56 protein-coding genes, 1 tRNA gene and 1 pseudogene (1 of these 58 cut by a window edge) are annotated in these 54334 nt (G+C 70.4%); 25 read left to right on the top strand and 33 right to left on the bottom strand.

Annotation, left to right across the window (positions count from 1 at the left end; genetic code table 11):
- Window positions 1-1395: the 5' portion of a helicase C-terminal domain-containing protein gene (locus tag DJ75_RS09415; RefSeq protein WP_094524230.1), read on the bottom strand. Its footprint begins 519 nt before the window's first position; only the first 1395 of its 1914 coding nucleotides appear in the window; its start codon is at window positions 1393-1395; its stop codon lies beyond the left edge, outside the window.
- 105 nt (window positions 1396-1500) lie between these two features.
- On the opposite strand from DJ75_RS09415, the gene DJ75_RS09410 reads away from it, so the two are divergent.
- The 3 genes from DJ75_RS09410 (at window position 1501) to DJ75_RS09400 (ending at window position 4753) form a co-directional block, all read left to right on the top strand.
- On the top strand, window positions 1501-3570 hold the full coding sequence (locus DJ75_RS09410; RefSeq protein WP_094524229.1) for a long-chain fatty acid--CoA ligase: 2070 nt from the start codon (window positions 1501-1503) through the stop codon (window positions 3568-3570).
- Between the two features lie 153 nt (window positions 3571-3723).
- A complete protein-coding gene (locus DJ75_RS09405; RefSeq protein WP_141212000.1) occupies window positions 3724-4017 on the top strand; it encodes a hypothetical protein in 294 nt (97 codons plus the stop codon).
- A gap of 166 nt (window positions 4018-4183) precedes the next feature.
- Window positions 4184-4753, top strand: a complete 570-nt coding sequence (locus DJ75_RS09400; RefSeq protein ID WP_094524241.1) for a trimeric intracellular cation channel family protein — start codon at window positions 4184-4186, stop codon at window positions 4751-4753.
- Here the strand turns inward: DJ75_RS09400 and DJ75_RS09395 are convergent.
- The 3 genes from DJ75_RS09395 to DJ75_RS09385 all read right to left on the bottom strand — a co-directional run bounded on the left by DJ75_RS09395 (window position 4744) and on the right by DJ75_RS09385 (window position 6781).
- Window positions 4744-6051 (bottom strand): tRNA (N(6)-L-threonylcarbamoyladenosine(37)-C(2))-methylthiotransferase, encoded by a 1308-nt coding sequence (locus tag DJ75_RS09395; RefSeq protein ID WP_094524227.1) that lies wholly within the window; start codon window positions 6049-6051, stop codon window positions 4744-4746. The genes DJ75_RS09400 and DJ75_RS09395 overlap by 10 nt on opposite strands.
- Before the next feature lie 162 nt (window positions 6052-6213).
- A tRNA-Ser gene (locus tag DJ75_RS09390) sits at window positions 6214-6297 on the bottom strand.
- 76 nt (window positions 6298-6373) lie between these two features.
- A complete protein-coding gene (locus DJ75_RS09385) occupies window positions 6374-6781 on the bottom strand; it encodes a DUF2267 domain-containing protein (protein ID WP_094524226.1) in 408 nt (135 codons plus the stop codon).
- Between the two features lie 220 nt (window positions 6782-7001).
- Here DJ75_RS09385 and DJ75_RS09380 point away from each other — a divergent pair, with 220 nt between their 5' ends.
- Window positions 7002-8225 (top strand): CBS domain-containing protein, encoded by a 1224-nt coding sequence (locus DJ75_RS09380; protein WP_094524225.1) that lies wholly within the window; start codon window positions 7002-7004, stop codon window positions 8223-8225.
- 124 nt (window positions 8226-8349) lie between these two features.
- Here the strand turns inward: DJ75_RS09380 and deoC are convergent, their stop codons facing one another.
- The 5 genes from deoC to sucC all read right to left on the bottom strand — a co-directional run bounded on the left by deoC (window position 8350) and on the right by sucC (window position 14302).
- Entirely contained in the window at window positions 8350-9021 is a 672-nt protein-coding gene (gene deoC / locus DJ75_RS09375) for a deoxyribose-phosphate aldolase (RefSeq protein WP_094524224.1), read from the bottom strand.
- 113 nt (window positions 9022-9134) lie between these two features.
- Complete coding sequence (locus DJ75_RS09370) at window positions 9135-9452, bottom strand: ArsR family transcriptional regulator (protein ID WP_094524223.1); 318 nt, start codon at window positions 9450-9452, stop codon at window positions 9135-9137.
- Window positions 9453-9606: 154 nt separating this feature from the next.
- Window positions 9607-12189, bottom strand: coding sequence for a GAF domain-containing protein (locus DJ75_RS09365; protein ID WP_094524222.1), 2583 nt, complete (start codon window positions 12187-12189; stop codon window positions 9607-9609).
- A gap of 101 nt (window positions 12190-12290) precedes the next feature.
- Window positions 12291-13160 (bottom strand): succinate--CoA ligase subunit alpha, encoded by an 870-nt coding sequence (sucD, locus tag DJ75_RS09360; protein WP_094524221.1) that lies wholly within the window; start codon window positions 13158-13160, stop codon window positions 12291-12293.
- Window positions 13157-14302 carry an ADP-forming succinate--CoA ligase subunit beta gene (gene sucC / locus DJ75_RS09355; protein ID WP_094524220.1) on the bottom strand — a complete coding sequence of 382 codons (1146 nt, stop codon included), beginning with the start codon at window positions 14300-14302 and terminating at the stop codon, window positions 13157-13159. The genes sucD and sucC overlap by 4 nt, the downstream gene beginning before the upstream one ends.
- A gap of 112 nt (window positions 14303-14414) precedes the next feature.
- On the opposite strand from sucC, the gene DJ75_RS09350 reads away from it, so the two are divergent.
- Window positions 14415-14798 carry an ACT domain-containing protein gene (locus DJ75_RS09350; RefSeq protein ID WP_094524219.1) on the top strand — a complete coding sequence of 128 codons (384 nt, stop codon included), beginning with the start codon at window positions 14415-14417 and terminating at the stop codon, window positions 14796-14798.
- A 21-nt stretch (window positions 14799-14819) separates the two neighbouring features.
- Here DJ75_RS09350 and DJ75_RS09345 read toward each other — a convergent pair whose 3' ends face one another.
- The 3 genes from DJ75_RS09345 to DJ75_RS09335 all read right to left on the bottom strand — a co-directional run bounded on the left by DJ75_RS09345 (window position 14820) and on the right by DJ75_RS09335 (window position 17394).
- Window positions 14820-16229, bottom strand: a complete 1410-nt coding sequence (locus DJ75_RS09345) for an aspartate ammonia-lyase (RefSeq protein WP_094524218.1) — start codon at window positions 16227-16229, stop codon at window positions 14820-14822.
- A gap of 139 nt (window positions 16230-16368) precedes the next feature.
- Window positions 16369-16692, bottom strand: coding sequence for a BolA family protein (locus DJ75_RS09340; RefSeq protein WP_094524217.1), 324 nt, complete (start codon window positions 16690-16692; stop codon window positions 16369-16371).
- A 108-nt stretch (window positions 16693-16800) separates the two neighbouring features.
- Window positions 16801-17394 (bottom strand): class I SAM-dependent methyltransferase, encoded by a 594-nt coding sequence (locus tag DJ75_RS09335; protein WP_094524216.1) that lies wholly within the window; start codon window positions 17392-17394, stop codon window positions 16801-16803.
- A 159-nt stretch (window positions 17395-17553) separates the two neighbouring features.
- On the opposite strand from DJ75_RS09335, the gene DJ75_RS09330 reads away from it, so the two are divergent.
- Window positions 17554-18456 carry a zinc finger domain-containing protein gene (locus DJ75_RS09330; RefSeq protein ID WP_094524215.1) on the top strand — a complete coding sequence of 301 codons (903 nt, stop codon included), beginning with the start codon at window positions 17554-17556 and terminating at the stop codon, window positions 18454-18456.
- Between the two features lie 66 nt (window positions 18457-18522).
- Here DJ75_RS09330 and DJ75_RS09325 read toward each other — a convergent pair whose 3' ends face one another.
- The 5 genes from DJ75_RS09325 to DJ75_RS09305 all read right to left on the bottom strand — a co-directional run bounded on the left by DJ75_RS09325 (window position 18523) and on the right by DJ75_RS09305 (window position 24982).
- The gene (locus DJ75_RS09325; protein WP_094524214.1) at window positions 18523-20073 is read right to left on the bottom strand and encodes a hypothetical protein; all 1551 of its coding nucleotides are present in this window, start codon (window positions 20071-20073) and stop codon (window positions 18523-18525) included.
- A gap of 112 nt (window positions 20074-20185) precedes the next feature.
- Complete coding sequence (locus tag DJ75_RS09320; protein ID WP_094524213.1) at window positions 20186-21814, bottom strand: Na+/H+ antiporter NhaC family protein; 1629 nt, start codon at window positions 21812-21814, stop codon at window positions 20186-20188.
- 275 nt (window positions 21815-22089) lie between these two features.
- Window positions 22090-23325 (bottom strand): PLP-dependent aminotransferase family protein, encoded by a 1236-nt coding sequence (locus DJ75_RS09315; protein WP_094524212.1) that lies wholly within the window; start codon window positions 23323-23325, stop codon window positions 22090-22092.
- Between the two features lie 128 nt (window positions 23326-23453).
- Window positions 23454-24452 (bottom strand): hypothetical protein, encoded by a 999-nt coding sequence (locus DJ75_RS09310; protein ID WP_094524211.1) that lies wholly within the window; start codon window positions 24450-24452, stop codon window positions 23454-23456.
- A gap of 92 nt (window positions 24453-24544) precedes the next feature.
- Window positions 24545-24982 (bottom strand): hypothetical protein, encoded by a 438-nt coding sequence (locus DJ75_RS09305; protein ID WP_094524210.1) that lies wholly within the window; start codon window positions 24980-24982, stop codon window positions 24545-24547.
- 171 nt (window positions 24983-25153) lie between these two features.
- Here DJ75_RS09305 and DJ75_RS09300 point away from each other — a divergent pair, with 171 nt between their 5' ends.
- Complete coding sequence (locus DJ75_RS09300; protein ID WP_094524209.1) at window positions 25154-25588, top strand: universal stress protein; 435 nt, start codon at window positions 25154-25156, stop codon at window positions 25586-25588.
- Between the two features lie 143 nt (window positions 25589-25731).
- The gene (locus DJ75_RS09295) at window positions 25732-25962 is read left to right on the top strand and encodes a hypothetical protein (RefSeq protein WP_094524208.1); all 231 of its coding nucleotides are present in this window, start codon (window positions 25732-25734) and stop codon (window positions 25960-25962) included.
- 18 nt (window positions 25963-25980) lie between these two features.
- On the opposite strand, the gene DJ75_RS09290 is transcribed toward DJ75_RS09295, so the two are convergent.
- Window positions 25981-26433 carry a hypothetical protein gene (locus DJ75_RS09290; RefSeq protein ID WP_094524207.1) on the bottom strand — a complete coding sequence of 151 codons (453 nt, stop codon included), beginning with the start codon at window positions 26431-26433 and terminating at the stop codon, window positions 25981-25983.
- A gap of 160 nt (window positions 26434-26593) precedes the next feature.
- Here DJ75_RS09290 and DJ75_RS09285 point away from each other — a divergent pair, with 160 nt between their 5' ends.
- Entirely contained in the window at window positions 26594-27145 is a 552-nt protein-coding gene (locus DJ75_RS09285) for a hypothetical protein (protein ID WP_094524206.1), read from the top strand.
- 111 nt (window positions 27146-27256) lie between these two features.
- On the opposite strand, the gene DJ75_RS09280 is transcribed toward DJ75_RS09285, so the two are convergent.
- The gene (locus DJ75_RS09280; protein ID WP_094524205.1) at window positions 27257-27760 is read right to left on the bottom strand and encodes a GbsR/MarR family transcriptional regulator; all 504 of its coding nucleotides are present in this window, start codon (window positions 27758-27760) and stop codon (window positions 27257-27259) included.
- Between the two features lie 140 nt (window positions 27761-27900).
- Between DJ75_RS09280 and DJ75_RS09275 the strand changes: the two genes are divergently transcribed.
- Window positions 27901-28272, top strand: coding sequence for a winged helix-turn-helix domain-containing protein (locus tag DJ75_RS09275; protein WP_094524204.1), 372 nt, complete (start codon window positions 27901-27903; stop codon window positions 28270-28272).
- A 91-nt stretch (window positions 28273-28363) separates the two neighbouring features.
- Here DJ75_RS09275 and DJ75_RS09270 read toward each other — a convergent pair whose 3' ends face one another.
- Entirely contained in the window at window positions 28364-29308 is a 945-nt protein-coding gene (locus tag DJ75_RS09270) for an alpha/beta hydrolase (protein ID WP_094524203.1), read from the bottom strand.
- Window positions 29309-29403: 95 nt separating this feature from the next.
- Here DJ75_RS09270 and DJ75_RS09265 point away from each other — a divergent pair, with 95 nt between their 5' ends.
- A complete protein-coding gene (locus tag DJ75_RS09265) occupies window positions 29404-29817 on the top strand; it encodes a Rieske 2Fe-2S domain-containing protein (protein WP_094524202.1) in 414 nt (137 codons plus the stop codon).
- Between the two features lie 98 nt (window positions 29818-29915).
- Window positions 29916-31025, top strand: coding sequence for a PAS domain S-box protein (locus DJ75_RS09260; protein ID WP_094524201.1), 1110 nt, complete (start codon window positions 29916-29918; stop codon window positions 31023-31025).
- A 47-nt stretch (window positions 31026-31072) separates the two neighbouring features.
- Here DJ75_RS09260 and DJ75_RS09255 read toward each other — a convergent pair whose 3' ends face one another.
- The 9 genes from DJ75_RS09255 to DJ75_RS09215 all read right to left on the bottom strand — a co-directional run bounded on the left by DJ75_RS09255 (window position 31073) and on the right by DJ75_RS09215 (window position 41722).
- Window positions 31073-32311 (bottom strand): XdhC family protein, encoded by a 1239-nt coding sequence (locus tag DJ75_RS09255; protein WP_094524200.1) that lies wholly within the window; start codon window positions 32309-32311, stop codon window positions 31073-31075.
- Between the two features lie 6 nt (window positions 32312-32317).
- The gene (locus tag DJ75_RS09250; RefSeq protein ID WP_094524199.1) at window positions 32318-33208 is read right to left on the bottom strand and encodes a Rossmann-like domain-containing protein; all 891 of its coding nucleotides are present in this window, start codon (window positions 33206-33208) and stop codon (window positions 32318-32320) included.
- Window positions 33205-34629, bottom strand: coding sequence for a VWA domain-containing protein (locus tag DJ75_RS09245; protein ID WP_094524198.1), 1425 nt, complete (start codon window positions 34627-34629; stop codon window positions 33205-33207). Before DJ75_RS09245 ends, DJ75_RS09250 begins: the two co-directional genes overlap by 4 nt.
- 2 nt (window positions 34630-34631) lie before the next feature.
- On the bottom strand, window positions 34632-35648 hold the full coding sequence (locus DJ75_RS09240; RefSeq protein WP_094524197.1) for a MoxR family ATPase: 1017 nt from the start codon (window positions 35646-35648) through the stop codon (window positions 34632-34634).
- Window positions 35645-36871: an XdhC family protein gene (locus DJ75_RS09235; protein ID WP_094524196.1), complete on the bottom strand. Its 1227-nt coding sequence runs from the start codon at window positions 36869-36871 to the stop codon at window positions 35645-35647. The genes DJ75_RS09240 and DJ75_RS09235 overlap by 4 nt, the downstream gene beginning before the upstream one ends.
- A 114-nt stretch (window positions 36872-36985) precedes the next feature.
- Complete coding sequence (locus DJ75_RS09230) at window positions 36986-39481, bottom strand: aerobic carbon-monoxide dehydrogenase large subunit (protein ID WP_094524195.1); 2496 nt, start codon at window positions 39479-39481, stop codon at window positions 36986-36988.
- Window positions 39478-40239: a (2Fe-2S)-binding protein gene (locus tag DJ75_RS19290; protein ID WP_094524194.1), complete on the bottom strand. Its 762-nt coding sequence runs from the start codon at window positions 40237-40239 to the stop codon at window positions 39478-39480. The genes DJ75_RS09230 and DJ75_RS19290 overlap by 4 nt, the downstream gene beginning before the upstream one ends.
- Window positions 40236-41129: a xanthine dehydrogenase family protein subunit M gene (locus DJ75_RS09220; RefSeq protein WP_094524193.1), complete on the bottom strand. Its 894-nt coding sequence runs from the start codon at window positions 41127-41129 to the stop codon at window positions 40236-40238. The genes DJ75_RS19290 and DJ75_RS09220 overlap by 4 nt, the downstream gene beginning before the upstream one ends.
- Window positions 41126-41722 carry a CoxG family protein gene (locus DJ75_RS09215; RefSeq protein ID WP_094524240.1) on the bottom strand — a complete coding sequence of 199 codons (597 nt, stop codon included), beginning with the start codon at window positions 41720-41722 and terminating at the stop codon, window positions 41126-41128. The genes DJ75_RS09220 and DJ75_RS09215 overlap by 4 nt, the downstream gene beginning before the upstream one ends.
- A gap of 189 nt (window positions 41723-41911) precedes the next feature.
- On the opposite strand from DJ75_RS09215, the gene DJ75_RS09210 reads away from it, so the two are divergent.
- Window positions 41912-43222 (top strand): molybdopterin molybdotransferase MoeA, encoded by a 1311-nt coding sequence (locus DJ75_RS09210; RefSeq protein ID WP_094524192.1) that lies wholly within the window; start codon window positions 41912-41914, stop codon window positions 43220-43222.
- On the top strand, window positions 43219-43896 hold the full coding sequence (locus DJ75_RS09205) for an NTP transferase domain-containing protein (RefSeq protein WP_094524191.1): 678 nt from the start codon (window positions 43219-43221) through the stop codon (window positions 43894-43896). Before DJ75_RS09210 ends, DJ75_RS09205 begins: the two co-directional genes overlap by 4 nt.
- 93 nt (window positions 43897-43989) lie before the next feature.
- Here DJ75_RS09205 and DJ75_RS18170 read toward each other — a convergent pair whose 3' ends face one another.
- Together DJ75_RS18170 and DJ75_RS09200 are read right to left on the bottom strand one after the other, a co-directional pair.
- Window positions 43990-44145 (bottom strand): AbrB/MazE/SpoVT family DNA-binding domain-containing protein, encoded by a 156-nt coding sequence (locus tag DJ75_RS18170; RefSeq protein ID WP_141211999.1) that lies wholly within the window; start codon window positions 44143-44145, stop codon window positions 43990-43992.
- 103 nt (window positions 44146-44248) lie between these two features.
- On the bottom strand, window positions 44249-44542 hold the full coding sequence (locus DJ75_RS09200) for a hypothetical protein (RefSeq protein ID WP_217900380.1): 294 nt from the start codon (window positions 44540-44542) through the stop codon (window positions 44249-44251).
- A gap of 155 nt (window positions 44543-44697) precedes the next feature.
- Between DJ75_RS09200 and DJ75_RS09195 the strand changes: the two are divergent.
- From DJ75_RS09195 to DJ75_RS09165, 7 genes and pseudogenes are all read left to right on the top strand, one after another.
- A pseudogene (locus tag DJ75_RS09195) lies at window positions 44698-45483 on the top strand (HpcH/HpaI aldolase/citrate lyase family protein); the annotation flags it as partial.
- A 164-nt stretch (window positions 45484-45647) separates the two neighbouring features.
- Window positions 45648-46712 (top strand): HAMP domain-containing sensor histidine kinase, encoded by a 1065-nt coding sequence (locus tag DJ75_RS09190; RefSeq protein ID WP_249269099.1) that lies wholly within the window; start codon window positions 45648-45650, stop codon window positions 46710-46712.
- A 129-nt stretch (window positions 46713-46841) separates the two neighbouring features.
- The gene (gene trxA, locus DJ75_RS09185; protein ID WP_094524238.1) at window positions 46842-47255 is read left to right on the top strand and encodes a thioredoxin; all 414 of its coding nucleotides are present in this window, start codon (window positions 46842-46844) and stop codon (window positions 47253-47255) included.
- Window positions 47256-47306: 51 nt separating this feature from the next.
- Window positions 47307-48557 (top strand): M20 family metallopeptidase, encoded by a 1251-nt coding sequence (locus DJ75_RS09180; RefSeq protein ID WP_094524189.1) that lies wholly within the window; start codon window positions 47307-47309, stop codon window positions 48555-48557.
- Between the two features lie 150 nt (window positions 48558-48707).
- Complete coding sequence (locus tag DJ75_RS09175; protein WP_094524188.1) at window positions 48708-48944, top strand: sulfurtransferase TusA family protein; 237 nt, start codon at window positions 48708-48710, stop codon at window positions 48942-48944.
- On the top strand, window positions 48941-50083 hold the full coding sequence (locus DJ75_RS09170; RefSeq protein WP_094524187.1) for an NAD(P)/FAD-dependent oxidoreductase: 1143 nt from the start codon (window positions 48941-48943) through the stop codon (window positions 50081-50083). The genes DJ75_RS09175 and DJ75_RS09170 overlap by 4 nt, the downstream gene beginning before the upstream one ends.
- Window positions 50084-50085: 2 nt before the next feature.
- Window positions 50086-50709, top strand: a complete 624-nt coding sequence (locus tag DJ75_RS09165) for a DUF1641 domain-containing protein (RefSeq protein WP_094524186.1) — start codon at window positions 50086-50088, stop codon at window positions 50707-50709.
- 180 nt (window positions 50710-50889) lie between these two features.
- Here DJ75_RS09165 and DJ75_RS09160 read toward each other — a convergent pair whose 3' ends face one another.
- Complete coding sequence (locus DJ75_RS09160) at window positions 50890-51477, bottom strand: DsrE/DsrF/DrsH-like family protein (protein ID WP_094524185.1); 588 nt, start codon at window positions 51475-51477, stop codon at window positions 50890-50892.
- A gap of 2 nt (window positions 51478-51479) precedes the next feature.
- On the bottom strand, window positions 51480-51725 hold the full coding sequence (locus tag DJ75_RS09155; protein ID WP_094524184.1) for a sulfurtransferase TusA family protein: 246 nt from the start codon (window positions 51723-51725) through the stop codon (window positions 51480-51482).
- 248 nt (window positions 51726-51973) lie between these two features.
- On the opposite strand from DJ75_RS09155, the gene DJ75_RS09150 reads away from it, so the two are divergent.
- The 4 genes from DJ75_RS09150 to DJ75_RS09140 are packed head-to-tail and all read left to right on the top strand — an operon-like array spanning window position 51974 to window position 54316.
- Entirely contained in the window at window positions 51974-53167 is a 1194-nt protein-coding gene (locus DJ75_RS09150) for an MBL fold metallo-hydrolase (RefSeq protein WP_094524183.1), read from the top strand.
- 11 nt (window positions 53168-53178) lie between these two features.
- Window positions 53179-53733 (top strand): YeeE/YedE family protein, encoded by a 555-nt coding sequence (locus DJ75_RS09145; RefSeq protein WP_094524182.1) that lies wholly within the window; start codon window positions 53179-53181, stop codon window positions 53731-53733.
- The gene (locus tag DJ75_RS19070) at window positions 53733-53858 is read left to right on the top strand and encodes a hypothetical protein (RefSeq protein WP_254921924.1); all 126 of its coding nucleotides are present in this window, start codon (window positions 53733-53735) and stop codon (window positions 53856-53858) included. The genes DJ75_RS09145 and DJ75_RS19070 overlap by 1 nt, the downstream gene beginning before the upstream one ends.
- A gap of 23 nt (window positions 53859-53881) precedes the next feature.
- Window positions 53882-54316, top strand: a complete 435-nt coding sequence (locus DJ75_RS09140; protein ID WP_094524181.1) for a YeeE/YedE family protein — start codon at window positions 53882-53884, stop codon at window positions 54314-54316.
- Window positions 54317-54334 lie beyond the last annotated feature (18 nt).

The following is a 54334-nucleotide window of genomic DNA, read 5'->3' as shown; positions in this document are numbered from 1 at the left end:
GTACGGCGCCTTACACACCACCTGCCAGCGGCAGAGGTCGCCTTTCAGGTCCAGCGCCTCCTCCATCTTCACCGAGACGAACACCTCGGGGTCGTCGCTCGCCTTCCACGCCGAGAGCTCCGCGTCCCGATTCTCGCGGCCGTGGCGTCGGACCCGCGCGGCGACGCCGAACTCGCCCAGCAGCTCGGTGATCCGCCCGGCGATGTCGTACGAGTGCGCGTGGATCAGCCCCTTCTCGTTCGGGTGTTCGGCCATGAGCCGGACGATCAGGCGGGCGATCTCCGGGACCGTCTCGTCGCGGTGCTCGTAGGTCATCGACCCGCGCGTCACGTCGTACAGCGGGCGGTGCTCCAGCGGGAAGGTGTGTTCGACGTCGACGAGCGCGACGTTCGACGGGTCGAGGCCGATACCGCGGCAGAACGCCTCCTTCGAGAGGATGGTGGCGGAGAGGAGCGCGAACCGGTTCCCGCGGTCCCACACGGTGTGCCGGAGGTAGCGGGCGGGGTCCAGCGGCTTGATCGCGAGCGGCGAGCCCTCCCCGCCGGACTGGTCGACGACCCACGTCGTCGGCGAGTCGAGGTCGCGGTAGTCCTCGAGGAACCAACCCAGCTCGCTACTCAGCTCCTGGAGGCGGTCGCGGCGCGCGACCTCCTCGCGGTCGAGTTCGGCCCGGCCCGTCAGCTCGTCTTTCGCGCGCTTCGCGACGTCGCGAAGGGAGGCGACGAAGCGGGCGGTGCGGTCGAGCGCGTCCTCCTCGGGGCCGGCGTCGGCCTCCACGTCCGGGACGCGCACGTCGTCCCAGACGGGGACGCGCTCGGGCGAGAGCTCGATCGTCGCGTACATCTCAGCCCACTCGGCGAGCCCGTGCGCCTCGTCGATCACGACGACGTCGCGCTTGCGGAACACCTCGGAGCCCGCGGTGCGCATGAAGTACGCTAACGTCATCGCGGCGTACCGGTTACCCGAAGCGATCGCGCGGTCCGAGAAGTACGGGCACCGGTGTTTCACGGAGCAGTCGAACCCCTGCTGCCGGACGCAGGGAGCGCGGTTGACAGGCGTGTCGTGCTCGCCGGGGAGGATGCAGTCGTAGTTCGATTTCCCGCGGATCACCGCTAGGTCGTCGAGTAAGTCGTCCGCCTCGACGTCGTCGATCTGCGACACCTGCGGGGTGGTGTAGTAGGCGCCCGTCGCCTCGCTCGGCGCCGTCTCGTCCACCGTCGCCGCCGCGCCCATCACCGCCCGCGCGAGCAGCGACTTCCCGCTGCCCGTCGGCGCGCGCACGAGGACGACCTCGTTGCCGGCGGCGAACGCGTCGCGGATGTCGGAGAGGGCCCGCTCCTGCGCGCCGCGGAAGCTCGGGGCGGGGAACTCGGCGGGGATCCGGTCGGGGTCCACAGGGGTCCCTCGCTCCCTCCCGAGATTAAACCCTCGCGTTCCGACCGGTCGAGTGAACTCAAAACTACCCGATCGTTTATATCGTTCGGGCGGGTCGAAGGGGGTATGCACTGGCAGGAGGCGGAACGGGAGTTCGCGGACGACGTCGTGGCTCGGGAGACGCTCCCGCGAACCTTCGAGCGGTCCGCCGAGCGCAACGCCGACCGGACCGCCCAGCGGTACAAGGGCGGGATATACGACCGGTCGCTGGTGACGGAGGGCGTCCTCCCGCCCGCGCCCGACGGCGAGTACGCCGGCGTCACCTACGCCGAGATGCGCGACGTCGTTCGGCGCCTCGCCGCGGGGTTCCGCGAACTCGGGGTCGACGACGACACCCGCGTCGCCCTCTACGCGGAGACGCGGATGGAGTGGGCGCAGACGGACTTCGCCGCGCTGGCCGCGGGCGGAGTGGTGACGACCGTCTACGCCTCCTCCTCGCCGGACCAAGTGCGGTACCTGCTGGAGGACCCCGGCGCGACGGTCGCCGTCGTCGAGAACCGCGACCTCTTGGACGAGGTGCTCGCCGTCGCCGACGACCTCTCGCGGGACCTCGACGCGATCGTCTCGTTCGATGACGTGGACGCGGCCGAGCTCGACTTCGGCGGCGACACCGGGGGCGACGGCGACGGTCCCGCCCTCTCCGCCGACGACGTGTACACCCTCGGCGAGCTCCACGCGCTGGGCGCCGACGCGTTCGACCCCGACGCCTATGAGGGGTGGCTCGACGCGACCGGCGTCGGCGACCTCGCCAGCCTCATCTACACCTCCGGGACGACGGGGAAGCCGAAAGGGGTCCGGCTCACCCACGCGAACTTCCGGGACAACGTCTCGCAGTGTTACCGCCGCTTCGCGGACCGACCGGACCGCGACCCCGACGCGCCGGGGATATCGGCCGAGTCGACGACGCTGTCCTTCCTCCCGCTCGCGCACGTCTTCGAGCGCATGGCGGGCCACTACATGATGTTCGCGGCGGGCGCGACGGTCGCGTACGCCGAGAGCCCGGACACGCTCCGCGACGACTTCGGGCTCGTGCGGCCGACGACGACCACGAGCGTCCCGCGCGTCTACGAGAAGCTGTACGACGCGATCCGCGATCAGGCCGGTGAGTCGCCGGTGAAAGAGCGGATCTTCGAGTGGGCGGTCGACGTGGGTCGGTCCCACCACGAGGCCGACAATCCCGGCGCCCTGCTCGACGCGAAGCGCGCGGTCGCCGACCGGCTCGTCTTCTCGTCGGTCCGAGAGGCGATCGGCGGTAACATCGACTTCTTCATCTCCGGCGGCGGGTCGCTGTCGGCCGAGCTGTGCGCGCTGTACCACGCGATGGACCTCCCGATCCTGGAGGGGTACGGGCTCACGGAGACGTCGCCGGTGATCAGCGTGAACCCGCCGGAGGAGCCGAAGGTCGGCACCATCGGTCCGCCGGTCGTCGACACCGAGATCGCGATCGACGGCACGGTCGTCGGCGAAGAGGTCGCCGGTCTGGCGGGCGACGTGGGCGAACTGCTCGTTCGCGGCCCGCAGGTGACCGACGGCTACTGGAACCGCCCGGACGCGACCGTTGAGGCGTTCACCGAACCGGACCGGCTCCCCGAGGACGTCGTCGTGGCCGGGACGCCTCCCGAGGAGCGCGACGGCGACCCGGACGAGCCGTGGTTCCGCACCGGAGACATCGTCCAGCTCCGGCCGGACGGGTACGTCGCCTTCCGCGAACGCGCGAAGCAGCTGCTCGTGCTCTCGACCGGAAAGAACGTCGCGCCGGGTCCGATCGAGGACCGGTTCGCCGCGAACGAGTTCGTCGAGCAGTGCGTCGTGCTCGGCGACGGGCGGAAGTTCGTCTCGGCGCTCATCGTCCCGAACTTCGAGAAAGTGGAGTCGTGGGCGGACACGCGCGGGATCGATCTGCCCCACGCGCGCAGTGCGGTCTGCCGGGACGACCGGGTCCGCGAGCGGATCCAAGCGGAGGTCGACCGCGTGAACGAGGAGTTCGAACCGTACGAGCGGATCAAGCAGTTCCGGCTCGTCGAGGAGGAGTTCTGCGAGGAGAACGACCTGCTCACGCCGACGATGAAGAAGAAGCGGCGCAACATCTTGGACCGCTTCGCCGACGAGGTCGAGCTGATCTACGCCGACGCGTAGGTATCCGACCGCCTCGGGCGTGAACGCCCGCGGTTCCGAGCCGTTCGTCCCGTCAGCGAGCAAGTTTTTCGCATCAATTCTATAGTTTATTCTTAGTAAACATACCTAAATTTATCACACTTTCAAAAGGCTCAAACCGCTACCGCGCAGATGATGCCTGCGATTCGAAAAGCCGTCGATTCGATCCGGCGCACCGTGTCGACAGTGACGACCCGCGTCGTCGGGGTGGCGACCACGCTGTTTGCGGGCCTCGTCCTCGCCGGTTGGTCGCTGTTCTGGTCGCGGGTCGGTCGGATGCACTACGCCCAGGGCGATCTCGTCTCCGCGGCGTTCACGACGACCGTCTTCGTCCTCCCCGCGATCGGGGCCGTCCTGTGGTACGTCGCCCGGTCGCTCGACGCCGACCTGGTGCCGACGCGGATCGACGTGAACGTGGTCGAGAGCTGACGCCCCCGCGAGGGCGGGATCCGACGGCGCGAGCGGAGACGACGCCGACGCCGGCGCGTCCCCCCGGCCGTCGGATCCGTCGACGGCAGATTCAAGCGTTCGACTCGCGGGGCACCCGCCAGTGAGGCGGGGACTCCTCGTAGCGCTGTTCAGCGACCCCTTCGCGATGATGAACACGATTGGGCTCGTCGCGTTCGCGCTCGTCGGGTCGACGAAGGCGATCCGCGAGGAGTTCGACCTGTTCGGGATCACCATCGCCGGGCTGGCGATGGCGTTCGCCGGCGGGGCGACGCGGGACCTCCTCGTGTTGCGAACGCCGCTGGCGCTCCAGTCGCCGGTCGAGATCGCGCTCGGACTGTTCGGCGTCGCTCTGGCGATCGGGGTGCGGATCGTGCTCGCCGCGCCGGACACCCACCCGATCACGCTCGTTTCGGACGCGATCGGGCTCGCCGCGTTCGCCACGACGGGGGCGATCGTCGCCACCGACGCGGGCGTCTCCGCGTTCGGCGTCGTCGCGGTCGCAAAGATAAACGCGGTCGGCGGCGGCGCGTTCGCCGACCTGCTGCTCGACCGCGCGCCGTTCATCCTCTTCGAGGACTTCTACGCCAACTGTGCCGTGTTGGGCGGGCTGGCTTACGTCGTCGCCGGAACCGTCGGGTTCGTCGGAAGCACCGCCGCGGCGCTCTGTGCGGCCGTCACCGTCATCACGCGGCTCGCGGCCGTCGCCTACGGCTGAGAGCTTCCCACAGCCGGCGACCTGGAACCGTCGATGCGGTGACCCTCGTCGGTCGGCTCGCCGAACGCGTAGACGGTGTTGTGGCCGGTCACCTCGACCGTCAGGAAGTCCCCGACTTCGACGCCGCGCTCGGTCGCGCTCTGCACGATGATCTGGCGGTACGCGGAGTCGCGGCACTTCACCGAGTCGCCGGTCCCCTCCTCGACGACGAGCACCTCGAACGCTTCGCCCACCATCGACTCGTACGCCTCGCCGACGACGTCCATCTTCAGCGCCGACATCGCCTTCGAGCGCTCCTTCTTGAGGGTCCCGCCGAGCCCCTTCATCTCGGCGGCGTCCGTGCCGGGGCGCTTCGAGAAGCGGGTGACGTTGATCTTCTCGGGGCGGACCTCGGCGAGGAGGTCCATCGACAGCTCGTGGTCGGCCTCCGTCTCCGTGGGGAAGCCGACGATGAAGTCGGTCGAGAGCGTCCAGTGGTCGAGCCGGTCGTCGAACGTCTCGACGACCTCGCGGAACTTGTCGACCCGGTGCTGCCGGCGCATCTCTTCGAGCACCTCGTCGGAGCCGGACTGGACCGGCGCGTGGATGAAGTCGTACAGCTCCTCGTTCTCGGCGAACACCTCCGCGAGCTCCTCGTGGATCCCGTGGATGCCGCCGGGGTTCGCCATCCCGAGCCGGACGCGGAACTCGCCGTCGATGTCGCAGATGCGGTCGAGCAGCTCCGGGAGCTTGCGCTCGCCGTTATCCCAACCGTAGACGCCGGTGTCCTGTCCCGTGACGCGAATCTCCTTCGCGCCGGCGTGGACCAGCGCTCGGGCCTTCTCGACGTTCTCCTCGACCGACGGGGAGTCGACCCGGCCGGTCGCGAACTTCGTGATGCAGTACGAGCAGTTGCTCATACAACCGCGCGCGATGGGGAGGAGGCCGACGACGCCGTCCAGGACCGGATCGGCGTCCGGCGTGGTCGTCGGGCACTCGCCGTTGAGCGCGTACGTCGGCACCTCGTCCCAGTGGAGGATCTCGGCGTCGATGCCGGCCTCCTCGAACGTCTTGCCCTGCGCGAGCGCCATGCAGCCGGTGACGACGAGGTCGGCGGTCGTCTCTTGGAGCTCCTCGGCGCGGCGGAGCATGTTCCGTTCCGTCTTCTCGACGACCGTACAGGTGTTGAGGATGGCGACGTCGGCGTCCTCGGGCCCGTCGGCCGGGCGGTGACCGCCGTCGCGGAGCGCGCGCTCGATCTCCCGGCTCTCACCCCGGTTGGAACTGCAGCCGTAGGTTTCGATGTGATACGTCGCCATCGAGTGTGCACACTACCGGTCCCGCGGCCAAAAACGCGACGGATCGGAGCCGAGCGCGCCGGAGGCTGTGGGAGTGAAATTCGAAGCCCGAACGGGAGGCGGCGGGAGTGGAATTCGAAGCCCGAACGGGGGGTGCGCGGCGCGGCGTGCGCACCGTGCGTACGGTGGGAGTGGGATTCGAACCCACGAGGCCTTCCGGCCACCTGCGTTCCAAGCAGGCACGTTCGTCCGCTCCGTCATCCCACCAGTTGGCCGCTCCGATCGGAGAACGGGCCGCGAGCGCGGACGGGGGCGTCACCGGTCGACCCGCCGCCGGCTCGCCTTAGTTCTCGGCGTCGACGAGCTCGAAGAGGCTCCCCCAGTCCTCGGAGTCGCCGCTTTCGGGAAGCATGTCCCGGAGCTGTTGGAAGTCCGATTCGGGGACCTGCGACCGAACGACGTCCACGATGACCCGGGCGTGATAAGCCGCGTCGGCCGGGTCCGTTCGCTCGATCTCGCTCACCCGCTCGACGAACTCCTGCCAGTCGAAGCGCTGGCCGTGTTCGTGGACCGCGCCGGTCAGGTACCACTTGATCTCGATCGGAAGCGACGCGGCGAGGTCCGCCGCGTTCCCCTCGGGGAGGCGCTCGCCGAGGGTCATGAGCGTCGCCCGGATGGCCCGTACCGTCTCGCCCGTCCCGGGCAGTTCGAGTCGGTGCTGTACGTCGCCGGTGAATTCGTCGAAGTTCATGTGTAAATGGAGCCCGCGGAAGCATGTCAACTATGATGATAATTCTCACCGTCTGGAAACCGAACCGCGGGCGTTCAGCGACGAGCCAGCGAAGTACGTGTTTCCGGGTGCCGAGAACAGTCAGTAGGTACTTGTGAACGATTGGCAAATATACAACTGTTAACGAGGCGGCGGCAGCGGAACAGGCCGGGCCGACCAACGCGGAAACGCACCCACACTCATGGACATAACAGACATCGTTTCGACGGAGTACGTGAACCTTCCTCCCGACACACCGGTCTCGAAGCTCGTTGGGACGTTCGACGACCCGTCAGTTGCGGGAGTCGTCGTGGACGGAGGGGCGTTCGAGGGAGTCGTCACGAGGCGGCAGCTCGCGAGCTCACACCATCAGCCGGACCAGAAGATCGAGTCGGTGGCTTGGAACGTTCCCCGGGTCACGCCTGACGAGGACGTCCGGCGGGTCGCACAGCTCATGATCGACGGGGGCTCACGGCTGCTCCCCGTGTTCGACGGGGACGATCTGATCGGCGTCGTTACCGCGGACGACCTGCTGGAGAACGTCAAGCAGTTCCTCGACGCCGCCACGGTCGCCGACGCGTATTCGCCGGACGTCATCACTGTCGGACCGCGAACGAGCGTCGGCGAAGCGCTCAACCTCTTTCGCGAAAACCGGATCACGCATATCCCGGTCGTGGAGGACGACGCGGCGGTCGGGATCCTCAGTCTCTACGATCTCATGGACCTGACGGTTCGGAGTGCGGTTCGGAGCCAGGGCGGAGACGCGGGCGACACGCAAGCGGACGCCGACGGCACGGGGGTCAGCGACGGGCGCACGCGGCGGGGCGGTTTCGGCGCCCGGGAGGGCGAACTGGCGCGAGTCATCGATCTGCCGGTTCGAGACGTGATGGTTTCACCGGTGCGGACGATCGCGCCCGCCCGGACGCTTGAAACCGCCGTGGAAGAGCTGTTCGAGATCGGCGGATCGTCACTGGTCGTCGAGCAGGACGGTGAGCTGGCGGGGATCGTCACGAAAACGGATATCCTCGACTCGCTGACGTGGGAGGCCGACGAGACCCGCGCCGTCCAAGTGTACAACTCGGCCCTCCTCGACGACGTGGAGTACGACGAGATCGTGGAGATGATCGAGAAGTTCGACGACAGGGACCACGGCATGGACATCCTCGACGCGAAAGTCCACCTCCACGAACACGACGAGAAGCTTCGGGGGACGCCGCTGTTGCTCGCCCGGATCCGGCTCCACACGGACCAAGGTCTGTACATCGCTTCGGCCGAGGGGTACGGTGCGAGCCACGCGCTTAACGAGGTCCGAGACGTTCTCGAACGCCAGATACGTGATAAGAAGACGTACGGGCGGAACAAGAAGCCGCGGAACGAGGCGTTCTGGGAGAAGCGCTTCGGGTGGATACTCGAAGACGCGGAGTGATCGGGACGGCCCCGCGCTGCGCGAACCGAGACGGCTCCGCGCTGTGCGACGGCTTCGCGATCGCGACCGGGGCCGTCGGCGAACGGTCGAACCGACCCCGACGCGCTGCCGATTCGGACGGACGCTACTGCGTCGTCTCGTAGATCGCCACGCCCGAGGAGGCGCCGATCCGGGTCGCACCTGCGGCCACCATTTCGAGGGCTTCGTCGAAGGTCGATATTCCGCCCGACGCTTTTATTTCGGTCTCCGGGGCGACCGCCTCTCGGATCGCCGCGATCTCCGCTGGATCCGTCGGCCCGTCGTATCCGACGGCGGTCTTGACGAAGTCGGCGCCGCCGGCCTCGACGAGCTCGGCGGCCCGCCGTATCTCGGGCGGCGTCAAGGCCGGCGACTCGATGATACATTTCAGCGTCTTCTCCCCGACCGCGTCCTTCACCGCTTCGACGTCGTCGACGACGAGGTCGTGATCGCCGTTCGCGAACGCGGTCCTGTTCATCACCATGTCGAACTCGTCGACGTGGTCGCGGAGCGCTTCGACCTCGCTCCGTTTGGCCGCCGAGTTCTGTATCCCGTAGGGGAACCCGATCACCGCGACGACGTCGGCTTCCCCGCCGAGCAGTTCGCTCGCGAGCGGCGCGTGGTACGGAACGACGACCGCCGAGCGGAATCCGTATTCGAGGACCTCGTTACAGAGGGTCCGGACCGCCGCCTCGCTCGCGGTCGGGTCGACGTTCGTGTGGTCGATTATCGACGCGACCCGCCCCGGATCGTCTCGCAGTGTGTCCTCCAGTGACATGTTTGCACCCTCGCGTCCGAGGGCCTAAGTGTGTCGGCCGCTCGACGCGTCCCGACCCGCCGCCGTTTCTCCGGCGGAGCGACGAACGCACGCGGGAGTGCGGCCGCTCGGTCTCAGTCCTCGGCGACCGCGGTCGCCGTGGGCGTCTCGGCGTCCGGCTCGGAGACGGCCTCCGGCTCGGCCTCTCCCGAGCGCTCCGACTCGGGGACGGGCGCGTACACCGACCGACGAGCGTCGCGGGGACACAGGCCTTCCTCGACGAGTCCGACCTCGGTGAGCTTCTCGACCGCGAACCGGACGGTTCGGGTCGAAAGGCGGGTCTCCTCGGCGAGCCCGGTCTGGTCGAACCGGCCCTCCTCGTCGAGAACGTAGTAGACCAGTTTGGCGCTCGGGGGGAGCGGCGCGAGCAGCTCGCGGGCACTGTCGTCCATATAAAGCGTATACGGGCGAGCCGTGCATAACCGTGGCTCGGGTGTGTATCACCGCCGCACAGCTCCCCATTGATTTATATATCATGAGCGCGCGGGCGCGACGGAACGAGAGCGTGTCCGGTCGCCGGCGGGGCGCTCTTCGATTCGTCCACCTCTACTCGCGCGTACGGAACTCGAACCGCGCCCCGTCGTCGTCGTCGATAGAGACCGTCCACCCGTGCGCGGCCGCGATCTCGCGGACGATCGCGAGTCCGAAGCCGGTCCCGTGCGGGTCGCTCGAGACGCCGTACTCGATCGCCTCGTCGGGGTCGACGTCGAATCCCGCGCCGTCGTCGGCGACGTAGAACCCGTCCGAGAGCCCGCCGAATGTGACGGTGACGCCGGGGTCAGCCTCGGTCGAGCCGTGCTCGACGCCGTCGTCGGGCTCCGCCCGACTGCCACCGGTGCCGTGCACCACGCTGTTCGTAAACAGGTTCTCTAAGAGCGTCCGGAGGCGCTCCGGGTCGGCCTCCACCGCGACCCCATCGTCGGGCGCGTCCAGCGTCGCAGCGGGGGTGTCCACGGTGCGCCACGCCTCCGCCGCCGCCTCGGCGAGCGAGACCGGCTCCGACTCGTCGACCGTCCGGCCCTGTCGCGCCAGCGTGAGGAGGTCGTCGATGAGCTCCTCCATCCGCTCGTGAGCGTCGTTGATCCGGTCGAGCTCGTGGAGGGCGCCGTCGTCGTCGACGAGCCCCCGCGCGAGATCGAGCCGCCCGGCCGCGACGTTGAGCGGGTTCCGGAGGTCGTGCGAGACGAGCCCGGCGAACTTCTCCAGTCGGTCGATCTCGCGCTGGAGCGCGGCGTCGCGGTTCCGCAGCTGCGCCGTGCGCTCGGCCCCGTCGAGCGCGACGGTGACGTTGGCCGCGAGCACCCGCGCCAGCTGGATCGCCGTGTCGTCGAAGAAGTCCGGCTCGCGGGAGCCGAGCGGCATCACGCCGTGGTCGCCGAGCGGGACGACGAGCAGGCTCCGGTGCTCGCCGTAGGTGACGGCGGTGTCGACCGCGTCGAGATCGCCGACGACGATCGGTTCTCCCGTCTCGAACGCCTCCCAGACGCGACCGTCGCCTGGGCCGAACGCCGGGCGGTCCCCGAGCGCCGCCGTCGCCTCCTCGCTGATCGCCGTGGGGAGCAGCGTCCCGCTCTCGGGGTCGTACAGGCGGACCCCGCTGCTCGGGAACTCCAGGATGTCGATGGCCGCGCGCGCCGCGAGGGCCGCGATCTCCTCGCGGTCCTCGCCGCGGAACATCTCGCGGGTCGTCTCGTGGAGGTTCCGCAGGGTCCGCTCGACCCGTTTCTGCTCGCCGATGTCGGCGTAGACGCTGTAGATGACCGTCTCGTCGTGCTGACGCACGGGAATCACGTGCAGGATGAAGTCCCTGAGCCCGTCGGTCGTCCGGCGGCGCACTTCGAGCCGCGGCGTCCCGTCCCGATCGAGGACCGTCTCGGGGTCGAACCGGGCGGCGCCCTCCGGGATGATGGCGTCGCGTATCTCGCGGTAGCCGTGGTCGGCCGCCGAGTAGCCGAACGTCCGCTCGAACGCCTCGTTCGTGGCGTCGAGACGGCGTTCGCCGCCGCCGAGCGCGACCGTTCTGACTCCCGGCAGCGGGAGATCGTCGAACAGCGCCGTCAGTCGGTCGCGTTCGGCCCGCAGCGCGTTCTCCGTCTCGATCTGCTCGATCGCGTCGGCGGTGTGGGCGGCCAGCAGCTCCGCGAACTCGACGTCGCCCTCGTCGAACGCGGCGTATCCGTCAGAGACGGCCTGCAACACGCCGTACGGACCGATCGGGACGCTGATCGCCGAGCGGATGTCGTCGGCGACCGGGTCGGCGACCGCGGCGCCGTCGGCCCGGCCGTGATCGTCGGCTCGCCCGCAGTCGGCGGCTTCCCCGGCGCTCGGCGGGTCGCAGTTCTCGGGGTCCTCCAACTGGTCCGGGTCGGCGGGGTCGACGCTGACGTTGTCGACGACCATCGTCCGCTCCTCGGCGGCGGTGGTCCCGACGACCCCCTCGCCGACCTCGAACGAGCGGACCTCCTCGTCGGTGACGCTCTCCGAGAGCGCCGCGGGGACGAGGGTGTCGCCGCGGCGGCGGGCCGTGACGCACCGGTCGAATTCCAGTATGCCCTCCGCGGCGTCGACGGTCCGTTCGAACACCTCGTCGACGCGCTCGCAGGCGGCGACCTCCGTCGCGAACCGGTGGAGCGCGGTCACCTTCGCGTTCACCTCCCGGAGGTTCCGCTCGACCTGTCGCCGTTCCAGCGCGTTCGCGACGCTGTTCGCGAGCATCTCGTACCGGTCCTGGCCGCCGCCCTTCTGGAGGTAGTCCGTCACCCCGGCGGAGATCGCCTCGCTGGCGATCTCTTCGGACCCCTTCCCCGTGAACAGCACGAACGGGATCCCGGGATCGACCTCGCGGACCGCGGTGAGCAGTTCGAGCCCGTCGCTGCCGGGCATGTCGAAGTCGCTGACGACGCAGTCGATACGCTCCGACTCGACCGCCGCGAGCGCGTCGTCCGGGGCGGTGTACGTCACCGTCTCGATCCCGTCGACCAGTCGCTCGACGTGGGTCGCCGCGAGGTCCGCGGCGCCGGGCTCGTCGTCGACGATGAGCACCCGTCGCGGCCCGCCGCCGGCGGGCTCCCCTCCGCGGAAGGCGTCGGCGGTGGGATCGTCGCCGTCGTTCCCGGGAGCGGTATCCATAGGTGGCCGTCACACTACCGGTAAGTTTAGCTTTCGCTCCGATGGTCAGGACTGAGAACCGGAACGGCTGAAATCGAGTCGGGGGCCCACCCCGTCGTCGCTTACAGGAAGTCCTCGACGTGGTCGGCGACCTCTTCGGGGGTGTCGCCGACGGGGACGCCCGCGTTGTTGAGCGCGTCGATCTTCGACTGCGCGGTGCCGGTCCCGGAGCCGGAGACGATGGCGCCCGCGTGGCCCATCCGCTTGCCCGGCGGCGCCGTCCGTCCGGCGATGAAGCCGGCGACCGGCGTGTCCATGTGTTCGCCGATGAACCGCGCGGCCTGCTCCTCGTCCTCCCCGCCGATCTCGCCGCACATCACGACCGCGTCGGTCTCGGTGTCGGCCTCGAACGCCTCCAGGGCGTCGATGAAGGAGGTGCCGATGATCGGGTCCCCGCCGATGCCGATCGCGGTCGTCTGACCGATCCCGCGCTCGGTGAGGTTATCGACCACCTGGTACGTCAGGGTGCCGGAGCGGGAGACGAGCCCGACGTTGCCCTCGGCGAAGATGTTTCCGGGCAGGATGCCGAGTTTCGCCTCGCCCGGCGTGATGATCCCGGGGCAGTTCGGGCCGAGCAGGCGCGTGTCGGTCTCGCCCAGCCGCTTGTTCACCTTCGCCATGTCCTGGGTCGGGATCCCCTCGGTGATCGCGACCGCGAGGTCGAGGTCCGTGTCGAGCGCCTCGAAGATGGCGTCGCCCGCGAACGCCGGCGGGACGAAGACGACGGACGCGTCGGCGTCCTCCGCCTCGACGGCCTCGTCCACGGTGTCGTAGACGGGGACGCCGGCGACCTCCTGGCCGCCCTTGCCGGGCACCGCGCCGGCGACGACGTTCGTGCCGTACTCGATCATCTGGCCGGCGTGGAACTTCCCCTCCCCGCCGGTGATCCCCTGGACTACCACTCTGGTGTCGTCGTCGACGAAAATGCTCATTGGGTCACCTCCTCCGCGTTCTTCACCGCGCGCTGGACCGCTTCCTCCAGCGTCTCCTCGACCTCGATCAGGTCGGTGTTCAGGATCTCCATCCCCTCCTCGGCGTTGGTCCCGGCGAGCCGGACGACGACCGGCTTCGGGATCTCGTCGAACTCCGCGAGCGCCTCGTTGATCCCCTTCGCGACCTCGTCGCCCCGGGTGATCCCGCCGAAGATGTTGAACACGACGCTGTCGACGTTGGGGTCGGAGAACACCATGTCGAGCGCCTTCGTGACGCGCTCGGCCTTCGCGCCGCCACCGATGTCGAGGAAGTTGGCGGGCTTGCCGCCGTAGTAGTCGACCAGGTCGAGCGTCGTCATCACGAGCCCGGCGCCGTTGCCGATGATGCCGACGTTGCCCGAGAGGCGGACGTAGTCGAAGCCGTACTCGCCGGCCTTCCGTTCGAGGTCGTCCTCGTAGGACGCCTCGGCCATCTCGGCCAGCTCCGGCTGGCGGAACAGCGCGTCCTCGTCGATGTTCATCACGGCGTCGGCCGCGACGACCTCGCGGTCGCCCGTGATCATGACGGGGTTGACCTCGATCTCGGAGGCGTCGTTCCCCTCGTAGAGGTCGTACAGCGTCGAGAGGATCGACGCCACGTCGAGCGCGACGTCGGCGTCGACGCCCGCCTCGTACACGACCTTGCGGGCCTGGTACGGGTGGAGCCCGAACGCGGGGTCGACGTGCTCGCGCGCGATCGCGTCGGGGTTCTCCTCAGCGACTTCCTCGATGTTCACGCCGCCCTCGGTCGACACCATCAGGACGGGCTTCCCCTCGCCGCGGTCCATCGTGACGCCGACGTACAGCTCGTCCACGAAGTCGACGCCGGCCTCGACGAGCACCGAGTCGACGGTGTACCCCTTCAGGTCCATCCCGAGGATCTCCTCGGCGTACGCCTCGGCCTCGTCGCGGTCGGTCGCGATCTTGATGCCGCCGGCCTTGCCGCGGCCGCCCACGTGGACCTGCGCCTTGATCGCGGCCGGGTAGCCGATCTCGTCGACGGCGTCGAGCGCCTCGTCGACGGTCGTCGCGAGCCGGGAATCCGGGACCGGGATCCCGGCGTCCGCGAAGATAGTCTTCGCCTGATATTCGTGTAGTTTCATCCGTCTCGAAGGGGGACCGAGAGCGGCTTAAATGGTGCCGATTCCGCGCGAGCGGCGGGGACGGTGGGAGACGGCGACGGGCATTTTTATCCGCCGAACGACTGCGGTCGGCATGGACCCGACCGAGTTCCTCGACGGCGGAACGGTCAGCGTGTCGGACGAGACGTACGCGGTTTGCCGGACCGACCGCGATCATTCCGCCGCGTTCGCGACGATCAGAGAGGCGGGCGAGACGACGGTGGTCGTCGAGGAGGACGAGGTCGACGCGGTCGACGCCGACGCGGTCGAGCCCGGATGGAAGCGCCTCACCTTCGAGATGGAACTCCCGTTCGAGCTCGTCGGGTTCCTGGCGGCGGTGGCCACGGCGCTCGCCGAGGTCGAAGTCTCGGTGTTCGTCCTCTCGTCGTACGCGACGGACCACGTGTTGATCAAAGAGACCGACCGCCCCGCCGCGGTCCGGCGGCTCGAAGAACTGGGCTGTGAGGTCGTCGACTGACGCCCCCGACGATCCCGGGTCTCAGTCCTCGTCGCCGAGGATGACGCGGTGGGTCATCGCCTCGGGGTCGAGCACCTCGTCCGCCTCCGCCTCGGTGAGGTAGCCGGCCTCGACCGCGGCCTCGCGGACGCTTTTCCCCTCTTTTAAAGCCGTCTTCGCGACCTTCGACGCCTTGTCGTAGCCGATCGCGGGGTTCAGTGCGGTCGCCAGAGCCATCGACTGCTCGACGCGGGTCTCGCAGTGCTCCTCGTTGGCCTCCAGCTTCGCGACGAAACGCTCGCCGAACGTCTCGGCGGCGTTCGAGAGCAGCTCGGCCGATTCGAGGAAGTTGTGCGCGATGACCGGCTTATAAAGGTTCAGGTCGATCTCGCCGCGGGCGGCGCCGGCCGAGATCGCGGCGTCGTTGCCGACGACCTGCTTGTGGACCTGATTGACCGACTCGGCGACGACGGGATTGATCTTCCCGGGCATGATCGAGGAGCCGGGCTGGTTCTCCGGCTGCTCGACCTCGCCGAGCCCGTTGCGCGGGCCGGAGGCGAGCAGCCGCAGGTCGTTCGCCATCTTGTTCATGCTCCCGGCGATGGTCCGGAGCGAGCCGTGTGCCTCCGCCATCGCGTCGTGGGCCGCCTGCGCCTCGAAGTGGTTGTCGGCCTCGCGGAACGTCGTGTTCGTCTCGTCGGAGATGTACTCCGCGGCGAGCTCCGGGAAGTCGGGATGGGTGTTGAGCCCGGTGCCGACCGCGGTACCGCCGAGGGCGAGCTCGCGCAGGTTCGACTGGACGGTCTCGGCCCGCTCGATCCCCTTCGCGACTTGGGTCCGGTAGCCGCCGAACTCCTGGCCGAGGCGGATCGGCGTCGCGTCCTGGAGGTGCGTGCGGCCGGTCTTGACGACGCCGTCGAACGCGGTCTCCTTCGCCTCCAGCTCGGCGTGGAGCGTCTCCAGGGCGGGCACGAGGTCCTTCTCGACGGCCTCCAGGGACGCGACGTGCATCGCCGTGGGGATCACGTCGTTGGACGACTGCCCGTAGTTGACGTGGTCGTTCGGGTGGACGACGCGGTCGCCGATCTCCGCGCCGGCGATCTCGGCGGCGCGGTTGGCGATCACCTCGTTGGCGTTCATGTTCGAGGAGGTCCCCGAGCCGGTCTGGAACACGTCGACCGGGAACTGGTCGTCGTGCTCGCCGGCGATCACCTCGTCGGCGGCGGCGACGATCGCCTCCGCGGTGTCCTCGTCGATCAGGTCGAGGTCGCGGTTCGCCTGCGCGGCCGCCTTCTTCACGACGCCGAGCGCGCGGATGAACCGCCGGCTCATCGGGATCCCGGATATCGGGAAGTTCTCGACCGCGCGCTGGGTCTGCGCGCCCCAGTAGGCGTCGGCCGGCACCTGCATCTCGCCGAGGCTGTCCTCCTCCGTGCGGTAGTCGTCACCCATGCGCGACGCTTCCCGCGAGACCGGGTAAAAGCTACTGAAAGCGCTCAGTCGAACGCGGACGCGGGGAGCCGAACCGGCGCGGTGCGCGTCGCGGCCGGGGTCGGGACCGGGGTCGGTGTCTACGCGTCGCGGCCGGGGTCTACGCCTCGTCGACCGGGAACAGCCCCGCGTCGCGGAGCTCCGGCGCGAGGCTGCCGCTCCCGTGCTCGGCGTAGTCGGCGGGCGTGTACGTCTTGATCTCCAGCGCGTGGACCGACCGGGTCATGTGGTCGCCGACGGCGTCGTACACGCGCTGGTGCTGGTCGACGAGCGACTCGCCCTCGAAGGCGGGGGAGACGACGACGGCCGCGAAGTGCGCGTCCTCGTCCTCGTCGTCGTGGATCCGGGGGTTCGTCACGCGGGCGACGGCGTCCGGGATCCCCGCCTGGATGAGCTCCTCGATCTCGGCCGGTTCGATGGTCATACCCCGGTTCGGGGCCGCCTCGTCAAAAATCGACCGCATACGCGCCGGGGAAGCCGCCGGGGGCAGGCGACGGGAGGGCTCGCGCGGGGAGCCGCGCCGCGACCCGCCTCACCGCTCGAAGACGAGCCCGTAGTGGAACGGCGGGAGGTCGACCTCGCGGGCGAGCCGCAGGTCGCTGGCGTCCTCGACCGCGCGCCGCGTCTCCGCCGGACCCACTCGCAGTTCGGTCGGCGGGCCGCGCGGCTCGCCGGCGAGCGTCGTCTCCTCCCGCGGCCGGTCGCGCCAGTTGACGACGACGAACCGCCCGTCGACGGCGAGCGCGCCGGCGACGCCCGAGACGAAGCCGGCCCGGTCGTCGATCCCGTGGAAGGCGTTCGCCAGCAGCGCGACGTCGACCGGCTCGGGGAGGAGCGCGGCGAGGTCGCGCGCGTCGCCGCGGACCGGCACGACGTTCTCGATCCCCTGCTCCGCCGCGAGCCCTTCGAGCTCCGCGAGCAGCGACCCGTCGAGGTCGACGGCGTACACCGACGCCGGGTCGGCGACCCGCGCGGCCGGGAGGGCGAAGTAGCCGTTGCCGCAGCCGATCTCGGCGACGCGGTCGCCCGGCGCCACGCCGAGCCGCCGGAGCGTCTCGCCCGGCGTCGGCCAGATCCGTCCCCACCAGTCCCAGTCCGGCTGTCCCGTGTTCCGGAAGCGGTCCATGCGAAGCGGTTGTGATCGGGCTCGGTTAGCGGTTGGGATCCGACCCGCGGCGCCTCGGGAGGGATCGTCCGAAGCGATCGATCGCCGGCCGCGATCGGTCGCCCGTCCGGCCCGCGAGTGGGAAGGGGTTTGTCGACGGAGCCGAAACGGCCCTTCCAGATGTCTCACCGGGACGACCTGCGCGAGGCGGCCGACGCCCTCGGCGGTTCCGTCGTCGTCTGCGGCCTCGGCGCCCACGGCGACCGGCTCGCGGGCTCGGCGTTCCGCAACGCCCGGTACGCGTCGGTCGCGGCCCTCCTCGCGGAGGCGGCCTCCGCGACCGAGCGTGGCGCCGCGCCGGCGCCGGCAGACGCGTCGCCCCCCGCGGCGGTCGTCGTCGCGCTCGATCCCGACGAGGTCGGCGAGGGCCACGAGGCGGTCGAGTCGCTTCGGGCGCTCGGCGGGCTCGACGCGTTCGCGGTCGCGGTCGTCCCCGCGAACGCGGCCGACGACGACGCGCTGTCCGCGGTCCGCGACGCCGTCGACGCGGTGCTGCTCGCGGAGGGCGACGCCGTCGAGGCGGCGATCCGCGCGTTCCTCGCGACGGTCCAGGAGCCCGGCTTCGTCAACCTCGACCTCACCGACGCCGAGACGGTGCTCTCGGCCGGCGTCGCCGCGCTGGGAACCGGGACCGCCGACCGCGACGCCCCGGGTGCCGCGGTCGCGGCGGCGTTCGACGGGCTCCCCGAGGGGGTCGACGCGACCGACGCGAGCGCGGTGCTCGTGGACGTCGTCGTCGACCCCGAGACCAGCATCGCCGCCGCGACCGACGTCATCGCGGCGGTCAGAGAGCGGATCGGCGCCGACGCCAACGTGATCTGGGGCGGCGCGGTCGACGAGGACGCCGCCCACGAGCTCGCCGTCCGACTCGTCGTCGCCGGGGTCCGCCACGCCCCGCCGCCGGCCGCCGGCGACCCCTGCCCCCGCTGTGGCGATCCGCTGGTGGCGTACCGGTTCGGCGCCCGCGAGACGCTCTCCTGCGACGCCTGCGGCTACTCCGGGATATCGATGCGGCGCGAGTGACCCGTTTCGCGGGCCGGACCGCCCCGCCGTGACGGACTCGCTCTCGGCCGACGCGCCGCCCCCGAGTCACCCGAGGAGAACGGACTCGGGCCCCGGCCAGTCGGCGAGCGACTCGTCGTAGAGCGTTCGCGCTTGGAGCCGGATATAGGCGCGCTGCGTCGACCGGATCGCCTCGGCGGGGGTCGCCCCGTCGTCGAGGGCGACGGCGACGGCCGACCGCTTCCAGTCCGCGGGCGTCCGGCCGGTCTCGACTCGGCTCCGGAGCGGGGAGAGCGCCGCGGCGATCTGGTCGGTCGTACAGCCGTGCTCCTCAAGTCCGTCCTTCGCGGCGGCGAACAGGTCGCGGTACAGTCCCGCGGTCTCCGTCGTCGTCGCACCGTCGGCCGTGATCCACTCCATTTCGGCGTCGAGCCCGTTGCGGGCGGCCGCGTAGAAGTTCGATTCGGCCCGCTCCCAGGGGAGGTCGACGACCGGGTGGCCGCGCTCCGCGATCCCCCGCATCGCCCCGCCGAACGCGGCGAGGATCGCCACCGCGTCGGGGATCGTCGGCTGGCCGGGGAGCGGGCGGAACTCGATCCGGGCGCTCGCGCTCCCCTCGGTCGCGCCGTCGAACACCGGCCGGACCCACCGCCAGTAGCTCCCGTGTTTGTGTCGGAAGTGGACGAACTCGTCGTCGAACCGGCCCTCCGCCTCGATCTCCGCCGGGACGAGCACCGGGTCGGCCGCGATACGGTCGATGGCCGCCCCCACGCTGTCGATGTCGCGGGGGAACTTCACCTTTCGATCGCGTCCCGGCGGATTCATCATCTGCTCGTACACCGGGATCCGGTGTTCGGCGTACCCGTCCGCCACGAGCAGTTCGCGGTCGGGGCCGGGGTCGTCGTAGAGCGCGGGCGGCAGGAACGGCGAGTTGACGGCGAGCGCGAGCAGCGGCCCGGCGAGCCGCGTCGCGATCCGGTGATACCTCGGGAGGTCCGCGGCGCGGCGGGGCTGGTAGTGGGGCTGGATCGACGTGGTGAGACTGACCGGTCCCGCGCTGTCCGCGTCGATCCTCGCGCCGGGGACGTCGATCTCGCTCCCGATCAACCGGTCCGCGCCGACGCTGGCGAACCCGTGATATCGGACCCCGTTGCTGACGTTGATCCCCAGCGTCAACCCCTCCTCGTGCGTGGCCTCGGTCAGGTAGTCGTCCGTCGCGCTCTCCGCCGGGCCGATCGTCCACATCCCGTCGCTCACCACGCGGATCCCGTCCGCGGCGGCGCGCCGCTGGAGCGCGTCGAGCTTCCCGGTCACGTCCGCCCGGACGGCGTCGATGCCGCGGCCGGTGAACGGGTGGACAGCCGAGTTCAGCTCCGCGTTGTGGAGCCCGAGCTCCCGGTCGAACCCCACGCAGCCCAGAAGCGACCGCGGGATCCGACGGAGGTTGTCCGTCTCGCGGTCGACGGCGTAGAACTCGTACTCGAGCCCCGTCGTCACCTGCTCGTTGTCGAACGTCCCCGCCTCGACGTGGGCCCGGATCGCGTCGGCCTCCTCGCGGACCCGGGCGTCGAACGCATCGACGTCGATATCGGCGACGCGTTTCAGTCGTTCGACCGGATCGCTACCTTTGCCAGTCATACACACGCATAGTTCGGAGCCGAATATGAAAGTACCCCTGAGACGACAGGAACGGGCCGCGGCGTCGACGAGCCGTCACGCGTCGCGACGCCGCGAACGCCGTCCGGACGAGTCAGTCGTCGGACGGGGCCGACGCCGGCGTCTGCTGTGCGGACTCGACCGGCTTCGCGAGGACGTCCTTCCGGCCGGCGTCCAGCTCGGAGAGGACGTAGACGATCCCGTACAGCAGGGTCGCGCCGACCGGCAGCAGGATCACCGGCGTGATCCCGGTGACGCCCCACGTCAGCAGGAGCAGCGCTGAGACGCCGAGGACGGTCACCGCGTAGTACATCTGCGTCCGGACGTGGTCGATGTGGTCCGATCCCGTGAACGTCGACGCCAGGATTGTGGTGTCGGAGATGGGCGAGCAGTGGTCGCCGAAGATCGCCCCGCTGAAGATCGTTCCGACGGCCACCGGCAACAGCGCCGCGGTGCCGCCGCCGACGCTGTACGCCAGCGGGATCGCGATCGGCGTCACGATCGCCATCGTGCCCCACGACGTGCCGGTGGAGAACGCGACGACCGCGGCCGCGAACAGCACGACGAGGGGGAGCAGGGTCGGAGTGACGAACGCCTCGGCGACGTTGGTGACGTACACGCCGGTCCCGAGCGCGGTCGTGACCGTCCCGATCGTCCACGCCATCACGAGGATGGACAGCGCGGTCAGCATCATACCGAACCCGTCGATGACCGTTTCCATCGCCTCGTCGAGCGAGGCGACGCCGCTGCCCACGCCGAGCGCGATCGCGACCGAGACCATCGCGAACGTCCCCCAGAGCAGCGCGTCGACGAACTGCGCGTTCCCGACGACGTCGAGCGTCGAGGCGCCGGGGTCGGACGCCGAGAGTCCGGTGAAGAAGGCCCCGCCGATGACGACCGTGATGAGCGCCCCGACCGGGACCAGGAAGAACCGAAGCTGCGGCGAGTCGGTCAGGAGGTCGCCGAGGCTGTCCTCCGCGCTCTGCATGGGAACCGCGTTGTCGCGGAGCAGCTTCCCCTCCGTCCACGAGCGGGTCTCGGCCGTGAGCATCTCGCCGAAGTCGCGCTGGCTGAGCACGATGATCCCGACCATCGCCACCGCGAGGATGCAGTAGACGTTGAACGGGACGCTCTGGATGAACAGCGCGAACGCGCCGGGCACCGCTTCCGATTCGGGCGAGATGCCCGCCGCCGAGTACCCCTCCCGGATCATGCTCAGCTGGTAGACGACCCAACTGGAGATCCCGAACGTCGCGACCGGCGCGGCCGTCGAGTCGATGATGTACGCGAGCTTCTCGCGGGACATGCGCAGCTCGTCGGCCATCTCCCGCATCGTCGTGCCGACGATCGCCGTGTTCGAGTAGTCGCCGAAGAACCACAGCATGCCGAAGACCCACGTCGCGAGCCCGACCTTCCGCTGTGAGTCGAGCCGCGAGGTCGCGGCGTTCGCGATCGCGGAGGCCCCGCCGAGCCGCCAGATGAGCGCGACGCCGGCGCCGAGGAACAGCACGATCAGCATGATCTTCGCGTTGAACGTGCTCTCCCCGATCGAAGAGACCACCCAGTCGAGCGACTGCACCACGCCGACGTTCGCGGTGAAAATCACCGCGCCCGACCAGATGCCGAGGAACAGCGAGAGGACCGGCTTCCGGGTGACCATCGCGAGCACGATCGCGAACAGCGGCGGGAACAGCGATATCGCCCCGTAGGTCTCAACCGTCATGACTCACCTCACAAACGGAGCCGATACTGGATTGAAACCCGATACTCGTCGAGTTTACTCCGGAATCGTTGGAGTAATCTGATACCATCTCGGACCACACTGGCTGTTTGTGTATAATAAGGCTGTTGCATGGGGGCGTGACCAACACTACCAGTTATTAATACAATATTAAGCGGCGTCTCGCGGTCGGTGATGCGGCTCGTCGCTCGGTGGCGATCCCCACTAGACAGCGACCAGTTCGCTGGTCCGCGTCCGACTCGCTGGGCGCCGCCGGTCTACCCGTTCTTCCCGCCGGTCACCGAGACGCGGTCGCGGACGGTCCGGGCCAGCGACTCGATACCGTCGTCGATTGCTGACGGCGACGCGTAACTGAAGGAGAGGCGAGCGAATCGCCGGCCGCCGTCGTCGGGGTAGAAGAACGTCCCGGGGAGATATGTGACACCGGCGTCGATGGCGTCGGGCAGCATCGCCTCGGCGTCGGTCCCCTCCGGGAACTCGACCCAGACGAAGAACCCGCCGCTCGGCTCGCTCCACGTCGCGCTCGGCGGCATGTGCGTTTCGAGGCTCGCGAGCATCCGGTCCCGTCGCCGCTCGTACCCCTCGCACAGCCGAGCGACGGCTCGGTCGAGCCGCCCGTCCGTGCAGTAGCGATCGATCAGCCCGCGGGTGAAGCTCGGCTCGCCGCCAGCGTCGATCCGATCGAACTGCGCCGTCGTCGTCTCGTCGGCCACGATCCATCCCGTTCGGACCCCGGGCGCGATCGTCTTCGAGACGGTGTTTACACGGACCACGCGGTCGTCGACGTCGAGGGCCTTGAGGGGCGGTCGCTCGGAGCCCTCGTACCGCAGCCGGCCGTACGGGTCGTCCTCGAGCACGACGAAGTCGTACCGCTCGGCGAGGTCGAGGAGCCGCTCGCGTCGGTCCGTCGCCATCGTGACCCCGGTGGGGTTCTGGAAGTCGGGGATCGTGTAGACGAGCTTCGGCTGGGCCGCGCCGCACTGCGCGCGCGAGGCGAGGTCGTCCGCGAGCGCGTCGACGTCGAGCCCCTCCTCGTCCACGGTCACGCCGGTCACCGCCGCGCCGTGGTTCCGGAAGATGCCCAGCGCGCCCATGAACGTCGGCGCCTCGACGACGACCTCGTCGCCCGGTTCGAGGAACGTCCGACAGACCGTGTCGATCGCCCGCGTCGCACCGTTCGTGACGTGGACCGTCTCCGCGGCGCAGTCGATGCCGCGGTCCCGCGCCCGGTCGACGACGAGGTCGCGGAGTCCGTCGGCGTCGCCGCCGCCGTACTGGAGCGCGCGCTCCGGCTCGCTCGACAGCAGCGAATCGGTGGCGGCGGCCAGCTCCTCGTTCGGGAACGACTCCGGGTACGGGAACCCGAAGGCGAGCGGCACCGCGTCCGCGTTATGGATCGATCGCCAGTCGCCGTACACGGCGCTTCCCATCGTGTCGCGAACGGTATCGGCGAAGAGTTGTTCGATCCCGTCCGACGGATCCTGTTGTGTCATCGTCAGTTATGATACGACATCGCCCACGATATCATAAGTCTGGCGCAGAACGGCAAAAGAAAGATCGGATAACTCCGAAATAACGGCCGATACGATCAGAACGACGAATCGAACCGGCCGATCGACGGTCAGAGGGAGACGAACCGGAGTTGGTAGTCGTAGTACACGTCGTCGTACCGGCACAGGTCGGCCCGGTTCGAGTCCACCCCGGCGTCCTTCCGGACGTTCCCGTCGATGTACGGTCGCTCGTGGAGCGCTCGGAGCACCTCCCGGTACGCCTCCGAGTACGGGTGCGACTCGCGGTACTCGTCGGCCTCGGCCTCCAGCAGGAGGTCTCTCGCGTCGGCGGAGAGGCCGTCGCGGGAGATCCGGGCGCCGACGAACTCGGCGCGGAGTATCGCCTCCATCCGCTCCGGCGTGTCGGCCACCCGTTCACCGGTCGCTCGGTACACCGGCTCGTGGAACTCCTCCTCGGTGATCTCGACGACATACTCCGTGTCGCGAACGGTGACGCGGTCGGGGCCGTCCGCCGCGAGCAGGTCGCTCTCCGCCGCGGCGTCGTCCCGGCGGTACACGTAACCGCCGCGCCGGACCAGCCCCACCGGCATCCCGCCCTCGTTCCCCCGCGCCCGCGCCGCGTGGTGCGCGATCTCGACGGCCCGCCGGTCGATCGCCGGAAGCGCATCAGCGCTCTTCGGCTCGGCGGCTCCGTCGCTCGTCTCCGCGGGCTCGAACAGTCTGAGCACGGGACGCGAGACGGCGACCTCGTCGACGACGACCGAGTCGAGCCAGTAGTACGTCCCGTCGTGTCGGGCGTACGTCGGATCGTCCGCGTCCGAGAAGAACGGTTTCCGGTACTGCGTCGTCAGCGTCGTTCCGTTCCTGACGGCCTCGAAGGCCCCGTCCGCCCAGTTCGGATCGGCCTCCTCGGGATCGGTGACGTACCTGTCACGGAGGGCGTCGCCGAGTCCCGAGAGCGACAGCCTGAGCACGCGGTCGCCGTCCGCGCCGTTCGATCCCGGTTCGCCGTCACCGGACGTCCCGCCGAGACAGCCCGCGGCGGCGACCGCCGCGGCGGCGATCCCGCTCGCGGCGAACCGACGCCGAGAGATCGGAGTGTCGTCCATACGGAGAGACGGGCCACCGCTCGCAAAGGGCTGTCCGTTACCCAAACAGCGACTGTAGTCACGGTGGTCGGACGCGCGATCCGACCGTCGAGTCAGCCGCCGGGCTCTCCCGCGTCCGGCGGGACCCAGCGGACCCGCGCGGTGTCGAACTCGATCTGCGCCCGCTCGACCCCGTTCCGAACCGTCGCGAGCTGCGGGTCGGCGGTGTCGAGCCTGACGACGCAGGTGTGGTCCGCGTCGCTCAGGACCGCCGCGATCGACTCGACGTCGGTCCTGACCCGCCCGGCGTGTTCCGCCGCGGAGTAGGTGCCCATCGCCTCCGCCGGGTCCCGGTATCCGGCCCCGGATATCATCCTGAACGCCTCGCACGCCTCGGGGTGGCGCGCGAGCACCTCGCGGAAGCGCTCGTCGTCGACCTCGCCGAGGAACCGACCGCCCTCGCGGGCGGCCCGGTCCGTCCGATACGCGTGACGCCCCTCCGAGTCGCCGTCGGATCGGATCCGATCCGACACGTCGTCCACGGCCTCCATGACACTTGGTAACAGTTAAGCTCCGAACGCTAAAGTATCTTACTGAGCGTTCAACGGCCCGTTCGCGGCGAGTTCGCCGGAAGAGATCCGGGCCGCGATCGCGGCGACGGTCGAGAGCGGATCCCGCCCGACGGTAATCCTCTTCAGAAACGCGCCCGTACCACCGACCGCATGTACGGCACGACCCTGATCCCGACCGGTGGTAGCGACGCCGCGTTCGCGGCCGTAGAGGACGCGGTCGAGATCACGGCGCCCGACGGGACGGTCCACGTCCTCGGCGTGCTGGAGGACCTCCCGACCTACGAGCGGTCCGGGAAGCCGGGCGCGTTCGACGACGACGACCCGGAACAGCGGGTCCGTCTCGAGGCGGCCGTCGAGCGGATCGAGTCCGAGGCGACGGCGGCGGGGATGGACTGCGAGACCGCGATCGGGGAGGGCGTCCCGTCGCGGGAGATCGTCGCGTACGCGGACGAGATCGGCGCCGACGCGATCGTCATGGGGACCCGCGGCGCCCGCGACGCCGCGGGGGACCTGCTCGGCAGCACTACCGAGCGCGTCCTCCGCGACGCGTCGACGACGGTCGTCTCCGTCCCCGCGTCGAGGTAGCGGTCCGGCGCGCCCCGCGCCCGATCCCGTCAGCTATTCACACGCGGGCCGACGAGAGCGACCGTGATCGCGTTCGCATCGACTGCGACCGACGCGTCGCCCTCGGCCGCGTTCGACGCGGTCGGACGGCGGGTGAGCGAGCCGTGAGCGACGACGGCCTCTTGGGGTCGCTGTCGCTCGTTGGGCTGTTGAGCCTCTGTTGTATCGGATTCGGCGGGGTGGCCGGCGGCGCCGCCGTCGCGGGCGGCGGGGCGTCGGTGAGCGTCATCACCACGGGAACGACGGGGGCCCGCGGGGCGCTGATATCCGGAGGCGTCACGTTCGCGACGGTGCTGGTCGCGGCCGCGGCGATCCGATGGCGGTTGAACCGGTGAGGCGGCGGCGATTCCCGGTCAGTGCTGTCGCTCCTCCGGCGCGGCGCGCGGCTCGCGGTCCGGGGGGGCCTGTCGCGGAGCGGGGGCCGTCTCGTCTCGGTACAGCCGGAGCAGTTCCTCGAGGAGGACCGCGTGCCGGTCGCCCGGGACGTACTGGTGGTCGATGAAGTCCTCGGCGTCGCTGACGTTCCCGCGGAGGGCCAACTTCCTGACGAACGCGACCGACTCGAAGAACGGCGGGTGATCCGCGTCGGCGTCGGCGCCCAGCTCGCGCTCCGCCTGCGGCATCACCTCCTCCCTGATCTGCTCGTAGTCGATGGTCTCTGGTTCGTAGTCGTCGAGCACCTGATTCAGCACGTTGTCGGTCGAAAAACGGTAGAACTCGGACTTGCTCTCGAACTGGCCGCTCTCGACCAGCGACTCGATCTCGCCGACCACCGACTCGGGAAACCGGACCGTGCTCTTCACCATGCGTCCACGAGGCGCCCCCACCCGTATTATGTTTTTGTCATATAATCTGAAACATGTCCGCGGGCGAGGGTCACCTCGAACGCCGCGCCGCGGCCCGGCGTCGGCCGCCCGGTCGTCCGATGTGCTGGGTTTATCACTCCGAATTCGTTAGACAGTTATCATGACACCGTACGAGCCGTTCGACCGCGACGTGGAAGTGAACGGTCGAACTGTCCTTTCTATCGTCGAGGAGGGGATGGGACGGTTCTCCGACGCGTACCGCGAACGGGCGCTCGCGGCGCTCGCGGAGGAGGGGATCCGGGACCCCTCTCCCGACGAGTGGTACCCGCAGCAGGCGTGGCTAGACGCCTTCGAGACCATCGCGACGGACCTCCAGCCGCACGTCCTCGACCGCCTCGGCGAGCAGCTTCCCGACGTCGCGGACTGGCCGAGCGAGTCCGCGACCGTCGCGGGCGGGCTTCGCGGTATCGACGAGGCGTACCGGCGGAACCATCGCGGCGGAGAGATAGGCGAGTACCGCTTCGAGCGGACGGACGACCGGGCCGGCGAAGTGACGTGTCACACGCCGTATCCGTGCCCGTTCGACCGCGGGCTGATCCGCGGCGTGGCGAAGGAACACGCGCCGGTCGACGCGTTCGTGTTCATCGAGGAGACCGGGCCGGACTGCCGACGCGAGGGCGGCGACGCGTGTACGTACACGGTGTACTGGTAGGAGGCTTCGGTCGGTAAGCAGGAGGGGAAGAGGCTTCGATCGGTAAGCAGGAGGAGAAGAGGCTTCGATCGGCGGACGGGCTCGCTCGCGCCCCCGACGGCTCGGTGAGCGCTACCCCTCGTACGAGTCCAGGGCGTCGCGCAGCTCCGCGGCAGAGAGCTCCGACGCGAGTTCGACGATCTCTTGGAGGTCCTCGTACGTCTCTCGGAGCTCGCGGATCCGCTCGGCCTCGACGCCGTCTCCGTCGTCCAGCCCGCGTTCCGCGCGTCTGATCGTCCGGAGGGTGGTCTGGAGCTCTCGTTGCACGTACTGTTGGAACACGTCCTGCAGGATGTACCAGATCTCGCGCTCGGCGGCGAACCGAACCCGCCGCCCGCCGCCGTCGGACGACCGACGGTGGATCAGGCCCACGCGCGTGAGCGTCCGAGTGACGTTGCTGACGGTCGACTTCGCGTACCCGGTCCGGTCGACGAGCTCGGGGATCGACAGCGGGGCGTCCGCGAAGTAGAGAACGCCGTATATCCGGCCGGCGCTGCGGCTCAGCCCGTACACCTCGGCCGACTGCTCGAGCGATTCGATGACGCGCTCGCGGGCGGCCTCGGCGTTCTCACTCATACGGGCGACCTCGTCGCTCCGACGCATGAACGTGTCGAACAGCCATACCAGAGGTAGGCATTCCGTAAGTATTAAACTGTTTGATTCGCTTGTTCGACTCGAACCGAACAAACAGAACCGTTGTTCGCCCTCCAGACCTCATGGCAAGCGCGTTACCACACCGACCGACAGTCGACCACGCCCCCCGAGAACAGACGGACGTCGTGCTCGGGCGCGACGAGCCGACCGACGCGCTGCGCGTCCTCTCGTGTGACACCGCTCAGCGGATCCTCGCCGCGCTCGCGGACGGTCCCGGCACGGCCTCCGACGTCGCCGCCGACGTCGACGCGTCGCTCCAGAACGTCACCTACCACCTCAATCGGCTCTGCGACGCCGACCTGATCGCGCCGGTCAACACGTGGTACTCCGAGAAGGGAAAAGAGATGACCGTCTACGCGCCCACCGTCGAGCGGATCGTCGTGCGCTTCGACGCGCCCGCCGACCGTTCGCCGACAAAGCGCGACCGACCCTGAACGGTCCGGAGCCGTCCCGATCGGTCAGCCGCGTTTCGTCTTCTCGACGGGCGAGCGTCGCTCGGACGACCGGCCGGACGCCCGCGGGTCGCTATCGATTGGCGCCGCGCTCGAACGCGCCGGCGAGGTCGTCGGCGACGGTCGCGATCGCCTCCTCGGCGCGGTCGACCTCGCGGAGCGTCATGAAGCCGTGGACCATCGCCTCGTAGTTCTCGTACCGCGTCGGGACGCCGTCCCGGACCAGTTGCTCGGCGTACGCCCGGCCGCCGTCGCGGAGGGGGTCGAACCCCGCCGTGACCACCGTCGCGGGCGCGACGTCGCCGAGGTCACCGGCGTTCGTCGGGTCGGCGTACGGGTTCCGCCGGTGAATCTCGTCGTCGTAGTAGCAGTCGGAGAACCACTCGATGTCGGCCTCGTCGAGGACGGTCCCGGCGTGTTCCCGGAGCGACGGCTGATCGGGGTGGACGCCGACGCTCGGGTACAACAGCGCCTGGTGCGTGATCTCGGGGCCGTCGCGCTCGGCCGCCATGAGCGCGGCGACCGCGGCGAGCGCCCCACCGGCCGAGTCGCCGGCGACCGCCACCTCCCCGGTCCCGGCGAGCGAGTCCGGGTTGTCCGCGGCCCACTCGACGGCGGCGTACGCGTCCGCGACCGCCGCGGGGAACGGGTGTTCGGGAGCGAGCCGGTAGCCGACCGAGAGGACGGCGCAGCGGCTCTCCCGCGTGAGCCCCCGACAGAGCCAGTCGTGGGTGGCGACGCTCCCGAGCACGAACCCGCCGCCGTGGAAGAAGACGACCGTCGGGAACGGCCCCTCGGCGTCCGGGAGGTAGAGCCGCGCGTCGAGCGCGCCGTCGGGGCCGGGGACCGTCCCGTCGACCGTCCGCCCGACCGGCGGGGGGTTCCGGTTCCGGATCCGCATCACCGGCCGGGTGAGGAGCCGGGCGAGCTTCAGCCCCCACCTGCTGTGCGGCAGCGGCAACCGCTCCTGACGCTCGACGGCCGCCTTCGCTTGCGGGTCGATCTCGTCGGCGTGCATGGCCGAACGTGTGACGACCGGGGGCTAAGTCTTGGTGGAGCGCGACCGCGAGTTCGCCGCGACGCTTTTCACCCGGGAAATCGTGGACTCGGCCGATGCCGGACGGGACGAAGCTCACCGACGTCGAGGCCGTCACCGAGCGGGGGTCATACCGATTCACGGCTGCGGATCCGTTCACGAACGACCGGGAGATCGTGCTCGTCCCGTGCGACGAGGATCCCGGCGTCCGGGCGTGGATCAACACCTGCCCGCACGAGAGCCAGCGGTTCGACACGGGCGACGGCGTGCCGATGCGGGACGGCGAGGTGATCTGCCCGCGCCACGGCTCGCTGTTCGACGCCTGCTCCGGCGAGTGCGACAACGGCCCGGCGGCCGGGACGACGCTCCGCGAGATCGAGGTCGCCGTCGAGGAGGGCGCCGTCTACCTGACCGACGACGACTACTCGTTCCGACACGAGGGCGGGACCGACGACGACGATCCCGGGTCGACCTCGCACCTCTCGCTCTGATCGACGCGGGCCGCGTCCCGACCGCACGGGTCGGCGGGGCCGGATCCCCGCAGGCGAATGGGAAGTGAACTAAGTCGTTCGAGCCAGTCGCCGGATCCATGGAGACGGAGGCTCCGATCCGGGTGCTTCACGTGGAGGACGACGAGGAGTTCTCGGAACTCACCGCCACGTACCTCGCGCGCATCGAGGACCGGATCGTCGCGGAGACGGCCGCGGACGTAGACGAGGGGCTCGACGCCCTCGCGGCCGCCGAGTTCGACTGCGTCGTGTCGGACTACGACATGCCGGGACGGAACGGGATCGAGTTCCTCGAAACCGTCCGTGCGGATCGACCGAATCTACCCTTTATCCTCTTTACCGGGAAGGGGTCGGAGGGCGTCGCAAGCAGCGCCATCTCCGCGGGCGTCACCGACTACCTCCAGAAAGGCGGCGGCACCGACCGCTTCGAGCTCCTCGCGAACCGCGTCGTCAACGCGGTCGAGCGGCGGCGCGCCGAGCGCGAGGCCGACCTCTGGGCGAAGGCCATCGAGGCCTCCAACGAGGGGATCGCAATCATCGACAGAGACGGTCGCTACACGGAGATGAACGAGGCGTACGCCGCCCTGTACGGTGTCGAGCCCGCGGCGCTGATCGGCGAACCGTGGGTCACGACCGTCCCGGAGGAGGAGGTCGAACGCCTCAAGCAGGAGGTGATCCCCACGCTCACCGAGGAGCCGTGGTCAGACGAGTCGATCGGCCGGCGCGTCGACGACAGCGTCTACCCGAAGCTGCTCTCGCTCGCCGCCCTCAACGACGGCGGACACGTCTGCGTCATCCGGGACATCTCGGACCGGAAGGAGCGCGAGGCGGAGTTAGCGGAGAAGGCCGCCAAGCTGGACATCCTCTTCGAGCAGTCGCCGGACCTCATCGACCTCCACGACGCGGACGGACGGATCGTGGACGTGAACCGCCGGCTGTGCGACGAGTTGGGCTACTCGGAGGAGGAGCTCGTCGGCAAGCGCGTCTGGGACATCGACGAGGCGGTCGACCCGGAGGAGGCGAAGCGCGTCTGGGCCGAGATGGATCCGGGCGAGATGTGGGAGCTCGACGGACGCTACCGCCGCCGCGACGGATCGACGCTCCCCGTCGAGGTGCACGTGGCGCGGGTCGACCTCCGCGGGCCGGAGCAGTTCTTCGTCATCGCTCGGGAGTCGGCCGACGAGCGCTGACCGCGTCGCCGCTCCGCCGGCCCGCCCTTCGGCCTTCGGGCCCGCCGTCACCGACTCGGCGGCTCCGGCTCCGAGCGCGTCTCGACGTCGACGCGGTCGTGGATGTGCCCCTCGCGCTCGCGCAGGTGCCGCGGGGTCCGGTCGTTGCTGACCGCGAGGACCTCTCCGACGATGCTGTGGGCGATCTGGTACGGCGTTCCGCCGCCGAGGTCGAGCCCGACGGGCGTGTACAGCGACGCGAGCTCCGACTCGCCGAACGTCGTCCCCTCGTCATCGTACGCCTCCAGCATCTCCTCGAACCGCTCCCGCGGGCCCATCAGGCCGACGTACGGCGCCGGCGACCGGAGCAGCTCCTCCACCGCGATCCGGTCGTCGACGAAGTTGTGCGTCATCACGACCGCGTGCGTCCGGTCGTCGAGGTCGAGCGCGTCGCCGAGCCCCGCCGGCGACGTCGTCACGGTCCGGTGGGCGTCGGGGAACCGCGCGTCGAGGTCGACCCCGCCGCGGAAGCCGACGACGGTGACGCGGAAGTCGTTCCGCTCGCCGAGTTCGACCACCGGCCCCACGTCGTGGCCGGTCCCGAAGACCACGAGGTCGTCCGGGGCCGCGAGCCCGTCGACGAACACCTCCACCGTCGCGCCCGTCTCGTCCTCGACCGCGACGACGTCGGCGGCGCCGCGCGCGGCGAGGTCCGCCGCCGGCCCCGCGAGCGCCTCGACCGGCCACCCGTCGGCGGGCGACCCGTCGGGGAGCGTCAGCCGGTCCTCGTCGGGCCGGTAGTAGGCGCGCTCGCCGAGGCGGTCTCGGTCGGCGTGCGCACCGTCGCCGCCGGCTCCCGCGCCGCCGTCGCCCCCCTCGCCCCCCTCGCCGCCGGCGGAGAGCACCGTGAGCACCGCGACGTCGCGGCCGGCGCCGAACGCCTCGACGGCCGGCCGGTACGTCTCCGTCAACGGTTCCAAGAGGACGTCGATCACGCCGTTACAGCCGACGCCGAGCCCCCAGACGTCGTCCTCGTCCTCCATCAGGTCGTACGTGACCCGGTCGGGGCGACCGGTCTCTCGGACCGCCTCGGCGGCGGCGAGCAGGTCGTCCTCGATACAGCCCGCCGTGATCGAGCCGACGCCCGAGCCGTCGTCGTCGAGGAGCATCTTCGCCCCCGGGCGACGGTAGGCGTTCCCCTCGACGTCGACGATCGTCGCGAGCACGTCGGTGCCGTCGGCGTCGAGTCGGTCGCGAACGCGCTGTACCACTTCGGTCTCCGGTACGCTCCAGTTGCTTGCTGTCATGTCAGGTCACAGGTCGATGGTCGCCGGCGCGTCGCGCGCCGCGTACACCTTCCGAACGCCGCGGTCGTGCAGGTCCGTGCCGCAGGCGCCGCCCGCCACCGCGCCCCGCGTCCGAGCGGGGTCGTCCACCGCCGCGCCGGCGACGACGTCGACGCCGCGCTCGAACAGCGGACTCGGAAGCGACGAGGCGGTCGCGCCGACCACGACGACGGTCGCCGAGCCCGGGGCCGCCTCCAGGTACCGCTCGGTCCCGCCGTACACGAGCGTCGAGCCGGTGACGAACACCACGTCCGCCCCCTCTATCGCGCCCGCCGTCTCCGCCGGGGCGAACGACCGCAGCGACACGCCCGCGGGGGTCGACACCGCATCCGAGTCGACGGGCTCGCGCTCGATCGCGCGGACCTCCACGCCGTCGAACTTCCGGAACGCCGGCCGGAACAGACCGACCGTGACGACCGTCTCGACCGAGGGGTCGAGCAGCGCCATCGGGTCGCCGTCCCGCCAGTCGAGCAGCGGCGCCGCGCAGGCGTTCAGCGTCGCCACCGCGAGCGCGCGGTCGCCGAGGGCGACGGTCGCGGCGCCGGTCGCCGTCTCCCCCGCTCGGACCGGCGCCAGCAGTCCCTCGACGTCGTCCGGGACCGTCGGCGCGGATCCCTCTGGGAGGTGCGCGAGTCCGGCCGGGGGCCGCCGGTATCCCCCGTCTCGCTCCGTGAGCTCCACCAGCACGGCCGAGTCGCCGACCGTGACGCGGTCGAGGCGACCCCCCGAGAGCGCGCCGCGGTCGCGGAGCGCGTCGCGCGTCGCCCGGAGGACCGGACCGGGCCACTCCTCGTCGGCGTCGGTGCCGTCGGCGCCGACGCCGGCGGTCCCGTCGGCTCCCTGGCTTCGGCGCGTCATACGACGCCCTCCTCGCCGGCGTCGCCGGTCCGGGCCTCGTCGTCGGTGCGACCGCGTCCGCCTCCGGGCGCGCCGCCGGTCCGACGCGGGTCGTGCTCGTAGCCGACCGGGCCGCCGAGCCCGCGCCGCTCGATCTGGCGGGCGGCCTCCGCGAGGTCCGCGCCCTCGGCGAAGCCGAACAGTCCGTCGACGTACGGGGCCGCGTCGCTCATCCCGCGGGACGCCGGCTCGAACGACGGGGAGACGGCGAGCGGGTTGAGCCAGACGACGCCCTCGGCGCGGTCCGCGAGCCACGTGATCCCGTCCGTGAGCAGGTCGGGGTCGCCGACGTCGAGCCCGTCGCTCACGACGACGACGACCGTCCGCCGGTCGACGGCGTGCGGCGCGGTCCGCCGCAGCGCGTCGAACGCGCCCCCGATCTTGGTGCCGCCGCCCCACTCGATCTGCGCGGCGCGGAGCGCCTCGGCCGGCTCGCCGCCCGGGTCCGCGAACGCCGCCGTCGCCTCCGCGAGGTCGGTGTCGAAGAGGAAGACGCGGGCGTCGCGGGCGCTCGCCGCGACCCGCTCACCGAGCCCGAGCAGCGCGCTCCGGTCGATCGTGTCGAGCACCGACCCGCTGACGTCGACCAGCAGACAGCACCGCAGTTCGCTCGGCGTCGGCGCGTCGCGCGGGAGGTCGATCGGCGCGCCGCCGGTCTGCAGGCTCGCCCGCAGCGCGCCGCGCGCGTCGACGTTCGGTCCGGTCGGGGAGCGCCGGCGGCGCCGCCCGGGCAGCGACGAGAGCGCGTCGACGAACCGCTCCGCGGCCGCGCGGTCCGCGCTCGACGGCGCCGGCACGTCCGCCTCGACGAGCGCGCTCTCGCCGACCGCGCTGTACCGGCGCCCGTCCGTCTCCTCGCGCGGCTCCCCGGTCGGCCGATCGCCGGCGGCGTGGCGGCGGTCGGTCGGGATCCGGACGGTGGGGTCGCCGTCGGCGTCCATCTCCGGCGGCTCCGCGCCGTCGAGCAGGCCGGGCTCCTCCGCGTCGTCGGCGTCGGAGCCGGCGGTCGGCCCCGCCTCGTCCCCCGTTCGGTCCTCGCCGTCGTCCCCCTCCTCGGACTCCGGCGACGGGCCGTCGTGGGCGGTGGCGATCCGGTCGAGGCCGCTCCGGAGGCGGTGCCAGAACGTCGGGAACGCCTCGGCGAAGGGGTCGCCGTCGGCGGTCTCGGAGAGCAGGCTCGCTCGCAGCGCCGCCTCGACCCGACGCTCGTCTGTCAGGCCGACCGCCGCGATCGCGCGGGCGGCGTCGAGGGCGCCGGAGGCCGGCACGGCGACGCCGTCGCGCCGAAGCACGGCGACGAACCGGATCAGCTCCGTGAGCAGGTGCTCCCTCGCCGCCGGGAAGTCGGGCGTCTCCGTCGCGGTGCCGTCGGAGCGCGCCATGGTCACTCGGTCCGCTCGGCCGCCGCGCTCGCGGCGTCGTGGAGCCGTTCGAGCAGTTCCGCGTCGACGCGACCGACGTCCTCCGCCTCCTTCAGCAGGCAGCCGATCGTCCGCTCGATCTCGTCCGGCGCGAGCGGCTCGTCGGCGTCGTCGTGGCGCAGCGCGGCGACCGCGCGCGCCCAGTCCAGCGTCTCGGCGACGCCCGGGCGCTTGAGGAACGACTCCTCGCGCAGGCGCTCGACCACCGAGCACACCTCGGCGGCGACCGCGGCGTCGAGCTCGGGCACCTTCCGGCGGACGATCTCGTACTCCGTCTCGAACGACGGCGGCTCGACGTGGAGGTAGAGGCACCGCCGCTTCAGCGCGTCGCTCAGCCCCCGCGTCCGGTTCGACGTGAGGATCACGATCGGCGGCGTCGACGCGCTCACGGTTCCGTACTCCGGGATCGACACCTGGAAGTCCGAGAGCAGCTCAAGGAGGAACGCCTCGAACTCCTCGTCCGCGCGGTCGATCTCGTCGATCAGCAGCACCGGCGGGCGCCCCTCCGAACTGCGGAGCGCGCGCAACAGGGGGCGTTCGAGGAGGTACTCCTCGCCGAACACCGAGCCGGCGGCGTCGCCGCCGCTGACCGCGTCGGCGACGCCGCCCCCGTCGCGCTCGCCGACAGCTCCGGCGTCGCCGTTCGTCGCGGCGCCGCCGGCGACCGTGCCCTCGTCGGCCTGCACGGCGAGCAGCTGTTTGGTGTAGTTCCACTCGTAGAGGGCGTTCTCGGCGGTGAGCCCCTCGTAACACTGGAGGCGGATCAGCTCCGTGTCGAACCCCTCCGCGAGCGTCTTGCCGAGCTCCGTCTTCCCGCTTCCGGGCGGCCCCTCGACGAGGAGCGGGCGCCCCAAGCGGAGCGCCAGATCGACCGTCGTCACAGTGCGGTCGTCGGCGACGTAGTCGGTCGCCTCGAAGCGCTCGCGCAGTTCCTCCTCGGTGAGCGAGTCGAAGGGGCCCGCGTCGAGCTCCCCGCTCACGCCTCTGCCCCCTCGAGGTACGACGCCGGGTCGTTCGCGAACGAGTCGGCGCAGCCGTGACAGCAGAAGTGGTACGTCTCGCCGTCGTGCTCGACCGAGGCGTCCGCCGTCGCCGGGTCGACGGTCATGCCGCAGACCGGGTCGATCGCGGTCGCGTCGTCGGCCGCGGCGGTCTCGTCGTCGCTTCCGTCATCCGCCTCGGCGGTCGCGTCGTCACTTCCGTCGTCGTCAGCCGAATCGACTGCAGCGGTATCGCCCGTGCCGACAGCGCCGCCCGTGCCGCGCGCCCCGCCTGCCCGCACCGAGCTCGCCTTCGACCGCTCGCCGACGACCTCGGCGAGCAGGCTCGCCGCGATCGCCGCCGGGGTGTAGGCCGCCACATCGACGCCGGCGGGGTTCGTCACCGCCGCGACGACGTCGCCCACGTCGCTGTCGAGCAGCCCCGCGGCGCGCTCGGTCACCTCGGCCGCCCGCTCGTCGCTGGCGACGAGACCGACGTAGGGCGCGTCCGCGAGGATCCCGGCGGCGACGCCGCGCGCGTCGTACTCGCCCATCGAGGCGACGACGACGAGCGGCCCGGGGCCGACGGCGTCGGCGATCGCCTCGTGGTCGACCGTGTCGAGCACCCGCGTCGACGCCGGCACGTCGCGGTCGGCGTCGGCGTCGGCGTCGGCGACGACGAGCGTCACGTCGACGGCGAGCTCGTCGGCCAGCCGCGCGAGCGACCGGGTCACCGGCGAGTCGCCGACTGCGACGAGTTCGGTCGGCGGCGTCACGGGCTCGATGAACAGCTCCAGCACGCCCTCGCTGTGACACGTCATCGGGAAGGCGTCGAGCCCGGGTCGGTCGACGGTGTCGGGGTCGGGCGCGATCCCGACGAGCCGGGGGCTCCCCTCCTCGATCGCCGCCGCGCCCTGCGTCGCCACGATCGACTGCGCGCAGGCCGCGCCGCCGACCCACCCGTGGATCTCGCCGTCGGCGGTGACGACCGCGCGGTCGCCGACGTTGGCCGACACCGGCGGCTCGCGCCGGACGATCGTCGCCCGCGCGTACGGCTCGCCGCGCTCGGCGAGCGCCGCCTCCAGGTCGGAGACGTCGCCGTCGTCGGTCCCCGTCGCGGTCCCGCTCGGTTCGTCGCGTTCGGGCCGCTCGCCCCCGTCGATCGCGGGCTCGTCGGCCTCGCCGTGCTCGGTCTCGTCGTGTTCGGTCTCGTCGTGTGTCATCAGTTGGTGGAAGCGGTCCCGCCGCCCCCGGGCGAGTCGGCCGAACGGGCGGCCGTCGCGGCCGGTCGGTGGGCCGGCGCGACCGAGGGCGACGCGCGGCTGGCTGCGTGCGGCTCAGTCGTCGGCCGGTTCGGCGCCGTCGCCGAGGTCGAACTCGACGTTGTGGGCGGGCTGGTGGGCCAGTCCCGCCTCGTCGAGCGTCTCCCAGACGACGTCCGGCGTCATCGGCATCTCCACGTGGGAGACGCCGGCGTGGCTCATCGCGTCGACGACGGCGTTGACGATCGCCGGCGGCGACCCGACCGTGGGCGACTCGCCGACGCCCTTCGCGCCGATCGGGTGGTGCGGCGACGGCGTGACGGTGTGTCCCGTCTCGAAGTTCGGGATCTCGTTGGCCGTCGGCAGCAGGTAGTTCATGAAGTCGCCGCCGGTGACGTTGCCGTTGTCGTCGTAGGTGACCTTCTCTAACATCGCGGTGCCGATCCCCTGCGCGAGTCCGCCGTGGATCTGCCCCTCGATGATCATCGGGTTGATGCGGTTCCCGCAGTCGTCGACCGCGACGAACTTCTCGAAGTCGACCTCGCCGGTCTCGCGGTCGACCTCGACGACGACGATGTACGAGCCGAACGGGTACGTCATCTCCGGCGGGTCGTAGTAGTTCACGGCCTCCAGCCCGGGCTCCTCGTCGCCGGGGTGGTTCATGTAGGCGCCGGCCGCGATCTCCGTGATGGTGATCGAGCGGTCGGGCGCGCCGGCGACGTGGAACTCGCCGGACTCGCGGTCCCACTCGATGTCCTCCTCGGCGGCCTCCAGCTCGTTGGCGGCGATCGACTTCGCCTTGTCGCGCACCTTGCGCGCGGCGACGGCGGCGGCCGCGCCCGCGACGGGCGTCGACCGCGAGCCGTACGTCCCGAGCCCGTACGGCTCGGTGTCGGTGTCGCCGTGCTCGACCGTAATCGAGTCCACGTCCATCCCGAGCTCCTCGGCGACGATCTGCGCGAAGGTGGTCTCGTGGCCCTGCCCCTGCGTCTGGACGCCGACCCGCAACACGGCGTTGCCGGTCGGGTTCACGCGCAGGTCCGCGGAGTCGAACATCTCGATGCCGGCGATGTCGCACTGCTTGCCGGGCCCGGCGCCGACGACCTCCGTGAACGAGGAGATGCCGATGCCGATGAGCTTGTCCGCGTCCTCGTCGATCCGTCGCTGCTGCTCCTCGCGGTAGTGCTCGTAGTCGGCCATCTCCAGGGCCTTGTCGAGCGCCTTCTCGTAGTTCCCGGAGTCGTAGTTCCAGCCCGTCGCCGACTCGTACGGGAACGCGTCCGAGGGGATGAAGTTCCGCCGGCGTATCTCCGCCGGGTCCAGGTCGAGCTCGTCGGCGAGCACCTTCACCATGCGCTCGATGAGGTACACCGCCTCCGTGACGCGGAACGAGCACCGGTAGGCGACGCCGCCGGGCGCGGTGTTGGTGAACGCGGCCGTCAGCGACCCGTACGCGGCCTCGATATCGTACGAGCCGGTGAAGATGTTGAAGAAGCCGGCCGGGAACTTCGACGGCTGGGCCGCCGCGTTGTACGCGCCGTGGTTGGCGAGCACGTCGACCTTGACGCCCTCGATGACGCCGTCCTCGGTGGCGGCGAGCTCGCCGGTCATGTCGTAGTCGCGGGCGAACCCGGTCGTCTGGATGTTCTCGGAGCGCTCTTCGATCCACTTCACCGGCTGTTCGAGGACGTACGACGCCGCCGCGGCGACGACGTACCCCGGGTAGATCGGTACCTTGTTGCCGAACCCGCCGCCGACGTCGGGGCTCACGATCCGGACCTTATGCTCCGGGATCCCCGACACCTGCGAGAACAGGGTGCGGTGGGCGTGGGGCGCCTGCGACGTCATGTGGACGGTCATCTTGTCCATCCCGGGGTCCCAGTCGGCGACCGCGCCGCACGTCTCGATCGGCGCGGGGTGAAGCCGCTGGTACAGCATGTCCTCCTCGACGGTGACGTCGGCCTGGTCGAACACCTCGTCGGTGGCCTCCTCGTCGCCCGTGTCCCAGTCGAAGATGTGGTTGTCCTCCTGGTCGTCGAGCTCGTCGCGGACCAGCGGCGCGTCCGCTTCGAGCGCCTCCTCGGCGTCGACGACGGGGTCGAGCACGTCGTAGTCGACCTCGACCTTCTCGGCCCCGTCCTTCGCCGCGTAGCGGTCCTTCGCGATGACGGCCGCGACCTCCTGCGACTGGAACTTCACCTTGTCGTTGACGAGCACATCCTGCGTGTCGTCCATCAGCGTCGGCATCGTCGCGAGGTCGTGCTCCAGTAAGTCCTCGGCCGTCAGCACGGCGACGACGTCGTCCATCGCCTCGGCGCGGGAGCCGTCGATCTCCTCGATCCGGGCGTGGGCGTGTGGGCTCCGGACGATCTCGCAGTGGAGCATGCCCGACTTCTTGATGTCGTCGACGTAGTTGCCGCGGCCGGTGATGAAGCGCTTGTCCTCCTTGCGCGTCACCTCCTCGCCCATGCCGCCGCGGCCGTGGCCGCAGTGTTTCTCCGGGTCGGGTCCGCCGTCCTCGTCGTGCTGATACTCCGTTTCCGCGTCCGGCGTGTCTGGTTCGCTACTCATTTGGTGTCACCTCGGTCGGTCGCATCGGCGCCCGCGTCGGCGTCGCCCGTGACGTCCGCGTCGCCAGTGCCGTCCGCGTCGTCCGCGTCATCGAGGAGCGCGTCGCGGTCGAACGGGTCCGCCTCGTCGGGGCCGCCGCAGCAGTCCTCGCGGCCGCAGAACGTGTCCGCGTCACCGCCGAACTCGGGGGCCGCGTGGCCGCCCTCGGGCGACGCCGCGGGCCCCCCGTCCGTCGCGCCGTCGACCGCGACCGCGCCGCCGTCGGCGGCGGCCCGGTTCTCCAGCTCCGCGGCCGCGTACTCTATCGAGCGGACGATGTTCTGGTAGCCGGTACAGCGACAGAGGTTGCCGCTGATCGCGTCGCGGATCGTCTCCTCGTCCGGGTCCGGATGCTCGTCGAGCAGCGCCTTGCCCGCCATCAGCATCCCCGGGGTGCAGTAGCCGCACTGCAGGCCGTGCTCCTCCCGGAACCCCTCCTGGAGCGGGTGGATGTCGTCGGCCTCGGGGAGGTCCTCCATCCCCTCGACGGTGAGGATCTCCGCCCCGTCGGCCTGCGCGGCGAACATCAGACAGGACTTGATCGGCTCGCCGTCCTTCAGCACGGTGCAGGCGCCGCAGTTGCCCGTGTCACAGCCGATGTGCGTGCCCGTCATGTCCAGGTCCTCTCGGATCGCGTGGACGAGCAGGCGCCGCGGCTCGACCTCGACCGTGTGCTCGGTGCCGTTGACCGTCAGCGTGATCTCGCGTTCGTCAGTCACTGTGTGACCCTCCGTTCGACCGTCACCGTGCCAGCGCGCTCGGCGGCGTCGCCCAGCGCGCGCTGGGTGAGGACGTCGACCATCCGCTCCTTGTAGTCGGCGCCGCCGTGTTCGTCAGACTCCGGATTCGACTGCTCGGCGGCCAGTTCGCCCGCCGTCGCGAACAGGTCGGGGCTGGGCCGCTCGCCTTCGAGGTGCTCCTCGGCGTCCGTCGCCCGCGCGTTCGTGATGTCGACGGCGGTCATTCCGATCCCGGCCGACTCGATGACGCCGTCGTCGTCGAAGACGAGCCGGACGCCGACGCCCGCCATCGCGTAGTCGCCGGTCTTGCGCTTCAGCTTGTGGTACGCGCTCCCCTCGTTCGGCCCGGGCTCGGGGACGCGGATCTCGGTGATCAGCTCCTGCTCGCCGAGCGTCGTGTCGTACGGGAGCAGGAAGAACTCGTCCGCCGGGATCGCCCGGTCTCCGTCCGGACCGGTGGCGATCACCTCGCCCTCGTGGGCGAGGAGGATGCTCCCCCAGTCGCCCTTCGGGTCGGCCTGCGCGACGGAGCCGACGACCGTGCCGCGGTTCCGGATCTGCGGGTCGGCGACCAGCGGCGCGGCGTCGGCGAAGCTGCCGTACTTCTCGTCGATCAGGTCCGAGTCCTCGACGTCGGCGTGGCGCGCGAGCGCGCCGAGCCGGAGAGAGCCGTCCTCCTCGCGGAGGTAGTCGAGCGAGTCGATGCCGTTGATGTCGACGACCACGTCGGGGTTCGCGAGCCGGAACCGCAGCATCGGTACGAGGCTCTGTCCCCCGGCGAGGATCGTCGGGTCGTCGAGGCTCTCCAACAGGCTGACCGCCTCGTCGACCGTCTCGGGTTCGTGGTGCTCGAACGGTGCGGACTTCATCCGAACATCCCCCGGATCTTGTCCGTGACCCCCGAGTCCGTCTCCTCGACGTCGGTCATCTGCGACTCGATCGAGGTGAAGAAGTTGTTCACGATCTTGTTGGCGACCGGGTTGATGACGCGGCCGCCGAGCTGCGCGATCCGACCGGAGATGTCGGCCTCGGTCCACCACTCGATTTGGGAGCCGTCGCCGTCCTCTTGCGGATGGATGTGCATCCCGGAGTTCATGCTGAAGCTGCTCCCGCTCGCGGAGCCGGAGCCGGTGGCCGTCATCTCGAAGGTCTCCTCGTCGCGGTCCTCGATCGTCACCGTCGTCTCGAACTTCGGCTTCACGCTGCCGACGCCGACCTGCATCAGCGCCGCGTAGTCCTGCCCGGCCCGGAACGCCCGGGCGGCGACGTCGTCGGCCTCCGCCTCCGGCAGCGTCGGGACGTCCGCCTCCGCCTCGTAGGAGTCCCACTCGAACGAGTCGTCCATCGGGGTGATGTACTTACACCCCTTCAGCGAGTCGCGCACCGCGACCGGGTCCGAGAGGACGACCCACGCCTTCTCCGGCGGGACGCCGTCGAGCTCGAACTCGCCGTCGAACTCCATCAGCGACACCCCCCGGTCGCCGCTTCCGCCGTCGTTCGACCGTCCGTCACCGTCATCTTTTATACCCCCCTACTATGAGCATACTATTACCACGGCAATGATACTCTGTACCATCATAATAAACCTTATTGACCATGAAGGATCGCCCGGATGCGCCGATATCGACCGCGAACGACGCGGAGGAAGCGGATGAATGGTACCGACGACGAACCTGACGGCGACGGGCGTGTCGACGACGAGGGCGACGGAGACGGGCGTGTCGACGACGGGGGCGACGGGGACGACGGCCACGGTCACGGCGAGATCACCCCGCTGAGAGCCGCCGCGGAGCGCGTCCGCGACCTCCGCGAGGAGTGGCTCGACCGGTGGGACGTCGAGTCGGTCTCGCTCGATCGGGTCTCCGGTCGCACCCTCGCGGAGCCCGTCGACGCCCCCGACGACGTGCCGGCCCGGAGCCACGCCACGATGGACGGCTACGCCTTCGACGCGACCGAGGGGTACCCGTACGAGCTGGTCGACCGGGAGGTGTTCCCGGAGTCCGACCCGTCCGCGCTCGGCGACGGCGAGGCCGTCCGTATCTTCACGGGCGCGCCGCTTCCCGCCGGGGCCGACGCCGTCCTCAAGCAGGAGCAGGCGACCGTGGAGGACGGCCGGCTCGACGGCTCGCCGACCGAGCCCGGCACGTACGTCTACGAGCGCGGCAGCAACGTCGCGGCCGGCGAGCGGCTGTTCGCGGCCGGCGAGCGGCTCGGCGCGAAGGACGCGGTCCTGCTCGGCGACCTCGGGATCGACGAGGTCCCGGTCGTCGAGCGGCTCTCGGTCGGCCTGCTGGCGACCGGCACGGAGATCCACGAGGGGCGCCACGCGGACCTCGACTCGCCGATGCTCGCGGGGCTCGTCCGCGGGTGGGGCGCGGAGGCGACGTACGAGGGCACCGTCCCCGACGAGTACGAGCGCGTCAGGGACCGGATCGCCGGGCTCGCCGCCGGCCACGACGTCGTGATGACGACCGGGGGCACGAGCGTCGGCGACAAGGATTACGTCGTCCGGGCGCTCCGCGAACTCGGCACCGTGCGCTTCCACCGGGTCGCGCTGCGACCGGGCAAGCCGATCGCGGTCGCGACGCTCGACGACCGCGACGCCGTCGTCTTCGCGATCCCCGGCAAGCCGGTCGGCGCGCACGCCGTGACCTCGCTGGTCGCGCGCCCCTTCTTCACCGGGAACACCGCGCTCCCGACCGTCGACGCCGCGGTGACGAGCGACGTCGGCATCTCCGTCCCGGGGTTCACCTACGCCGTCCCGGTGACGCTCGACGGGGGCGAGGCGACGCCGCTCGGCCACGTCGACTCGCCGCTCGCCGTCTACGACGAGACGTTCGACCCGAGCGTGCTCTCCTCGAGCACGCGGGCGACGCGCGCCGACGGGTTCGTGCTCACCGAGTCGGCGCTGTCGGCCGGCGAGGCGGTCGACGTCGTCCCGTACCCCGTCGTCGAGCGATGACCGACGAGGGGCTCCCGCTCGCGACGCCGCCGTTCGAGGGGGAGGGCACCGCTCGGGCCCGAGTCGCCGGCGTGCTGCTCGCCGCGGGGACGAGCAGCCGCTTCGGCGACGCCAACAAGCTCCTCGCGACCGTCGACGGCGAGCCGGTGGTCCGACGCGCCGCTCGGACGCTGGTCGACGCCGGGCTGGACCCGGTGGTCGTCGTCGTCGGTCACGAGGCCGGTCGAGTCCGGGCGGCCGTCGCCGATCTCCCCGTGGAAACCGTCGACAACGACGCGTACGAGGCGGGCCAGTCGACCTCGGTCCGAGCCGGGATCGACGCGGTTCGGGAGGGAGAAGACGGCACCGGAGGAGGGGCGGACGTCGACGCCGCGGTCATCGCGCTCGGCGACATGCCGTTCGTCGACCCGGAGACCGTCGAGACGCTCGTCGCGGCGCACGCCGCGGGCGCCGGCGACGCCCTCGCGGCCGCCCACGAGTGGGACCGGGGGAACCCCGTGCTGTTCGACCGGCGGTTCTTCGACCGGCTCGCCGACGTCGACGGGGACGTGGGGGGCCGCGAGATCCTGCTCGCGGACGACGCGAGCGCGCTCGTCGCCGTCGACGACCCGGGGGTCCGCCGAGACGTGGACCGGCCGACCGACCTCCCGGAGGGCGGTTCGGGGGACGGCTGATCGACCGAGCGGGAGGCGGCTGATCGACCGACCGAGGGACGGGCGACGGCCGCGACTCGCCCGGGTTCCGAGCGCGGTTCGACCGGCCGGCGTCTACTCCTCGGGCGTCGATTTCCTGACCACGATGTTCCCGTCCTCGACGTGCCACTCCACGCGGTCGCCGGCGCCGACGTCGAGGAAGTTTCGAACGGGCTTCGGGACCGTCGTCAGGTTCTTTTCCGACACTTTGGTGTCCGTGAGGTTACCCATCGATCTCCACCTTACGGCGTAGCAGGGACATAGTTTACGCTACGGTAGCGCGTAGCGGCGACGCGCGGAGGTCGGCCGGCGGCCTCCGGAACGCGCTCGGCGGTCAGACGGCGGAGTTCCAGCGGTGGGCGCCCCCCTCGGAGGCCCGGTCGAAGTCCAGATCGAACCGGTCCGATTCGATCAGCACGGGTCCCGGGACGTAGAAGTCGGTATCGGCGGCCGCGCCGCCGTCGACGGCGGCGAGCAGGTCGCGCTCGCACATCGTCTCCAACACGTCGCTGACGGTGCGCTCGCGGCCCTCGATCAGGTTCGCCTCCTCGATCACGGCGTCGACGGTGACGCGCCCCTCTAACATCGCCAACCGGATCGCCGATACCCACGCCGGCTCGCGCTTCATCTCCCGGCACACGATACAGTACTACATATCAGGGGTCATTATAAAATTACTCACCTGAGCGATAGAATCAATCGGACGGCACGGCCGCGGCGGGTGCGGTTCGGGAGTCGTCCCGGTCGGTAGACGTATGACGAATCGAGGCGAACCGACGGGCGATGACGGACTCACCGTCGACAAACGATCTGGCGACCGCCTTCGACGAGGGCGACGTCGCGCTCGCCGCGCTCGAGAACGCGTACAGCCCGCGGCTCGTGGAGCTCGACGGCGACCTCGGCCTCGACGTCGTCTGACTGGACCTCGAACACGGCGGCCCCGACCCGTGGGACGCGGGCCGGATCGAGGACCTGCTCCGCGCGGCCGAGGCGACCGACACGGAGCTGCTCGTGCGGCTCCCGAGCACCGACCCGGCCCTCGTCCGGAAGGCGCTCGACCAGGGCGTGCGGAACGTGTTCCTCCCGCGCGTCGAGGGTCCGGAGGAGGTGCGGGCGGCGGTCAAGTCGGCGCGGTTCGAGTACGGCGGCGAGCCGGGGGACCGCGGGCTGGGCTCGCCGCGGGCCCGCCGCTGGGGGCTCGCCGACGGCTACATCGCGACCGAGGACGCGGAGACGCTCGTCGGCGCGACGATCGAGACCGAGGCGGCCGTCGCGAACCTCGACGACATCCTCGCGGTCCCGGAGCTCGGCTTCGTCTTCGTCGGGCCGTTCGACCTGTCGGTCTCGCTCGGCCACCCCGGCGAGATCGGCCATCCGGAGGTCCGGGAGACTGTCGAGACGGTCCGGTCGAAGGCCGTCGCCGCGGACGTGCCCCTCGGCGGGCTCGGGTTCGACGCGGACGACGTCGACGAGAAGGCGGCGAACGGCTACCAGCTGCTGAATCTCGGGAGTACGACCGGAGCGCTCAAGGGAGCCGTGACGGGCTGGCTCGACGGCTACGAGACCGACCGGTGGGCGCGACCCGGGCGGCCTACGACGGGGATCCGATACCGGGGCCCGGTGGCGTCTGGCCCGATACGTGTCGTTAGACTGATTTTTACTCATCCGCTGTCGCTCGCGGGTACGCCGCCCGACAGGCCAAATTCTTTATACCACTGTTCGTATACCCACCCGTGTCGCTCCCACGTCTTCGGATCCGTCCGCAGCACGGAGTCTGCGCGCTGGGGGCGCTCTGTTTCGGGCTCGGCCTCGCTCACCTCGCGACCGAGGGCGAGGGGCTCGGGACGGGACTGGAGGCGTTCGTGATCTGCGGTATCGCCCTCTTGGTGGTCGCGACGGCGTACAAGCTTCCGAACCGGCCGATATCCCGCTCGGGGAAGTGGCGGGCGCTGCGGTTGGCGGTCACCGTGGCCGGGTCGTTCGCGCTCCTCGCGTTCGCCGTCTGGCTGATATGGGCGGTGGAGGGACAGGAGGGGGAGCTCTCCTTCCTCCTCGCGTTCGCGACCGCGCTCGGCTCCGCGGTCGGCATCCGGGGCGGGCTGTACGCGGTCGAGGCCGACGAGCGGCTCAGCGAGGCCCGCGACCTGACGAAGCTGCTGACGATCAACCAGCGCGTGCTGCGGCACAACCTCCGCAACGAGCTCTGCGTCGCGCTCGGCAACTTGGACAGGATCGAACGGCGCGACCACGGCCCGGAGACGGCCGAGGACGTGCGAACCGCGCGGACGCACCTGAACGGTCTCCTCGAGACGACCGACCGCACGCGGGAGATCGTCTCGATCTGGAACACCGACCAGCGCGAGACGTTCCGCCTCCGGGAGCTCTTGGAGGAGCGGATCGACGCGGTCGCGGCGGCGTATCCGGACGTGTCGATCGGGACCGAGTTCGACGGCGACCCGCGCGTGTCGTCGCACCCGGCGCTTCCGACGGCGATCGAGGAGGCGCTCCGCAACGCGGCCGAGCACACGCCGACCGACGTCGCGGTCACCGTCACGCTCCGCACCGACCGGACGGGAGCGGCGGTCGTGGAGGTCGCCGACACCGGAGCGGGGATCCCGGGGTACGAGGTGGACGCGATCGAGGGCTCGGCGGAGACGGCGCTCGTCCACACGCAGGGGCTCGGGCTCTGGATAATCTACTGGACCGTCGAGACGTCGGACGGGACGTTCGAACTGCTGGAGAACGAGCCGACCGGGACCGTCCTCCGGATCACGCTGCCGACCGCGGAGGAGGCCTGACCGACTCCGCCCCCGACCGGCGGCAAGGGCGGCGTCGCGGCAGCGTCGCGGCGCGCGGTTCGGTCGAGCGGACCAATATTGTGTTAATCACGCAAACATCTAAGTCGGCACGGACCGTACGTGGCGCCGATGGCCGAAGAGATCGATGAGATCCGACGACGGAAGCTCGAGGAGCTTCGGAACCGAGACGGGACGGAAGCGACCGACGAGACGGAGTCGACGAGTCCCTCCGAGCCCGTTCCGGTCGCCGGGAAGGCGGAACTGAGCGAGACCGTCTCCGAGCGGTCGGTCGTGTTGGTCGACTTCTACGCCGACTGGTGCGGCCCGTGCCAGATGCTCGAACCGGTCGTCGAGTCGATCGCCGCCGAGACCGACGCGACCGTGGCGAAGGTGGACGTCGACGCGAACCAGGGGCTCGCCGCCGAGTACGGCGTCCGCGGCGTCCCGACGCTCCTGCTGTTCGCCGACGGGGAGCAGGTCGAGCGCCTCGTCGGAATGCAGGACGAGTCGCGCCTCCGCTCCGCGATCGAGGAGCACGCGTGAGCAGTCCGGACCGATGAACGGATCCGAACCGAGTCGGGGGCTCGGTCGCCGATGAGCGACGCGCCGCCGGTCGCGCACGTCCGAGACGACCGCGCCGAGCTGACCGACCTCGCGCTCGACCTCCTCGCGGTCGACAGTTCGAACCCGCCGGGCGACACGCGAGCGGTGGTCGACGCGATCGAGCGATTCCTCGACCCCCTTCCGGTCGATGTCGAGCGCTTCGCGGTCGACCCGGCGAAGCCGAACCTCCTCGTTCGCGTCGCCGGGGAGTCCGACCGGACCCTGCTGTACAACGGCCACCTCGACACGGTGCCGTTCGACGCCGGCGCGTGGACCCGCGACCCGCTCGGCGAGCTCGCGGACGACCGCGTCTACGGCCGCGGCGCGACCGATATGAAGGGCGCCGTGGCGTCGATGCTGTTCGCGGTCCGGGCGTTCGCGGTGACCGACGCCGAGCCGCCGGTCGACCTGCTGTTCGCGCTCGTGAGCGACGAGGAGGTCGGCGGCGACGCGGGACTGCCGGCGTTGTTGGAGGCCGGGCGGCTCGACGCGGACGCCTGCGTGATCGGCGAGCCCACCTGCGAGGCGGGCCGGCACTCGGTCACGGTCGCCGACCGCGGCAGCATCTGGCTGACGCTCGCGGCGAGCGGCGAGGGGGCTCACGGCTCCCGGCCGACCCTCGGTGTCAACGCGATCGACCGCCTCTACGGCGCCGTAGAGAAACTGCGCGACCGCTTCGGCTCCGAGCGGCTGGACGTCGGCGCCGACGTCGAGCCGATCGTCGAGGAGTCTGTCGACTACTACGCCCCGGCGATGGGCGAGGAGGCCGCCCGAGAGCTGTTCCGCTACCCCTCGATCAACCTCGGCGTCCTCGAGGGCGGCGACGCGATAAACAGCGTCCCGGAGTCGGCTCGGGCCGAGGTCGACGTGCGCCTGACCGCGGGCGTCTCGACGCCCGACGTGCTCTCCCGGATCCGGGCCTGCGTCGCCGGCTGCGAGGGCATAACGATCACCGACGTCTCGTGGAGCGTCGGCACCGCGGAGCCCTCCGGCAGCCCGCTGGTCGAGGCGGTGGCGTCGACGGCGGCCGACGTCACGGGCGAGCCCGTCTTCCGGCGGAGCGCGACGGGCGGCGGGGACGCGAAGACGCTCCGAAACGCTGGGATTCCGACCGTCGAGTTCGCGCTCGGAACCGACACCGTCCACGCCGCAGACGAGTACGTGCCCGTCGACGCGCTCGTCGGCAACGCCGTCGTCTACGCGCGGCTCCCGTCGGCGTGGGCGGCGGCGTCGGAGCGGTGAGGCGAATCGAGGTGAAGTCGGGTGACACGAGGTGATCTGACGCGGGCGTCCGCGTCGTACGAGTCGTCCGCGGCGCGCCTTGTCGACCGGTTTTTCACGGACTTGGAATTGAAGCGCAATACTAATGTCAACCGGCTCCAACTCACATCTATGACGGAGATAGAACCAGACGAGACCGTCGATTCCAGAGGCGCCGCCTGCCCCGGTCCTCTGATGGACCTCATCGGCGCGATCCGGGGCGTCGATTCCGGCGCGGTGATACGGCTCTTGAGCGACAACGAGCAGTCGCACACCGACGTCCCGGAGTGGGCCGAGGAGTCCGGGAACGAGCTGCTCGCCGTCGAAGAGCGCGACGACCACGCCGCGTTCTACGTGGAGAAAGCATGACGGAACGCATCGTCATCGTCGGCGGCGGGACCGGCGGTTCGGTCCTCGCGAACGACCTCGCCGACCGCCTCGAACCGGAGCTCGACGCCGGCGACGTGGAGGTCACCCTCGTCAACGACGGCCCCGAGCAGGTGTATAAGCCGGTGTGGCTGTACGTCCCCTTCGGTCAGCGCGAGCCGGCGGACGGCCGCCGGCGCCTCGACGAGCTGGTCGACGACGCGGTCGACCTCCGGATCGACCGCGTGAGCGACGTCGACACCGACGCCAAGCGGCTCCGGTTCGACGACGGCCCGTCGATGGAGTACGACTACCTCGTGTTAGCGACGGGGTCGACGCTGGAGCCCGAACGGATCCCCGGCCTCGCGGAGGGCGGACACGACTACTACAGCGAGTCGGGCGCGACCGAGCTCCGGGACGAGCTGCTGTCGTTCACCGAGGGCGAGATCGTGTTGAGCGTCGTCGGCACGCCCCACATGTGCCCCGCGGCGCCCCTCGAGTTCGTCTTCATGATCGACGACTGGTTCCGGAAGCGCGGGCTCCGCGAGGACGTCGAGGTCACCTACACGTACCCGATCCAGCGCGTCCACGGCAACCCCCACATCGCGGAGTGGGCGAGGCCGATCATGGACGAGCGCGGCATCGACGTGGAGACGTTCTTCAACGCCGAGTCGGTCGACCCCGACGCGGGGACGATCACCTCGATGGAGGGGACCGAGCTCGGCTACGACCTCCTCGTGTCGATCCCGCCGCACGCCGGCGTCGACCTGATCGAGGAGGCTGGGCTCGGCGACGACGGCTGGGTCGACGTGAATAAACACACGCTCGAGGCCGAGGCCGCGGACGACGTCTACGCGCTCGGCGACACCGCGGCCACCGGCGTTCCGAACGCCGGCAGCGTGGCGCACTACCAGGCCGGGGTCGTCGGGGAGCGGCTCGCCAGCGACGTCCGCGGGCGGCCGGCGACCGCCACCTACGACGGCAAGACGCTGTGCTTCATCGAGACGGGCATGGACGCGGCCTCGTTCGTCGAGTTCGACTACGAGAACCCGCCGTCGCCGGCGCCGCCCTCGCAGAAGCTCCACTGGTCGAAGCTGGCGTACAACGAGTCGTACTGGCTCACCGCACGGGGGTTGCTCTGACCATGTCCGAAGAGCAGTTCTCCGAGCGGAGCGACCTCGAGGCGGCGATCGAGGAGAATCCGGAGGCCGTCGCCGAGTTCGTCGAGCGGCTCGACGCCGTCAACGAGCTGCTCGACGTGCTCTCGCTCGGGGAGAACGCGCTCGACGACGAGATGGTCCGCGAGCTGTCGGCGACGGGCGCGACCCTCGCGGAGTCCGCGGACGGGATCGCGACCGACGAGACGGTCGGGCTGGCCGCGGCGGTCGGCGAGAACGGCGACGAACTGCGCGAGGCGCTTGAGACGCTGACCGAGCTCCAGCGGAGCGGCGCGTTGGACGAGCTGGCGGAGCTGGCGCAGGTCGGGTCGCTCGCGACGGCCGCCCTCGACGACGAGATGGTGACTTCGCTGGCCGGCACCGGGGCCGCGCTCGGCGAGGTCGCGCAGACGGCCGCGGACGACGACGCCCGCGACGGCGTGAAGACGATGCTCGACGGAGTCGGCGCCGCCCACCGGAGCGATCCCGAGCCGGTCGGCGCGCTCGGACTGGCACGGAGCATCCGCGACCCCGAGATCCAGTACGGGCTGGGCTACGTGCTCGCCGTCTCCAAGGCGATCGGTCGGGAGCGCGCCGACGGAGAGCGCTGAGGGGGCGCAGGCTCCGGCGACAGTTCTCGTATGCACGACCCGGCCGCGTACGGGTTCGGCTCCGACTGATCGAACTCGATTCGGACGACTCGGTTCAGCGGAGCCTACCGGAACGCGGGAGCGGGACGCAAAAGGGGGACGACGGGTATCGGGGGACGGAACGCCGGTCCGGAGAGCAGATCAGACGAGCAGTTGGATGTCGGCCTCGACCATGTCCTGCAGGGCCGTCGCGGCGCCGACGCCGGTGGTGACGCCGTCGTAGAAGTCGTCCTCGTCGTAGCCCATCAACTCGATGGTCATCTGACAGGCCTGGAACTCGACGCCCATGTCGAGGCTCGTCTCCAAGAGCTCCTGGACCGAGGCGGTGTCGTTGTCCTCGATCCGCTTTTCCATCATCCGCGTCGTCACGCGGTCCATCCCGGGGAGCGCGCCGACGACGTTCGGGACCGGCATGTTGGGGTTGCCGACGGAACTCATCTTGAGGCTCTTCGACCGCTCCTCATGCAGGATGTCGAGCCCCCAGAACGTGTGGAAGACGGTCACGTCGTAGCCGAAGGCGGCGGCGGTGCTGGCGAGGATCAGCGGCGGGTACGCCATGTCGAGGCTCCCCTTCGTGGCGATGATGCTCATCTTCTTCGCGTCGTCCTTGGCCGTGGCCTCGGCGAGCGACGCCTCCAGTTCGTCGACGCGCGCGGCGAGTTCGGCGCGGGAGGGGGCGTCGTCCGCCGCCGCGTCCGCGCCGTCCGGGGACGATGTGTCGGTACTCATCGTCACTCCGTCTTGCGGACGTAGTGTTTGTACACGTTGTCGCCTTCCTCCTGACCGACGAGTTCGACGCCGGCGGTACCCGAGGCCCAGCCGTCGATGTCGCTCATGCTTCCCGGGTCGGTCGCCAGCACTTCGAGGACCTGCTCTTCGGCCAGTTCGTCGATCGCGCCCTTCGTCTTCACGACCGGCATGGGACACGATGCGCCTTTCACGTCTAACGTCTCCGCGATATCGTATTCGGCACTCATTGGTTATCTGCTCCGTTGGTCTGTATTGGAGCTATTGCACAATACCCCCGCCACCGTTAAAAGAATGTTGTTTTTTGTGTTTGACGCGAACAACCAGTTACGCCGATAATTCCGCGGTGACACATGAGCCGCTTCCTAAACGTGTGAAGCGCATTATTTCGGTTTGTCTCCCGACTCTATATTGTGTGGTTGTTGAATTACTATGCGAACTCTTTTGTATTCCCGTCCGGTACAGTGAGGTGTACAACATGGACGCAGACGATTTCCCGACCCCGGATGTCGAAGTCGAGACGATCGAACCGGAAGCGCTGAAAGGACGCATCGACGCGGGCGAAGACCTGACGCTGCTCGACACGCGGATGGGCTCCGACTACGAGGAGTGGCGCATCGACGGCGAGAACGTCACCTCCATCAACGTCCCGTACTACGAGTTCCTCGACGACGAGATCGACGAGGACGTCCTCGACCGGATCCCCGAGGACCGCGAGGTGACCGTCCTGTGCGCGAAGGGCGGCGCCAGCGAGTACGTCGCGGGGGAGCTCGCGGAGCGCGGCTACGACGTGAACCACCTCGAAGACGGCATGAACGGCTGGGCCGGTATCTACGAGACCGTCGAAGTCACCGGCTACGACGGCGCCGGCACGCTCCTGCAGTACCAGCGCCCCTCGTCCGGCTGTCTCGGGTACCTGCTCTACGACGACGGCGAGGCGGCGGTCATCGACCCGCTCCGCGCGTTCACCGACCGCTACCTCGACGACGCCGACGACCTCGGCGTCGAGCTGCGGTACGCGTTCGACACCCACGTCCACGCCGACCACATCTCGGGCGTGCGCGACCTCGACGAGGCGGGCGTCGAGGGCGTCATCCCCGCGGCCGCGGTCGACCGCGGCGTCACCTACGCCGACGAGCTGACCCAGGCCGAGGACGGCGACACCTTCGCGGTCGGCGACGCGGTGATCGAGACCGTCGCCACGCCCGGCCACACGACCGGGATGACCTCGTACCTCGTCGACGAGAGCCTGCTCGCGACCGGCGACGGGCTGTTCATCGAGAGCGTCGCTCGCCCGGACCTCGAAGAGGGCGACGACGGCGCGCCGGACGCGGCACGGACGCTCTACGAATCGCTTCAGGAGCGCGTCCTGCCGCTCCCCGACGACACGCTGATCGGGGGCGCCCACTTCAGCGACGCCGCGGTGCCGGCCGACGACGGCACGTACACCGCGCCGATCGGCGATCTCGTCGAGGAGATGGACGCGCTCACGATGGAGGAGGACGCGTTCGTCGAACTCATCCTCTCGGACATGCCGCCGCGGCCGGCCAACTACGAGGACATCATCGCGACGAACCTCGGGCAGAAGGCCGTCGACGACGACGAGGCGTTCGCCCTCGAACTCGGCCCGAACAACTGCGCCGCGAGCCAGGAATCGCTCGCGGATGACTGAGACCGCCATCGATGCCTGACCCACTCGTCGCACAGGCGGCCGCCGACCTCTTCCCGAACGGGATCAGCCGGTACGCCGTCGGCGGACTGCTCGTCGGCCTCGGCGCGGTCGTGATATACGTCGGGACGGGGATCGCGGCCGGCGCGAGCACCTTCCTCGAGTCGACGCTGTCGTACGTGTCGGGGCAGTCGCGGTTCCGGCGGTACGTGAGCTCTCGCGACTGGCGCGTCGTGTTCACACTCGGGATCGTCCTCGGCGGCGCGGCGTTCGCGGCGACGGTCCAGTCGGGCGTCATCACGACGTCGCTCTACCAGCCCGGAACCACCGGGCGGACGTACGAGCTCGCGGGCGTGACCCTGTGGCTGACCGACGTCCAGCCGTGGCGACTGTTCTTCGGCGGGATACTCGTCGGCATCGGAACCCGAATCGGGAAGGGGTGCACCTCGGGGCACGGCGTCTGCGGCGTCGGGTCGGCGTCGAAGACGTCGCTCGTCGGCGTGGCGACGTTCCTCGCGGTCGCGATCCTGACCGCACAGCTCGTCGCCGCGCTGGGGGTGAGTCCGTGATGTGCGAGACGCGAGGCGCGAACGGAGTGAGCGCCTCGGAGGGCGAACGGCGAACGGACGTGAGCCGCGAGACGCTCGCGTCTCGAACCGCGCGAACGGGAGCGACCGGAGGGAGCGACGCGTGAGCGACGAGAGACATCCCCTGTTCATGCCGCTGATCCTCGTCGGCGGCCTGATCTTCGGGTTCGGGCTCGGCTTCAGCCACATGGCGCGGCCGGAGGTCGTGCTGAACTTCCTCAGGTTCGAGGACTTCGGGCTGCTGTTCGTGATGTTCGGCGCGGCCGTCGTCTCCGGCGTCGCCTTCGCGGTGATGCCGCGGATCCGCGACGCCGCGCCGCTGACCGGCGACCGGTACGAACGGCGGCTGAAGCCCTTCGACCGCAATGTCGTGATCGGCGGCGCCGTCTTCGGCGTCGGCTGGGGCCTGTCGGGCATCTGTCCCGGCGCGGCGTACGCCAGCCTCGGCGTCGGCAACGTCACCATCCTCTGGGCGCTCGGCGGCATGTTCGTCGGCGCGTACCTCCAGGGGTACTGGCGGAGCAGGACCCGGGCGCGTGACGCCGCCGCGGCGGGCGCGGACTGACCCGCCCACCCGCAGATG

It is taken from the genome of Halorubrum sp. Eb13 (assembly GCF_002252895.1).
Classification (GTDB): Archaea; Halobacteriota; Halobacteria; order Halobacteriales; family Haloferacaceae; genus Halorubrum.
Note: the sequence above shows the minus strand (reverse complement) of the source record. Positions and strands in the feature narration are given on the sequence as shown.

Bases quoted from the DNA above. Each gene is read 5' to 3' on its own strand.
- DJ75_RS09325 (WP_094524214.1), bottom strand. From the start codon at position 20,073: ATGACTGGCAAAGGTAGCGATCCGGTCGAACGACTGAAACGCGTCGCC.
- DJ75_RS09350 (WP_094524219.1), top strand. From the start codon at position 14,415: ATGGACCCGACCGAGTTCCTCGACGGCGGAACGGTCAGCGTGTCGGAC.
- DJ75_RS09270 (WP_094524203.1), bottom strand. From the start codon at position 29,308: ATGCACGCCGACGAGATCGACCCGCAAGCGAAGGCGGCCGTCGAGCGT.
- DJ75_RS09265 (WP_094524202.1), top strand. From the start codon at position 29,404: ATGCCGGACGGGACGAAGCTCACCGACGTCGAGGCCGTCACCGAGCGG.
- DJ75_RS09170 (WP_094524187.1), top strand. From the start codon at position 48,941: ATGACGGAACGCATCGTCATCGTCGGCGGCGGGACCGGCGGTTCGGTC.
- sucC (WP_094524220.1), bottom strand. From the start codon at position 14,302: ATGAAACTACACGAATATCAGGCGAAGACTATCTTCGCGGACGCCGGG.
- DJ75_RS09280 (WP_094524205.1), bottom strand. From the start codon at position 27,760: ATGAGTGAGAACGCCGAGGCCGCCCGCGAGCGCGTCATCGAATCGCTC.
- DJ75_RS09400 (WP_094524241.1), top strand. From the start codon at position 4,184: ATGATGAACACGATTGGGCTCGTCGCGTTCGCGCTCGTCGGGTCGACG.
- DJ75_RS09365 (WP_094524222.1), bottom strand. From the start codon at position 12,189: ATGGATACCGCTCCCGGGAACGACGGCGACGATCCCACCGCCGACGCC.
- sucD (WP_094524221.1), bottom strand. From the start codon at position 13,160: ATGAGCATTTTCGTCGACGACGACACCAGAGTGGTAGTCCAGGGGATC.
- DJ75_RS19070 (WP_254921924.1), top strand. From the start codon at position 53,733: ATGTGCGAGACGCGAGGCGCGAACGGAGTGAGCGCCTCGGAGGGCGAA.
- DJ75_RS09175 (WP_094524188.1), top strand. From the start codon at position 48,708: ATGACGGAGATAGAACCAGACGAGACCGTCGATTCCAGAGGCGCCGCC.
- DJ75_RS09380 (WP_094524225.1), top strand. From the start codon at position 7,002: ATGGACATAACAGACATCGTTTCGACGGAGTACGTGAACCTTCCTCCC.
- DJ75_RS09290 (WP_094524207.1), bottom strand. From the start codon at position 26,433: ATGGTGAAGAGCACGGTCCGGTTTCCCGAGTCGGTGGTCGGCGAGATC.
- DJ75_RS09305 (WP_094524210.1), bottom strand. From the start codon at position 24,982: ATGGAGGCCGTGGACGACGTGTCGGATCGGATCCGATCCGACGGCGAC.
- DJ75_RS09370 (WP_094524223.1), bottom strand. From the start codon at position 9,452: ATGGACGACAGTGCCCGCGAGCTGCTCGCGCCGCTCCCCCCGAGCGCC.
- trxA (WP_094524238.1), top strand. From the start codon at position 46,842: ATGGCCGAAGAGATCGATGAGATCCGACGACGGAAGCTCGAGGAGCTT.
- DJ75_RS09335 (WP_094524216.1), bottom strand. From the start codon at position 17,394: ATGGACCGCTTCCGGAACACGGGACAGCCGGACTGGGACTGGTGGGGA.
- DJ75_RS09385 (WP_094524226.1), bottom strand. From the start codon at position 6,781: ATGAACTTCGACGAATTCACCGGCGACGTACAGCACCGACTCGAACTG.
- DJ75_RS09230 (WP_094524195.1), bottom strand. From the start codon at position 39,481: ATGAGTAGCGAACCAGACACGCCGGACGCGGAAACGGAGTATCAGCAC.
- DJ75_RS09310 (WP_094524211.1), bottom strand. From the start codon at position 24,452: ATGGACGACACTCCGATCTCTCGGCGTCGGTTCGCCGCGAGCGGGATC.
- DJ75_RS09410 (WP_094524229.1), top strand. From the start codon at position 1,501: ATGCACTGGCAGGAGGCGGAACGGGAGTTCGCGGACGACGTCGTGGCT.
- DJ75_RS09255 (WP_094524200.1), bottom strand. From the start codon at position 32,311: ATGACAGCAAGCAACTGGAGCGTACCGGAGACCGAAGTGGTACAGCGC.
- DJ75_RS09345 (WP_094524218.1), bottom strand. From the start codon at position 16,229: ATGGGTGACGACTACCGCACGGAGGAGGACAGCCTCGGCGAGATGCAG.
- DJ75_RS09315 (WP_094524212.1), bottom strand. From the start codon at position 23,325: ATGACACAACAGGATCCGTCGGACGGGATCGAACAACTCTTCGCCGAT.
- DJ75_RS09165 (WP_094524186.1), top strand. From the start codon at position 50,086: ATGTCCGAAGAGCAGTTCTCCGAGCGGAGCGACCTCGAGGCGGCGATC.
- DJ75_RS09330 (WP_094524215.1), top strand. From the start codon at position 17,554: ATGTCTCACCGGGACGACCTGCGCGAGGCGGCCGACGCCCTCGGCGGT.
- DJ75_RS09210 (WP_094524192.1), top strand. From the start codon at position 41,912: ATGAATGGTACCGACGACGAACCTGACGGCGACGGGCGTGTCGACGAC.
- DJ75_RS09405 (WP_141212000.1), top strand. From the start codon at position 3,724: ATGCCTGCGATTCGAAAAGCCGTCGATTCGATCCGGCGCACCGTGTCG.
- DJ75_RS09250 (WP_094524199.1), bottom strand. From the start codon at position 33,208: ATGACGCGCCGAAGCCAGGGAGCCGACGGGACCGCCGGCGTCGGCGCC.
- DJ75_RS09260 (WP_094524201.1), top strand. From the start codon at position 29,916: ATGGAGACGGAGGCTCCGATCCGGGTGCTTCACGTGGAGGACGACGAG.
- DJ75_RS09220 (WP_094524193.1), bottom strand. From the start codon at position 41,129: ATGAAGTCCGCACCGTTCGAGCACCACGAACCCGAGACGGTCGACGAG.
- DJ75_RS09160 (WP_094524185.1), bottom strand. From the start codon at position 51,477: ATGAGTACCGACACATCGTCCCCGGACGGCGCGGACGCGGCGGCGGAC.
- DJ75_RS09340 (WP_094524217.1), bottom strand. From the start codon at position 16,692: ATGACCATCGAACCGGCCGAGATCGAGGAGCTCATCCAGGCGGGGATC.
- DJ75_RS09395 (WP_094524227.1), bottom strand. From the start codon at position 6,051: ATGGCGACGTATCACATCGAAACCTACGGCTGCAGTTCCAACCGGGGT.
- DJ75_RS09200 (WP_217900380.1), bottom strand. From the start codon at position 44,542: ATGAAGCGCGAGCCGGCGTGGGTATCGGCGATCCGGTTGGCGATGTTA.
- DJ75_RS09245 (WP_094524198.1), bottom strand. From the start codon at position 34,629: ATGGCGCGCTCCGACGGCACCGCGACGGAGACGCCCGACTTCCCGGCG.
- DJ75_RS09235 (WP_094524196.1), bottom strand. From the start codon at position 36,871: ATGACACACGACGAGACCGAACACGACGAGACCGAGCACGGCGAGGCC.
- DJ75_RS09320 (WP_094524213.1), bottom strand. From the start codon at position 21,814: ATGACGGTTGAGACCTACGGGGCGATATCGCTGTTCCCGCCGCTGTTC.
- DJ75_RS09150 (WP_094524183.1), top strand. From the start codon at position 51,974: ATGGACGCAGACGATTTCCCGACCCCGGATGTCGAAGTCGAGACGATC.
- DJ75_RS18170 (WP_141211999.1), bottom strand. From the start codon at position 44,145: ATGGGTAACCTCACGGACACCAAAGTGTCGGAAAAGAACCTGACGACG.
- DJ75_RS09300 (WP_094524209.1), top strand. From the start codon at position 25,154: ATGTACGGCACGACCCTGATCCCGACCGGTGGTAGCGACGCCGCGTTC.
- DJ75_RS09180 (WP_094524189.1), top strand. From the start codon at position 47,307: ATGAGCGACGCGCCGCCGGTCGCGCACGTCCGAGACGACCGCGCCGAG.
- DJ75_RS09145 (WP_094524182.1), top strand. From the start codon at position 53,179: ATGCCTGACCCACTCGTCGCACAGGCGGCCGCCGACCTCTTCCCGAAC.
- deoC (WP_094524224.1), bottom strand. From the start codon at position 9,021: ATGTCACTGGAGGACACACTGCGAGACGATCCGGGGCGGGTCGCGTCG.
- DJ75_RS09205 (WP_094524191.1), top strand. From the start codon at position 43,219: ATGACCGACGAGGGGCTCCCGCTCGCGACGCCGCCGTTCGAGGGGGAG.
- DJ75_RS09155 (WP_094524184.1), bottom strand. From the start codon at position 51,725: ATGAGTGCCGAATACGATATCGCGGAGACGTTAGACGTGAAAGGCGCA.
- DJ75_RS09215 (WP_094524240.1), bottom strand. From the start codon at position 41,722: ATGGAGTTCGACGGCGAGTTCGAGCTCGACGGCGTCCCGCCGGAGAAG.
- DJ75_RS09140 (WP_094524181.1), top strand. From the start codon at position 53,882: ATGCCGCTGATCCTCGTCGGCGGCCTGATCTTCGGGTTCGGGCTCGGC.
- DJ75_RS09285 (WP_094524206.1), top strand. From the start codon at position 26,594: ATGACACCGTACGAGCCGTTCGACCGCGACGTGGAAGTGAACGGTCGA.
- DJ75_RS09275 (WP_094524204.1), top strand. From the start codon at position 27,901: ATGGCAAGCGCGTTACCACACCGACCGACAGTCGACCACGCCCCCCGA.